At 67.1% G+C, this 55,686-nt stretch carries 51 protein-coding genes and 1 pseudogene (2 of these 52 running past the window's edge); 27 read left to right on the forward strand and 25 right to left on the reverse strand.

All coding sequences use genetic code 11. The annotated features are described in order from the left end of the window. From D3880_RS01300 to D3880_RS01320, 5 genes are all read left to right on the forward strand, one after another. Positions 1-608, forward strand: the 3' portion of a protein-coding gene (locus tag D3880_RS01300; RefSeq protein ID WP_119891738.1) for a TetR/AcrR family transcriptional regulator. Its footprint begins 58 nt before the window's first position; 608 of the gene's 666 nt are visible here — the last part of the coding sequence; the start codon falls outside the window, past its left edge; it ends in the stop codon at positions 606-608. A gap of 86 nt (positions 609-694) precedes the next feature. Then, a complete protein-coding gene (locus tag D3880_RS01305; RefSeq protein WP_119891739.1) occupies positions 695-2,089 on the forward strand; it encodes a TackOD1 domain-containing metal-binding protein in 1,395 nt (464 codons plus the stop codon). A gap of 4 nt (positions 2,090-2,093) precedes the next feature. Beyond that, the gene (locus D3880_RS01310) at positions 2,094-3,422 is read left to right on the forward strand and encodes a glycosyltransferase family 2 protein (protein WP_119895644.1); all 1,329 of its coding nucleotides are present in this window, start codon (positions 2,094-2,096) and stop codon (positions 3,420-3,422) included. A gap of 4 nt (positions 3,423-3,426) precedes the next feature. Continuing rightward, complete coding sequence (locus tag D3880_RS01315; protein ID WP_119891740.1) at positions 3,427-5,541, forward strand: TolC family protein; 2,115 nt, start codon at positions 3,427-3,429, stop codon at positions 5,539-5,541. A gap of 8 nt (positions 5,542-5,549) precedes the next feature. Beyond that, positions 5,550-6,599 (forward strand): HlyD family secretion protein, encoded by a 1,050-nt coding sequence (locus D3880_RS01320; RefSeq protein WP_119891741.1) that lies wholly within the window; start codon positions 5,550-5,552, stop codon positions 6,597-6,599. Here D3880_RS01320 and D3880_RS01325 read toward each other — a convergent pair whose 3' ends face one another. The 4 genes from D3880_RS01325 to D3880_RS01340 form a co-directional block, all read right to left on the reverse strand. After that, positions 6,600-7,583, reverse strand: coding sequence for a hydrolase (locus D3880_RS01325; protein ID WP_119891742.1), 984 nt, complete (start codon positions 7,581-7,583; stop codon positions 6,600-6,602). Between the two features lie 152 nt (positions 7,584-7,735). Beyond that, positions 7,736-8,335: a 16S rRNA (guanine(966)-N(2))-methyltransferase RsmD gene (rsmD, locus tag D3880_RS01330; protein ID WP_119891743.1), complete on the reverse strand. Its 600-nt coding sequence runs from the start codon at positions 8,333-8,335 to the stop codon at positions 7,736-7,738. Continuing rightward, the gene (locus D3880_RS01335) at positions 8,335-9,834 is read right to left on the reverse strand and encodes a M16 family metallopeptidase (protein WP_119891744.1); all 1,500 of its coding nucleotides are present in this window, start codon (positions 9,832-9,834) and stop codon (positions 8,335-8,337) included. The genes rsmD and D3880_RS01335 overlap by 1 nt, the downstream gene beginning before the upstream one ends. Continuing rightward, positions 9,827-11,182: a M16 family metallopeptidase gene (locus tag D3880_RS01340; RefSeq protein WP_119891745.1), complete on the reverse strand. Its 1,356-nt coding sequence runs from the start codon at positions 11,180-11,182 to the stop codon at positions 9,827-9,829. Before D3880_RS01340 ends, D3880_RS01335 begins: the two co-directional genes overlap by 8 nt. A 128-nt stretch (positions 11,183-11,310) precedes the next feature. On the opposite strand from D3880_RS01340, the gene ftsY reads away from it, so the two are divergent. The 5 genes from ftsY (at position 11,311) to D3880_RS01365 (ending at position 16,012) form a co-directional block, all read left to right on the forward strand. Next, complete coding sequence (gene ftsY / locus D3880_RS01345; protein ID WP_119891746.1) at positions 11,311-12,696, forward strand: signal recognition particle-docking protein FtsY; 1,386 nt, start codon at positions 11,311-11,313, stop codon at positions 12,694-12,696. Beyond that, on the forward strand, positions 12,693-13,361 hold the full coding sequence (gene ftsE, locus D3880_RS01350; protein ID WP_119891747.1) for a cell division ATP-binding protein FtsE: 669 nt from the start codon (positions 12,693-12,695) through the stop codon (positions 13,359-13,361). The genes ftsY and ftsE overlap by 4 nt, the downstream gene beginning before the upstream one ends. Then, positions 13,361-14,371 (forward strand): permease-like cell division protein FtsX, encoded by a 1,011-nt coding sequence (ftsX, locus tag D3880_RS01355; protein ID WP_119891748.1) that lies wholly within the window; start codon positions 13,361-13,363, stop codon positions 14,369-14,371. Before ftsE ends, ftsX begins: the two co-directional genes overlap by 1 nt. Positions 14,372-14,476: 105 nt before the next feature. Then, the gene (gene rpoH, locus D3880_RS01360) at positions 14,477-15,331 is read left to right on the forward strand and encodes an RNA polymerase sigma factor RpoH (protein ID WP_119891749.1); all 855 of its coding nucleotides are present in this window, start codon (positions 14,477-14,479) and stop codon (positions 15,329-15,331) included. A 69-nt stretch (positions 15,332-15,400) separates the two neighbouring features. Beyond that, complete coding sequence (locus tag D3880_RS01365; RefSeq protein ID WP_119891750.1) at positions 15,401-16,012, forward strand: hypothetical protein; 612 nt, start codon at positions 15,401-15,403, stop codon at positions 16,010-16,012. A gap of 143 nt (positions 16,013-16,155) precedes the next feature. Here the strand turns inward: D3880_RS01365 and mtgA are convergent, their stop codons facing one another. After that, positions 16,156-16,905, reverse strand: a complete 750-nt coding sequence (gene mtgA / locus D3880_RS01370) for a monofunctional biosynthetic peptidoglycan transglycosylase (protein WP_119891751.1) — start codon at positions 16,903-16,905, stop codon at positions 16,156-16,158. Positions 16,906-16,956: 51 nt separating this feature from the next. On the opposite strand from mtgA, the gene D3880_RS01375 reads away from it, so the two are divergent. The 5 genes from D3880_RS01375 to D3880_RS01395 all read left to right on the forward strand — a co-directional run bounded on the left by D3880_RS01375 (position 16,957) and on the right by D3880_RS01395 (position 21,119). Then, on the forward strand, positions 16,957-17,331 hold the full coding sequence (locus D3880_RS01375; RefSeq protein ID WP_119891752.1) for a DUF423 domain-containing protein: 375 nt from the start codon (positions 16,957-16,959) through the stop codon (positions 17,329-17,331). A gap of 95 nt (positions 17,332-17,426) precedes the next feature. Beyond that, positions 17,427-17,627, forward strand: coding sequence for a sulfur carrier protein ThiS (thiS, locus tag D3880_RS01380; protein WP_119891753.1), 201 nt, complete (start codon positions 17,427-17,429; stop codon positions 17,625-17,627). Positions 17,628-17,691: 64 nt separating this feature from the next. Continuing rightward, complete coding sequence (locus D3880_RS01385) at positions 17,692-18,486, forward strand: thiazole synthase (protein ID WP_119891754.1); 795 nt, start codon at positions 17,692-17,694, stop codon at positions 18,484-18,486. Positions 18,487-18,594: 108 nt separating this feature from the next. Next, positions 18,595-19,305, forward strand: a complete 711-nt coding sequence (gene trmB / locus D3880_RS01390; RefSeq protein WP_119891755.1) for a tRNA (guanosine(46)-N7)-methyltransferase TrmB — start codon at positions 18,595-18,597, stop codon at positions 19,303-19,305. Between the two features lie 470 nt (positions 19,306-19,775). Next, positions 19,776-21,119 carry a DUF1329 domain-containing protein gene (locus D3880_RS01395; RefSeq protein ID WP_119891756.1) on the forward strand — a complete coding sequence of 448 codons (1,344 nt, stop codon included), beginning with the start codon at positions 19,776-19,778 and terminating at the stop codon, positions 21,117-21,119. A 73-nt stretch (positions 21,120-21,192) separates the two neighbouring features. On the opposite strand, the pseudogene D3880_RS22990 reads toward D3880_RS01395, so the two are convergent. The 12 genes and pseudogenes from D3880_RS22990 to D3880_RS01455 all read right to left on the reverse strand — a co-directional run bounded on the left by D3880_RS22990 (position 21,193) and on the right by D3880_RS01455 (position 30,550). Then, positions 21,193-21,408 (reverse strand): annotated as a pseudogene (locus D3880_RS22990) (hypothetical protein). Between the two features lie 40 nt (positions 21,409-21,448). Next, positions 21,449-21,772, reverse strand: coding sequence for a DUF3392 domain-containing protein (locus D3880_RS01405; RefSeq protein ID WP_119891757.1), 324 nt, complete (start codon positions 21,770-21,772; stop codon positions 21,449-21,451). Positions 21,773-21,787: 15 nt separating this feature from the next. After that, positions 21,788-22,978: a radical SAM family heme chaperone HemW gene (gene hemW / locus D3880_RS01410; protein ID WP_119891758.1), complete on the reverse strand. Its 1,191-nt coding sequence runs from the start codon at positions 22,976-22,978 to the stop codon at positions 21,788-21,790. Beyond that, complete coding sequence (rdgB, locus tag D3880_RS01415; RefSeq protein WP_119891759.1) at positions 22,975-23,568, reverse strand: RdgB/HAM1 family non-canonical purine NTP pyrophosphatase; 594 nt, start codon at positions 23,566-23,568, stop codon at positions 22,975-22,977. The genes hemW and rdgB overlap by 4 nt, the downstream gene beginning before the upstream one ends. Next, on the reverse strand, positions 23,565-23,984 hold the full coding sequence (locus D3880_RS01420) for a DUF4426 domain-containing protein (protein ID WP_119891760.1): 420 nt from the start codon (positions 23,982-23,984) through the stop codon (positions 23,565-23,567). The genes rdgB and D3880_RS01420 overlap by 4 nt, the downstream gene beginning before the upstream one ends. 20 nt (positions 23,985-24,004) lie before the next feature. After that, complete coding sequence (gene metW / locus D3880_RS01425; protein WP_119891761.1) at positions 24,005-24,625, reverse strand: methionine biosynthesis protein MetW; 621 nt, start codon at positions 24,623-24,625, stop codon at positions 24,005-24,007. 3 nt (positions 24,626-24,628) lie between these two features. After that, positions 24,629-25,768 carry a homoserine O-succinyltransferase MetX gene (gene metX, locus D3880_RS01430; protein ID WP_119891762.1) on the reverse strand — a complete coding sequence of 380 codons (1,140 nt, stop codon included), beginning with the start codon at positions 25,766-25,768 and terminating at the stop codon, positions 24,629-24,631. 117 nt (positions 25,769-25,885) lie between these two features. Further along, the gene (locus D3880_RS01435) at positions 25,886-27,868 is read right to left on the reverse strand and encodes a dynamin-like GTPase family protein (protein WP_119891763.1); all 1,983 of its coding nucleotides are present in this window, start codon (positions 27,866-27,868) and stop codon (positions 25,886-25,888) included. 179 nt (positions 27,869-28,047) lie between these two features. Continuing rightward, positions 28,048-28,344 (reverse strand): DUF167 domain-containing protein, encoded by a 297-nt coding sequence (locus tag D3880_RS01440; RefSeq protein ID WP_119891764.1) that lies wholly within the window; start codon positions 28,342-28,344, stop codon positions 28,048-28,050. Positions 28,345-28,402: 58 nt separating this feature from the next. Next, entirely contained in the window at positions 28,403-28,996 is a 594-nt protein-coding gene (locus D3880_RS01445; protein WP_119891765.1) for a YggT family protein, read from the reverse strand. 10 nt (positions 28,997-29,006) lie between these two features. Continuing rightward, positions 29,007-29,828, reverse strand: a complete 822-nt coding sequence (gene proC, locus D3880_RS01450; RefSeq protein ID WP_119891766.1) for a pyrroline-5-carboxylate reductase — start codon at positions 29,826-29,828, stop codon at positions 29,007-29,009. Positions 29,829-29,839: 11 nt separating this feature from the next. Next, positions 29,840-30,550 carry a YggS family pyridoxal phosphate-dependent enzyme gene (locus D3880_RS01455; RefSeq protein ID WP_119891767.1) on the reverse strand — a complete coding sequence of 237 codons (711 nt, stop codon included), beginning with the start codon at positions 30,548-30,550 and terminating at the stop codon, positions 29,840-29,842. A 63-nt stretch (positions 30,551-30,613) separates the two neighbouring features. Between D3880_RS01455 and pilT the strand changes: the two genes are divergently transcribed. Together pilT and D3880_RS01465 are read left to right on the forward strand one after the other, a co-directional pair. Continuing rightward, a complete protein-coding gene (gene pilT, locus D3880_RS01460; protein WP_119891768.1) occupies positions 30,614-31,648 on the forward strand; it encodes a type IV pilus twitching motility protein PilT in 1,035 nt (344 codons plus the stop codon). A gap of 64 nt (positions 31,649-31,712) precedes the next feature. Then, entirely contained in the window at positions 31,713-32,858 is a 1,146-nt protein-coding gene (locus tag D3880_RS01465; RefSeq protein WP_119891769.1) for a PilT/PilU family type 4a pilus ATPase, read from the forward strand. Between the two features lie 46 nt (positions 32,859-32,904). Here D3880_RS01465 and D3880_RS01470 read toward each other — a convergent pair whose 3' ends face one another. Next, positions 32,905-33,504, reverse strand: coding sequence for a C40 family peptidase (locus tag D3880_RS01470; protein ID WP_119891770.1), 600 nt, complete (start codon positions 33,502-33,504; stop codon positions 32,905-32,907). Positions 33,505-33,784: 280 nt separating this feature from the next. On the opposite strand from D3880_RS01470, the gene D3880_RS01475 reads away from it, so the two are divergent. The 3 genes from D3880_RS01475 (at position 33,785) to D3880_RS01485 (ending at position 36,970) form a co-directional block, all read left to right on the forward strand. Further along, positions 33,785-34,186 carry an NINE protein gene (locus tag D3880_RS01475; protein ID WP_162934917.1) on the forward strand — a complete coding sequence of 134 codons (402 nt, stop codon included), beginning with the start codon at positions 33,785-33,787 and terminating at the stop codon, positions 34,184-34,186. 223 nt (positions 34,187-34,409) lie between these two features. Next, positions 34,410-35,786, forward strand: a complete 1,377-nt coding sequence (locus D3880_RS01480) for a pyridoxal-phosphate dependent enzyme (RefSeq protein WP_119891771.1) — start codon at positions 34,410-34,412, stop codon at positions 35,784-35,786. Next, positions 35,783-36,970: a trans-sulfuration enzyme family protein gene (locus D3880_RS01485; RefSeq protein ID WP_119891772.1), complete on the forward strand. Its 1,188-nt coding sequence runs from the start codon at positions 35,783-35,785 to the stop codon at positions 36,968-36,970. The genes D3880_RS01480 and D3880_RS01485 overlap by 4 nt, the downstream gene beginning before the upstream one ends. A gap of 146 nt (positions 36,971-37,116) precedes the next feature. On the opposite strand, the gene D3880_RS01490 is transcribed toward D3880_RS01485, so the two are convergent. From D3880_RS01490 to gshB, 7 genes are all read right to left on the reverse strand, one after another. After that, positions 37,117-38,388, reverse strand: coding sequence for a dihydroorotase (locus tag D3880_RS01490; RefSeq protein ID WP_119891773.1), 1,272 nt, complete (start codon positions 38,386-38,388; stop codon positions 37,117-37,119). Continuing rightward, complete coding sequence (locus tag D3880_RS01495; protein WP_119891774.1) at positions 38,388-39,401, reverse strand: aspartate carbamoyltransferase catalytic subunit; 1,014 nt, start codon at positions 39,399-39,401, stop codon at positions 38,388-38,390. Before D3880_RS01495 ends, D3880_RS01490 begins: the two co-directional genes overlap by 1 nt. Positions 39,402-39,412: 11 nt before the next feature. Beyond that, a complete protein-coding gene (pyrR, locus tag D3880_RS01500) occupies positions 39,413-39,928 on the reverse strand; it encodes a bifunctional pyr operon transcriptional regulator/uracil phosphoribosyltransferase PyrR (protein WP_119891775.1) in 516 nt (171 codons plus the stop codon). Between the two features lie 80 nt (positions 39,929-40,008). Next, positions 40,009-40,446: a Holliday junction resolvase RuvX gene (gene ruvX / locus D3880_RS01505; protein ID WP_119891776.1), complete on the reverse strand. Its 438-nt coding sequence runs from the start codon at positions 40,444-40,446 to the stop codon at positions 40,009-40,011. Beyond that, the gene (locus tag D3880_RS01510; RefSeq protein ID WP_119891777.1) at positions 40,446-41,015 is read right to left on the reverse strand and encodes a YqgE/AlgH family protein; all 570 of its coding nucleotides are present in this window, start codon (positions 41,013-41,015) and stop codon (positions 40,446-40,448) included. The genes ruvX and D3880_RS01510 overlap by 1 nt, the downstream gene beginning before the upstream one ends. A gap of 43 nt (positions 41,016-41,058) precedes the next feature. Next, the gene (locus D3880_RS01515; protein ID WP_119891778.1) at positions 41,059-41,952 is read right to left on the reverse strand and encodes an energy transducer TonB; all 894 of its coding nucleotides are present in this window, start codon (positions 41,950-41,952) and stop codon (positions 41,059-41,061) included. A gap of 109 nt (positions 41,953-42,061) precedes the next feature. Further along, entirely contained in the window at positions 42,062-43,015 is a 954-nt protein-coding gene (gene gshB / locus D3880_RS01520; RefSeq protein ID WP_119891779.1) for a glutathione synthase, read from the reverse strand. Between the two features lie 248 nt (positions 43,016-43,263). Between gshB and pilG the strand changes: the two genes are divergently transcribed. From pilG to D3880_RS01555, 7 genes are all read left to right on the forward strand, one after another. After that, the gene (gene pilG / locus D3880_RS01525) at positions 43,264-43,671 is read left to right on the forward strand and encodes a twitching motility response regulator PilG (protein ID WP_119891780.1); all 408 of its coding nucleotides are present in this window, start codon (positions 43,264-43,266) and stop codon (positions 43,669-43,671) included. A 44-nt stretch (positions 43,672-43,715) separates the two neighbouring features. After that, complete coding sequence (gene pilH / locus D3880_RS01530) at positions 43,716-44,081, forward strand: twitching motility response regulator PilH (RefSeq protein ID WP_119895646.1); 366 nt, start codon at positions 43,716-43,718, stop codon at positions 44,079-44,081. Positions 44,082-44,130: 49 nt separating this feature from the next. Continuing rightward, on the forward strand, positions 44,131-44,667 hold the full coding sequence (locus D3880_RS01535) for a chemotaxis protein CheW (protein ID WP_119891781.1): 537 nt from the start codon (positions 44,131-44,133) through the stop codon (positions 44,665-44,667). Between the two features lie 84 nt (positions 44,668-44,751). Then, positions 44,752-46,800 carry a methyl-accepting chemotaxis protein gene (locus D3880_RS01540; RefSeq protein WP_119891782.1) on the forward strand — a complete coding sequence of 683 codons (2,049 nt, stop codon included), beginning with the start codon at positions 44,752-44,754 and terminating at the stop codon, positions 46,798-46,800. 66 nt (positions 46,801-46,866) lie between these two features. Continuing rightward, positions 46,867-47,718 (forward strand): CheR family methyltransferase, encoded by an 852-nt coding sequence (locus D3880_RS01545; protein ID WP_119895647.1) that lies wholly within the window; start codon positions 46,867-46,869, stop codon positions 47,716-47,718. A 24-nt stretch (positions 47,719-47,742) separates the two neighbouring features. Further along, positions 47,743-55,308 (forward strand): Hpt domain-containing protein, encoded by a 7,566-nt coding sequence (locus D3880_RS01550; protein ID WP_119891783.1) that lies wholly within the window; start codon positions 47,743-47,745, stop codon positions 55,306-55,308. Then, positions 55,305-55,686, forward strand: partial view of a chemotaxis protein CheB gene (locus D3880_RS01555; RefSeq protein ID WP_119891784.1) — the 5' portion only. Its footprint extends 638 nt past the window's final position; 382 of the gene's 1,020 nt are visible here — the first part of the coding sequence; it begins with the start codon at positions 55,305-55,307; its stop codon lies off the right edge, out of view. The genes D3880_RS01550 and D3880_RS01555 overlap by 4 nt, the downstream gene beginning before the upstream one ends.

Here is a 55,686-nt window from a genome sequence, read left to right on the forward strand (position 1 = left end):
ACGCCCAGGGCGAGCGCAACGTCACCACCAACCACATCGCCGCGCACCTGAGCATGTCGCCGGGAAACCTGTACTACCACTTCCGCAACAAGCAGGCGATCATTGCCGAGCTGTTCACCCAGTACGAAACGCGGGTCGACGCCGTGCTGCGCGTGCCCGAGGGGCGGGCGATGACGGTGGAGGACAAGACCTTCTACCTCGAGGCGCTGCTCGCCGCGATGTGGCAGTTCCGCTTCATGCACCGCGACCTCGAGCACCTGCTGGAGGCCGATCCCGAGCTGGCGGCGCACTACCGGCACTTCTCGCAGCGCTGCCTGAGCCACGCCACGGCGATCTACCAGGGCTTCGTCGATGCCGGCATCCTGCGCATGACTGCGGCGCAGATCGAGGCGCTGACCCTCAACAGCTGGATCATCATGACCTCCTGGGTGCGCTTCCTGTGCACCACCCGCGGCGATCCCGGCGACCTCAGCGAAGAGCAGCTGCGTCGCGGCATCTACCAGATTCTGGCGCTGGAGGGTGGCTATCTCGCCCTCGAGGCGCAGGCGGCGGTCGAGGCGCTGTACCGCAAACTGTATGTGCCGCTGGAGCAGCTGCTGCAAGGCTGAGTGGAGCGTTTTGTTGCAGGGCAAGGGGCGGTTTCTGGCGCCAATCTGTTTATAGTTGGGGCATCTAGCCGGCCAAGAGATTGCTCATGACCACTTCGTCGCCCCGCATTGCCCTCCTGGCCCGCAGTCCGTCCACCTTGCCGGGCCTCGAAGCCGAGTGCTTCACCGGGCTGGCCGCGCTGCAGGCGGCGTCAGTCTACGACGTGCTGCTGCTCGACCTGCCCGGTGCGGTGGCGGGCACGGCGCTACGCGGCCTGCGCCTGGATCCGCGCTACCGCTTTAGCCTGATCTACTGCACTCAGGACCAGGACGCCTGGTGCACGGCCCTCGGCGACGGCCAGCCGCCAGCCGACCTGGCGGGCATCACGCCGCTCTGGCGGCTGTGGCGCGAACGCCTCGCCCTGTTCAACCGCGGTGTGGCCCCGGAGCGCTTCGAAACGCGGGTGCTGGCCTGGCTGTGGTTGCGCTCCTCACGCGGCGTGCTGCATGCCCTGCGCGATACCGGTGCGGCCCAGCATTACCGCTATCCGCTGCTGGAGGCGCTGAGCAACGGCGAGACGCTCAACGAATTCGCCTGGTTGCAATTGATGACCGGGCGGGGCTGGCTGGAGCCGGGCGTCCTGCTCGACCGCATCCGTCTGTGCGGCAGCTGCGGCTCCGGTCGCCTCAACTACGTGGACGTCTGTCCCGAGTGCCGGGCGCTGGACATCGCCCGCCAGCCGTCGCTGCACTGTTTCACCTGCGGCCATGTCGCGCCGCAGGCGCAGTTCCTCAAGGACGGCCTGCTGCTCTGCCCGAACTGCCTGACCCGTCTGCGTCATATCGGCAGCGACTACGACCGGCCGCTGGAGAACTACAGCTGCCGCAGCTGCCAGGCCTTCTTCGTCGACGCCGCGGTGGAGGCGCGCTGCCTGGACTGCGGCGAGTCCCACGCGCCGGACAAGCTGCAGGTGCGCGAGGTGCGTGACTACCGCCTGGCCGAGGCCGGGCTGCTGCGCTGCCGCGAGGGTTTCGACGCCAGTCCGATGGACGACGAGGCGTTCGGGCGGCTCAACCTGTTGTCGCAGCGGCGCTTTTTCGAGGCGCTCGACTGGCAGCTGCAACTGGTGCGCCGCTACCGGACGCCCCCCTTCGCCCTGCTCGGCTTGGGGTTCGTCAACCGGCGGGAAACCCTGGCCCGGCTCGGCGAGATGCGCGGCCAGGCGCTGATCGACGGCCTGGTGGAGCGGGTGCAGGAGGCCGTGCGGGATGCCGACCGCTGCTGCCGGCTGAGCGAGGAGGTGCTCTGGCTGCTGCTGCCGCACACCGACGCCGCCGGCCTGGCCGCGCTGCGCCAGCGCCTGACCCAGGGCGCCGAGCGCATCGCCGGCGAGGGGCTGGACATCGAGGTGCGGCAGATCGGCTTCGTCGCCCCGGACGAGTTGGTTGACCAGGAAGATGCCCAGCTGCTTCTGGCCCGCTTGGGCGGCCTGCTGGGCTAGCGCCATGGAAGCGGTCATCCAGCACTGGCTACTGTGGGCCTCGGAAGCCGCCAAGAGCGACGGCGGCATCCTCCTGTTCGTCACCATGCTGCCGGCCTTCACCCTGCTGGAGCTGCCATTCAACCTGCTGGTGCTGCTCGGTGTGCTGCGCTGGTTCGTGCGCAAGCCGTTCGAGCTGCCGCAGGGCAACATCCACCACCCGCGGGTCTCCTGCATCATCACCTGCTACAGCGAGGGGCGCGACGTGCAGAGCACTCTGCTCACCCTGTGCGAGCAGACCTACCAGGGCGAGATCGAGATGATCCCGGTGCTCGACGGCGCCGCGCTGAACCAGCCGACCCTGCAGGCGGTGCGCGATTTCCGCGTCGATCCCCGGTTGTATCCGCGGCGCCTGCTGCGGCCGATCGCCAAGTGGCAGCGCGGCGGCCGGGTGTCCTCGCTGAACGCCGGCCTGGCCCACTGCACCGGCGAGATCGTCATGGCCCTGGACGGCGACACCTCGTTCGACAACGACATGGTCGCCAACATCGTCCGCCATTTCGCCGATCCGGACGTGCCGGCCGTGGCCGGCAGCCTGCGCGTGCGCAACCGGCGGGCCTCGCTGGTCGCGGCGCTGCAGGCCATGGAGTACCTGCTGTCGATCCACATGGCCAAGATCGGCCTCAGCGAATGGAACCTGGTCAACAATATCTCCGGCGCGTTCGGCGCCTTCCGCCGCAGTTTCCTGGACAAGCTCGGCGGCTGGGACACCCACAGCGCCGAGGACCTGGACATCACCCTGCGCATCAAGAACTACTTCGGCCGGCGCGCGCTGCGCATCCCCTTCGAACCGTACGCCATCGGTCATACCGACGCTCCGGTGACCCTCTGGCAGTTCCTCAAGCAGCGCCTGCGCTGGGACGGCGACCTGTTCTTCCTGTACATCCGCAAGCACCGCCACAGCTTCAACCCGCGCCTGCTGGGCTGGCCGAACTTTCTGATGACCCTGTTCAACGGCTTCTTCTTCCAGCTGGTGCTGCCCTTCATCATCGTCGGCTACCTGCTGGTCGGCTTGTTCGTCCTGCAGTGGCCGGTGTTCCTGGCCCTGGCCGGGCTGATCTACCTGGTCTACCTGGCGGTCACGCTGCTGCTCTACCTGGCCATGCTGACCATGGTGTCCGAGCGGCCGCGCCAGGACCTGCGTCTGTTGCCGCTGGTGTTCGTGTTTCCGTTGTTTATGCTGATGATGCGTTGCTGGAGCGCGGTGTCCATGCTCAACGAGGCGTTGCGGCGCGGTCATGAGGAAACCAGCATGGCACCCTGGTGGGTGTTGAAGAGGGGAAGGAGATTCTAGGACGATGAAGCGCGCGTTATTGGCCTGTGCCCTGTTGCTGGCCAGCGCACCGGGCTTGGCCGAGGTGCTGCCGCTGGATGAGCTGCTCGCGCGCGCTGCCGAGGGGCTGGCGCTGGGCGCCAGCGCCGCCGAGCAGGATGCCCTCGCTGCGCTCAGGCAGCAGCGCGAGGCCGAAGCCGGCTGGCAGTGGTTCGCCGCCGCCAGCACGGGCCGTTACCGTGAGCTGGTCACCGAGGATGTGCGCGACGACTACTACGGCCGCAACCTGGCCCTGGGCCTGCGCCATCCGCTGCTCGGCAGCCTGTACCGGCAGCGCGACGCGGTGCAGGCGATCGTCCACGACCAGCAGCGGCAGACCATCCGCCAACTGCTGCAGCGCGCCGAGCGGCGCCTGGCCCTGCGCAGCGCCTACGCCGACTGGTGGCGCGCCGACCAGGAGCAGCGCTGGTGCGCCGAGCTGCTGCCGGCGGCGCAGCAGGCGCGCGAGCGGCTGGCCCTGCGCCAGCGCGAGGGCTGGCTGCGCCAGTCCCAGGCGCGCCAGCTCGATGGCCAGTGGCAGGCCCTGCAGCGCCGCTGCGCGCAGCGCGAAGCCCTGCTCGAGGAAACCCGCGACGGCCTGGCCGAACTGGCCGGCCTCGAGCTGAGCGCCGCCCAGCAGCCCCGGGCCGAATCCCTGGCCGGCCAGGTGCAGCCGCTGTCCGCCTGGCGCCAGGCCATCGAGCGCCATCCGCGCCTGCAGGCGCGCCAGGACGAGGTGCGTCAGGCCGACCAGCGGCGCGAGTCGCCCTGGTATGCCGGGGTCGATTCCCACTTCAGCCTGGCGCAGAGCTACGAAGACCGCAGCGGCGCGCCGAAGCCGGGCGATGGCCTGGTGGCCAGCCTGACGTTTTCCGCGCCCTTCGACCCGCTGGGCTACGGGCGCGCCCGGACCCGCGAGACCGAGGCTCGCCATCAGACGGCGCTGGCCCAGGTGCAGAGCGAGCGCGGGCAACTGCTGCAGGCGCTCGGCCAGGCCTTGCGCCTGCAGCGGCAGAGCATCGAGGAGCTGCGCGCCGAGCGCGAGCAGCTCGAGGTCTCGCACCAGGCTCTGGACGAGCTGCGCCTGCGCGAGCAGCGCGCGGTGGAGACCACGGCGGACGAGCTGCTGGCCGCCGATGTGGAATACCAGCGCAGCGGCTTGCGCCTGATCGGCGCCCGGCACGCCGCCTGGCTGCGCGAGGCCGAGCTGCGCCTGTTCGCCGAGGACGATTCCGAGCTGGCCCGCCTGCTCGGTGATCAGTCGCTCACCTGGCAGGCCCTGTCGGGCACGGCCGGGGCCGCCGCGGTGACGCTCGCCGCGAACCGCCGGGCCGCCGCCGGGCCGTCGCGCGACTGGCAGCAAGGCGTCTATGTCTGGGACAGCGTCCGCCTGCTGGATGCCCGCAGCCGGACGGCCGAACTGCGCGAGCTGCGGCGGGCCGGGATGCAGCGCCTCTACCTCGGCCTCAGCGCCGCCCAACTGGCCGATCTGCCGAGCCTGCGCCAGCGCCTCCAGGCCACCCTCGCCGCCGCGCGCAACGAGGGCCTGCAGGTGGCCCTCCTGCTCGGCGACCCGGCCTGGCTGCAGCCGGAGCACCGCCAGGGGCTGCTGACGCTGCTCGGCCAGCTGCGCGGGTTGCCCTTCGCTGCCCTGCACCTGGATCTGGAAGTCGAACAACTCGGCTGGCCGGTACCCGACAGTCGCCTGCAGGATTGGCTGGACACCCTGGCGGCAGTGACCAGCATCAACCCCTGGCCGCTGGAGCTGTCCAGCCACCACCGCTGGTTCGTCGAACCTGTCGCTGGCCAGACCTGCGTGCCCTGCGCCCTGCCGCAGCGCGGTGTGCGCCAGGTCAGCCTGATGATCTACACGCGCAATGCCGAGAGCAGCGCCGCGCTGGCCGAGCAGATCGCCCGGCGCTGGCCGGCCCTGCAGTTCCGCCTGGCGCAGAGCGTCGAGCCGCAGCTGACGGCCGAGGAGAGCTGGAGCGGCGTGCCGCGCCACCAGTTGCAACGGCAGGTCGGACGCTGGCGGACGCGCCTGCAGCCGGTCGGTATCCGTGGCATCGACTGGCAGGATTGGCCTAACTACCCCCGTTGAGCACGTCTATGAAAATTCGCTTCTCCAGTGACAAGGAACAGCAACCGACCCAGGACCAGGGCCTCAAGGTGCTCTATGCGCCGGGCAAGCGCCTGGCCTTCAAGCTGCGCTGGTACCTCATCCTGCTGGCGGTACTCGGTCCGCTGCTGTGGCTGGCCGGCCAGTGGCTGCTGTCGCTCTGGCTGATCCAGGCGCCGGCCCAGCTGGAGCTGCCGCTGCTTGAGCTGCGGGCCCGCGAGCCCGGCCAGGTGCAGCAACTGCTGGTGCGGCCGGGCGACCCGGTGGAAGCTGGCCAGGTGCTGGTGCGCCTGGACAACCCCGAGTGGCGCGCGCGCCTGGCCCTGCTGGAGGAGCCGGACCAGCATCCGGCTACCGACTCGCCGGCCCGCCGGAGCCTGCGCGAGCGCGAACGGGAGGCGCTGGAGCGCCTGCTGGCCAGCGCCGAACAGCGGCTGGGCCAGCTGCGCGGCCTGCAGGCCGCCGGAGCGGCGACGCGCGGCGAGGTGCAGGCCGCTAGCGATCTGCGCGATCAGCGCCAGCGCGATCTGCTGCAATTCGATCAGCAACAGGCCGTGGTGCTGCCCCAGGTCGCCTTCGACCAGCAACAGCGCGGGCTGGAGCGGCGCTGGCTGGAGGAGCGCCTGGAGGGGCTGGCCCTGCAGGCCCCCCATGCGGGCGAAGTCAGCGAAATCCTGGTCAACGAGGGCGAGAACATCGGCCCCGGCAATCTGCTGCTGCGCATGCGCACCGACGGCGAGGTGCGGGTGTGGGTCTACCTGGAGCCCCGCGATGTCGCGTACGCGGTGCCCGGGCAGCCTTTCCGCCTGCGGCTGCCCGATGGTCGCTGGCTGCCGGCGCAGGTGGTTCGGGCGGTGGACGATGCCGTGTCGGTGCCGGGCGAGCTGCGCGCGGCGTTCAGCGCACCGACCCGCAACCTGCGGGTGCTGGCCCGCATCACCGGCGAGCTGCCGAAGCGCTGGCGAGCCGACCGCCTGGGTCTGCAGGCGCGCTTCCCGCACCAGTGGCCGTGGGTCGACGCCTGGGCCGGAGATGAGTGATCAGCGCCGGCCGTTCAACCAGGCGGGAATCCGCCGTTCCAGGTAATAACCCGGTTGGCGCGGCGAGCCGTCGATGAAGCCGGCATGGCCGCCGTGGGCATGCAGCTCGAATTCCACTCCGGGGGCCAGTTCGGCGCTTTCCGGCAGGCTGTGGCGGAACACGAAGGGGTCGTCGGCGGCCTGGATGATCAGCGTCGGCGTGCGGATCGCGCCCAGGTAATAGCGGCTGGAAGCGCGCCGATAATAGTCGTCCGCATCGGCAAAGCCATGCAGCGGCGCGGTGATGCGCCCGTCGAAGTCCCAGAAGGTGCGCATGCCGTCCAGCGGTCCGAGGCGCTGCAAGGCGGCCAGGTGGCGGTCCTCGCGTAGTTGCTGGAAGCGCTGCTGCTTGCGCTGCACGTAGGCGACCATCTCGCTCATGAAATGGCGCTGATAGACCCGCGAGAAGCCGATGCCGATGCGGTCGGCGCACTGGTCCAGACGGAACGGCACCGACACCGCCACTGCCGCCTGCAACGGGCAGTCCGCACCGCTTTCGCCGAGGTGCTTGAGCAGCACGTTGCCGCCCAGCGAATAGCCCACCGCATACAGCGGCGCCAGCGGCCGCTGGGCGCGCAGGTGGGCGATGACCGCAGCGAGGTCCTCGCTGACCCCCGAGTGATAGCCGCGCGGCAGCAGGTTCGGCTCGCCCGAGCAGCCGCGCCAGTTCAGCGCCACGCTGGCCCAGCCCTGAGCGGCCAGGCGCTGTTGCAGGCCGAGCACGTAGAGCGAGCTGGACGAGCCGGTCAGCCCGTGCAGGACCAGCACCAGCGGCGTCTCGGCGGCATGCGGGCCGTGCCAGTCGAGATCGAGGAAATCGCCATCTTCCAGCCACAGGCGTTCGCGCTGGCGTTGCAACTGCGGCGGCCGGCGGCCCAGCGAGTTCCACAGGGTCTGCAGATGCGGGCCGGGCAGCCACCAGGCGGGTTGGAAGGATGCGGTCATGCGCCTTTGTGCTCATCAGCTTGGATCAAGTGACGAGGCTAGAGCCTTTGCGGGAAAAGCAGAAGCACCATTGCTTGGGCGAATGCCCGCAGCGGAGTCCTAGCCCGGATGCAGAGCCGGGCTAGGGCGTTCAGGCGTTTTCTCGGGGCGGGTTAAACCGAGCGCTGCCACAGTGCGTAATACACCTGGCCGGCTTTCTGTTCGCGGTGCAGGCGCCAGTTGCTGGGCAGCGCCAAGCTCGAGGGCGCGGCTTCGCTTTCGGTGTAGATCCAGGCGTCGGCGGCCAGCCAGCCTTTGGCTTCCAGCAATGTGCAGGCCGACTCCAGCAAGTCGTGGCCGAAGGGCGGGTCGAGGAACACCAGGTCGAAGGGCGTGGCGGGCTGGCTTTCCAGATGGCGCAAGCCATCGCCGTGCAGCAACTGGCCGTTGTCGCACTTCAGCGTGGCCAGGGTCTGGCGCAGGCTGGCAATGGCGGCCATGTGGGTGTCCACCGCCAAGGCGCTGCCGGCACCGCGCGACAGGGCTTCCAGGTACAGGGCGCCGCTGCCGGCGAACAGGTCGAGGACCTTGGCGCCGGCCACATAGGGCGCTAGCCAGTTGAACAGGGTCTCGCGCACCCGGTTGGGCGTCGGGCGCAGGCCGTGGGCCATCGGGAAGCTGAATTTGCGGCTGCGCCATGCGCCGCCGATGATCCGCAGCTCGCCTTGGCCGCCGTGGGCGGGAACGTTGCTGGGTTTGCTTGGACGGCTCATCAGTGCTCCGGTACGCCGAGCGCGGGCTCGGCGGGTTTGTCGGTGGGGGGCGGCAGCGGTTGCTGGGCGACGGTCGGGCCGGCAGTGACGATCACCAGGGCGTCCGGGTCGAGGTGCTTGGCCATCGCCGTTTTCACCTGCGCGGCGCTGAGGTTCTGCACCTGCTGCATGAAATCTTCCAGGTAGCTCAGCGGCAGGTCGTAGAAGCCGATCGCACCGAGCTGGCCGACGATGTCGGCATTGCTCGCGGTGGAGAGCGGGAAGCTGCCGGCCAGCTCGCGCTTGGCGTCGTCCAGCTCCTGCTGGGTCGGGCCGGTGGCCAGGTAGTCGCGCAGGATGTCCTGGACCAGCTTGAGGGTGCCGGCGCTCTGCTCGGCGCGGGTCTGCAGGCTGATCATGAACGGCCCGCGCGTCTGCATGGCGGTGAAGCCGGAGTACACGCCATAGGTCAGCCCGCGTTTCTCCCGCACTTCGGCCATCAGGCGGGTGCCGAAGCCACCGCCGCCGAGGATCTGGTTGCCGAGGGTCAGCGCGGCGTAGTCCGGCTCGCGGCGGTCGATGCCCAGCTCGGCGAGCAGCAGGCTGGTCTGTTTGGAGGGGAACTCGATATGGCTGAGGCCGGGCTTGGGCACCTGCGGGGCGGGCGGCGGCGGCAGCGCCGGGCCCCGCGGCAGGGCGGCGGAAACCTGCGCGGCGAGCGCCTCGGCCTCGCCGCGGGAGAGGTCGCCGACCAGGGCGATGACCACGTTGCCGGCGGCGTAGGCCTGGGCGTGGAAGGCGCGCAACTGCGCCGCGCTGAGCGGCGGGATCGACTGTTCGGTGCCCTCGCTGGGGTGGCCGTAGGGGTGCTCGCCATACAGGCGCTGGAACAGTTGCAGGCCGGCGAGCTTGCCGGGGTTCTGCTTCTGGTACTGGAAGCCGGCCAGCACCTGGTTCTTGATCCGCACCAGCGCCTCGGCCGGGAAGCTCGGCTGGCCGAGCACCTCGGTGAACAGCTGCAGCGCCGGTTCGCGCTGCTGCTTGGCGCTCAGGCTGCGCAGGCTGGCGATGGCCATGTCGCGGTAGGCACCGTTGCCGAATTCGGCGCCGAGGCCCTCGAAGCCGGTGGCGATGGCGGTGGCGTCCTTGCCGGGCACGCCTTCGTTGAGCATGGCGTTGGTCAGCATGGCCAGGCCGGGGGTGGCGCCGTCGTGGCTGCTGCCGGCGGCGAAGGTCAGGCGCAGATCGAACATCGGCAGCTGATGGGCCTCGACGAACAGCACCTTGGCGCCCTCGGCGGTGCGCCAGCTGTGGATCTCCAGGGCGCGGCGGCTGGGCGTCTGACCCTTGAGGGCGGTCAGGGACTCCAGCTTGGCGGGGCCGGCGGCCGCCTCAGGCGTGGCGCTTGGCGGAGTTGGCGGGGTCGACGCCGGGCGGCTGGCCAGCAGCGCCAAGGCGCCAAGCAGGATCAGCGCAGCCAGGCCGAGCAGGCCGTAGCGCAGGCCATTGCGCTCACTCATGGCGAGTCTCCTTGGGCAGGATATGGGCGACGCTCAGGCGCTCGCGGGTGAAATAGGTGCGGGCGGCGTTCTGGATGTCGGCGGGGCTGATGGTTTCCAGGCTGGTCAGGTCCTGATCCAGCAACCGCCAGGACAGACCGACGGTTTCCAGCTCGCCGATGGCGCTGGCCTGACTGCTGATCGAATCGCGCTCGAACACCAGCCCGGCGATCACTTGGGCGCGCACCCGTTGCAGCTCCTCGGCGCTCGGCGGCGCGCGCTTCAGCTCCTCCAGCTGGCGCCAGAGGCCGGCTTCGGCCTGCGCCAGGGTCTTGCCGGTCTGCACGTTGGGGGTGGCGGAGAGGACGAACAGGCTGTCGCCGCGGGTGAAGGCGTCGTAGTTCGCCGAGGCGCCGGACACCAGTTCCTCGCCGCGCTCCAGGCGCGCCGGCAGACGCGCGCTGTAGCCGCCGTCGAGCAGCGCCGAGATCAGGCGCAGAGCATGCACCGTGCGCGGGTCCTTGGCGCTCGCCAGGCCCGGCACGTTGAAACCCATCAGCAGGCTCGGCAACTGGGTCTGCAGGTGCAGGGTGAGGCGCCGCTCGCCAGGCGCGGCCAGCTCGAGCGGCGGTTTGGCGTCCGCCAGCGCCCGGCGTGGGATGGCGCCGAAATAGCGCTCGGCGAGGGCTTTGACCTCATCGCGGCTGACATCGCCGACCACCACCAGGGTGGCGTTGTTCGGCACGTACCAGGTTTGATACCAGCGGCGCAGCTCGTCGACATTCATGCGCTTGAGGTCGGCCATCCAGCCGATGGTCGGGGTGTGGTAGCCGCTGGCGGGATAGGCCAGGGCCTTGAAGCGCTCGAAGGCGAGGGCGCCGGGCTTGTCGTCGGTGCGCAGGCGCCGCTCTTCCTTGATCACCTCGATCTCGCGGCTGAACTCCTCCGCCGGCAGGCGCAGGCTGACCAGGCGATCGGCTTCCAGCTCGAAGGCCACGGCCAGGCGGTCGCGCGCCAGCACCTGGTAATAGGCGGTGTAGTCGTCGCTGGTGAAGGCGTTCTCTTCCGCGCCGAGGTCGCGGAGGATGCGCGAGGCCTCGCCGGGGCCGAGCTTGCGGCTGCCCTTGAACATCATGTGCTCGAGGGCGTGGGACAGGCCGGTCTGGCCGGGCGTCTCGTAGCTGGAGCCGACCTTGTACCAGATCTGCGAAACCACCACCGGGGCGCGATGGTCTTCGCGGACTATGACCTTGAGGCCGTTGTCCAGGCTGAATTCGTGGGTCGGCTGCGGCTCGGCGGCCAGCGCGACGAGCGGCAGGCAGAAGGCGGTGAGCAGCAGCCCGGCGGCGCGGCGGGCGATCATTTTCATCGATGGGGCGACCTGTCGGGCGGCCCGCTTGGACTTAGCGTCGGCGGGCGAGGAGGTGCTAGGATACTCATCCGTTTTCCTGGCGGCCATGCCTGCCGGCGCGTCGCTCCCTTGAGATAGCCGTCCACATGTTTGGTTCCAACGACGACAAGAAAGCTCCGGACCCGTCCGCAGAGAAGAAAGGCCTGTTTGGCTGGATGCGCAAGAAGCCGCAGGACGCCCCGGCACAGCCGGCATCCCCGGCGCCTGTGGCCGGCGCGGAAGTGGCACCGGCCGCGGTGGAAACTGCACCGGCAGCTGAAGCCGTAGCAGCCGTTGCGACCGAGGTGGCTGCCGCGTCCGTTCCTTCTCCGGCGCCCAGTGTCGAGGTCGCTGCCGCAGCTGGCGGCGTGGTCGAGGCTCCCGTGGCTACGCCCGTGTCCGGGCAAGCGTCCGCCGGGTCGCGCTTCCGCCTGAATATCGGCAGCGAAGTGGTGCACGCGCCGGCGCCGGTCGAGCCGGTCGTCGTTGCCGCCCCCGCTCCCGCCTCGGCTCCTGCTCCCACGCCGGCCGCGCCGAGCCCCGAGCCCCAGGGCGAAACCAAGGCCGGCTTCTTCGCCCGCCTCAAACAGGGCCTGTCGAAGACCAGCGCCAACCTCGGCGAGGGCATGGCCAGCCTGTTCCTCGGCAAGAAGGCGATCGACGACGACTTGCTCGACGAGATCGAAACCCACCTGCTGACCGCCGACGTCGGCGTCGAGGCGACCACCACCATCGTCGGTAACCTCACCAAGCGCGTGGCACGCAAGGAGCTGGCCGACAGCGGCGCGCTGTACAAGGCCCTGCAGGACGAGCTGGTGGCGCTGCTCAAGCCGGTCGAGCAGCCGCTGCGGGTCGCCGCCGACAAGCAGCCCTATGTGATCCTGGTGGTCGGCGTGAACGGCGCCGGCAAGACCACCACCATCGGCAAGCTGGCCAAGAAGCTGCAGCTGGAGGGCAAGAAGGTCATGCTCGCCGCCGGCGACACCTTCCGCGCCGCCGCGGTCGAGCAGTTGCAGGTGTGGGGCGAGCGCAACCAGATCGCGGTGATCGCCCAGCACACCGGCGCCGACTCCGCCTCGGTGATCTTCGACGCGGTGCAGGCGGCCAAGGCGCGTGGCATGGACGTGCTGATCGCCGACACCGCCGGGCGCCTGCACACCAAAGACAACCTGATGGAAGAGCTGAAGAAGGTGCGCCGGGTGATCGGCAAGCTCGACGACACGGCGCCCCACGAGGTGCTGCTGGTGCTCGATGCAGGCACCGGGCAGAACGCCATCAATCAGGCCAAGCAGTTCAACCAGACCGTCAACCTCACCGGCCTGGCGCTGACCAAGCTGGACGGCACCGCCAAGGGCGGGGTGATCTTCGCCCTGGCCAAGCAGTTCGGCCTGCCGATCCGCTACATCGGCGTCGGCGAGGGCATCGACGATCTGCGCACCTTCGAGGCCGATGCCTTCGTCCAAGCCCTTTTCGCGGAACGGGAGCGTGCATGATTCGCTTTGAGCAGGTCGGTAAGCGCTATGCCAATGGCCACGTGGGCCTGCATGAGCTGAGTTTTCGCGTGCGCCGCGGCGAGTTCCTGTTCGTCACCGGGCATTCCGGCGCCGGCAAGAGCACCCTGCTGCGCCTGATCCTGGCGATGGAGCGGCCGAGCACCGGCAAGCTGCTGCTGGCCGGCCAGGACCTGGCGCAGATCACCAACCCGCAGATTCCCTTCCTGCGCCGGCAGATCGGCGTGGTGTTCCAGAATCACCAGCTGCTGTTCGACCGCACGGTGTTCAACAACATCGCCCTGCCGCTGCAGATCCTCGGCCTGTCCAAGCCGGAGATCGCCAAGCGCGTCGGCGCGGCGCTGGAGCGCGTGGCCCTGGCCGACAAGGCCGAGCTGTTCCCCGGCGACCTGTCCACCGGCCAGCAGCAGCGCGTCGGCATTGCCCGCGCGGTGGTGCACCGTCCGGCCCTGCTGCTCGCCGACGAACCGACCGGTAACCTCGACCCGCGCCTGGCCGCGGAAATCATGGGGGTGTTCGAGGACATCAATCGCCTCGGCACCACGGTGCTGATCGCCAGCCACGACCTGGCCCTGATCGCGCGCATGCGCCACCGCATGCTGACCCTGCAGCGCGGCCGTCTGATCGGTGACGGGGAGGCCGCCTGATGAGCGAACAACGCAATCCCAAGGCCGCCGAGCGCGTCGGTGGTGGCGTGGCCAAGCCGGCGGCCAGTCGTCACGATGAGGGCCCGGACTTCCGCAGCCAGCTGCACGCCTGGCTGGAAAGCCACCGCGCCAGCCTGCTCGACAGCCTGCGCCGCCTCGCCCAGCAGCCGATCGGCAGCTTCTTCACCGCGCTGGTGATGGCCATCGCCCTGAGCCTGCCGATGGGCCTGTCGCTGCTGCTGAACAACATCGAGCGGCTCGGCGGCTCCTGGCAGCATGCCGCGCAGATTTCCCTGTACCTGCAGATGGATGCCGGTGACGCCGCCGGCGAGCAGTTGCGCGAACAGATCCAGGCGATGCCCGGCGTGGCCGAGGCGCAGTGGATCAGCCGTGAGCAGGCGCTGGCCGAGTTCCAGCAGCAGTCCGGGCTCGGCGAGGCGCTCAAGGAACTGCCGCAGAACCCGCTGCCGGGCGTGGTGCTGGTCACCCCCCTGGAAATCGACAAGGCCGGCCTCGAGGCCCTGCGCCTGCGCCTGGCCGAGCTGCCGAAGGTGCAGCAAGCGCAACTCGATCTGCTCTGGGTCGAGCGCCTGGGCGCGATCCTCAAGCTCGGCGAGCGCTTCGTGTTCGGCCTCACCTTGCTGCTGGTGATGGCCCTGCTGCTGGTGATCGGCAACACCATCCGCCTGCACATCGAGAACCGCCGCAACGAGATCGAGGTGATCAAGCTGGTCGGCGGCACCGATGGCTACGTGCGCCGCCCCTTCCTCTATATGGGCGCGCTGTACGGCTGCGGCGCCGGGCTGTTGGCCTGGGCGGTGCTGGCCTACGGCCTGGGCTGGCTGAACGGCGCGGTGGTGCGCCTGGCCGGCCTGTACGGCAGCGACTTCGCCCTCGCCGGAGTGCCCATGGCCGATGGCCTGTCGCTGCTGCTGGGCGCGGTATTGCTCGGTTACATAGGCGCCTGGCTGGCGGTCGCCCGGCACTTGAACGAGCTGGCGCCTAAGTAGTACCTTCTTGCTCCGCTTGAGTAACAGCTGTTTCTGAACTTTGAGTCAGGTTTTGTGTCACACTGACAATACTGAACTCCAGAGTTCATGAATCGGAGGATTCGCATGACCACATCGTTGCAGCCTGTCTATGCCCTAGCCCCGGGTGCCAACCTGGAGGCCTACGTGCACACGGTGAACAGCATTCCGCTGTTGAGCCAGGAGCAGGAACGCGAACTGGCCGAAAGCCTCTTCTACCGCCAGGATCTTGAGGCGGCCCGGCAAATGGTGCTCGCGCACCTGCGCTTCGTCGTGCACATCGCCCGCAGTTATGCCGGCTACGGCCTGGCCCAGGCCGACCTGATCCAGGAAGGCAACGTCGGCCTGATGAAGGCGGTCAAGCGCTTCAACCCGGAAATGGGCGTGCGCCTGGTGTCCTTCGCCGTGCACTGGATTCGCGCCGAGATCCACGAGTTCATCCTGCGCAACTGGCGCATCGTCAAAGTTGCCACCACCAAGGCGCAGCGCAAGCTGTTCTTCAACCTGCGCAGCCAGAAGAAACGCCTGACCTGGCTGAACAACACCGAAGTGCACGCCGTGGCCGAGAGCCTGGGCGTCGAGCCGCATGAAGTGCGCGAGATGGAAAGCCGCCTGACCGGTCAGGACATGGCGTTCGACCCGGCCGCCGATGCCGACGACGACAGCGCCTACCAGTCGCCGGCCCACTACCTGGAAGACCATCGCTACGATCCGGCTCGCCAGCTGGAGGATTCCGACTGGAGCGACAGCTCCACCGCCAATCTCCACGAAGCGCTGGAAGGCCTCGACGAGCGCAGCCGCGACATCCTCTACCAGCGCTGGCTGGCCGAGGAGAAGGCCACCCTGCATGAGCTGGCCGCCAAGTACAACGTCTCCGCCGAGCGTATCCGCCAGCTGGAGAAGAACGCGATGAACAAGCTCAAGGGCTCGATTGCCGCGTAAGCCAACTTCACCGTCATCGTTCTGAAAAGCCGCACCCGGGTGCGGCTTTTTTCTGTCCGGAGTGTCTCTATGTCGCCGCAGTTGCGTTCGTTCCGCTGGCTGATCTATGCCGGCGTCCTGCTGGTCAGCGCCTGGAGCCTGTGGACCCTGCGCGGCCAGCAGCCGGGCGAGCCCTTGCCCTGGTTGGTCGACTGGCAGCAGCAGGTATTCGTCCCGCTGGCCGAGGAGCGCCTGACCTTGGCGGAACTGCGGGCGCTGACCGGGGGCGAGCTGTGGGTGCAGCCGCAGGGCGAGGGCGGGCCGCGCTTGCTGTACCGCGCCGATTGGCGGGCCGCCGAGCAGTCCTGGCAACTGGAGGCCGAGCTGGCGTTGAGCCAGAACGAGCGCGACAGCCTGCTGGCGGCGACCGGTCTGGCCGCCGGCAGCGCTGAACAGGCGCTGAGCGGCGAATTGCTCGACCAGCTCGGTCAGCACCGCCTCGCCAGCCTGCTGCTCAAGCCGGCGGACACGGTGGCGGGCGCGCGGCTGATCGCCAGCCTCGGCCAGCCGCGCGTGCGTCTGGGCTTGCAGGAGGGTGGCGAGGCTTGGGTCTATCCGCAGCTGGGGCTGACCCTGTTCCTGCGCGATGAGCAACTGCAACTGCTGCAGAACCTGCCGCGGCGCAAGCCACAAAACCGCTAGGACTTCGGTGGAAAATGCTTCGCAGTTTTCCACCCTACGCGGGCTGGCAGGTCTGGCAGGGTGGATAACGCTTTGCTTATCCACCATCACGCTGGCAGCAAATGCTCACGGGCGAGACCTTGAACAGTCTTTTAGACGCGGGCTCAGCGCAGCCAGGCCGGGCGGCTGGGCTGCAGCTCGCCGAGGTAGTGGCTGCCGCCGAGCTGGCGCATCTGCTGGCGGATCCAACTGGCGCGGCGGCTGACATAGGCGTTCGGCCGCCCGGCGCGCCAGCGATGCGGGTTGGGCAGCACGGCGGCCAGTTGGCTGGCCTGCTGGGTCGACAGGTAGGGCGCGCCGATGCCGAAGTGATGGCGCGCCGCGGCCTCGGCGCCGAACACGCCATCGCCCCATTCGACGCTGTTGAGGTACACCTCGAGAATCCGCTGTTTCGGCCAGAACAGCTCGATCAGCGCGGTGAACCAGGCTTCCAGGCCCTTGCGCAGCCAACTGCGGCCGGACCACAGGAACAGGTTCTTGGCCACCTGTTGGCTCAGCGTGCTGGCGCCGCGCAGCGAGCCGCCGCGCTCGTTGTGGGCGATGGCCTTCTGGATCGCGATGAAGTCGAAGCCCCAGTGTTCGGCGAACTTCTGGTCCTCGCCGGCGATCACTGCGACCTTGAGGCTGTCCGGCAATTCGCGCCAGGGCCGCCAGCGGCGCTCGAGGTCGATTGGCTGGCCGTCGATCCAGGATTCCAGCTTGCGTTCGACCATCAGCGCCGTGCCCGGTGGCGGCAGCCAGCGCAGCAGCAGCACCAGCACGGCACTGCCGGCGGCGAACCACAGCAGGGCTTTGACGAGGCGGCGGAACAGGTTGCGCATGGATGGCTTGGCCGGGGCGGAAGAGGCGGCCATTATAGCGGGGCTTCGCCATCTGTCCGGTGCCGTCTGTGGGGAGAGTTGCTCATGCGTGTGTTCCTGTTGCTCGCCGCGTTTTTCGGCTTCACCGCCGTGGCCCTCGGCGCCTTCGCCGCTCATGGGCTGAAGAGCCAGTTGAGCGCCGATTACCTGGCGGTGTTCCAGACCGGGGTGCATTACCAGATGGTCCATGCCCTGGCGCTGCTGGCCTTGGCGCTGCTCAGCGTGCATCTTCCGGGGCGCGCGCTGACCCTGGCCGGCGGCCTGTTCGTGCTCGGCATCCTGTTGTTCTCCGGCAGCCTCTACCTGCTCAGCCTGAGCGGCGTGCGCGGCCTGGGCATCATCACCCCCTTCGGTGGCCTGGCCTTCCTCGGCGGCTGGCTGAGTCTGGGCGTGGCGGCCTGGGGTCTGACCGCGCGCTGACCTGACCCGGGCGTCAGTTTCGAGACGAATGCACCTTGGTCCGGCAGTGGGGAAGGGGCTAGAATGCCCGCCCCCTCATAGTGTGATCGCCTGTCATGCGCATTCAATTGAACGGTGAAGCTTTCGAGTTGCCCGCTGGCGAAACCCTGGTCGACCTGCTGGTGCGCCTGGAGTTGACCGGCAAGCGCGTCGCCGTCGAGCTTAATCTGGACATAGTGCCGCGCAGCCAGCACGCCAGTACCGTCCTCGGCGAGGGTGACCGGGTCGAGGTGGTGCACGCCATCGGTGGCGGCTAGCGTCGCCACCCCATCCCGTCCCCGCAAGCCCGCCACGCCCACGCCCTGCCCAAGAGGAGTTCCGATGAGCCAAGTTCGCAGCGATAAGCCCTTCACCCTGGCCGGCCGCACCTACCAGTCGCGTCTGCTGGTCGGCACCGGCAAGTACAAGGATCTCGAGGAAACCCGCGAGGCCATCGAGGCTTCCGGCGCCGAGATCGTCACCGTCGCGGTGCGCCGCACCAATATCGGCCAGAACCCCGGCGAGCCGAATCTGCTCGAGGTGATCGAGCCTTCGCGCTACACCATCCTGCCGAACACCGCCGGCTGCTATAACGCCGAGGAAGCGGTGCGCACCTGTCGTCTGGCGCGCGAGCTGCTGGACGGCCACAAGCTGGTCAAGCTGGAAGTGCTGGCCGACCAGAAGACCCTGTTCCCCAACGTCATCGAAACCCTCAAGGCCGCCGAAGTGCTGGTCAAGGACGGCTTCGACGTGATGGTCTACACCAGCGACGACCCGATCATCGCCCGCCAACTCGCCGAGATGGGCTGCATCGCGGTGATGCCGCTGGCCGGCCTGATCGGCACCGGCCTGGGCATCTGCAACCCCTACAACCTGCGCATCATCCTCGAGGAGGCGACCGTGCCGGTGCTGGTGGATGCCGGCGTCGGCACCGCCTCCGACGCCACCATCGCCATGGAGCTGGGCTGCGAGGCGGTGCTGATGAACAGCGCCATCGCCCACGCGCAGAACCCGGTGCTGATGGCCCGCGCCATGAAGCATGCGATCGAGGCGGGGCGTTTGGCCTACCTGGCCGGGCGCATGCCGAAGAAGCTCTACGCCAGCGCCTCGTCGCCGCTGGATGGCCTGATCCAGTAATGTCCGTTCGTTTCATGTAGGAGCGGATTTATCCGCGAAGCGCCAGCAGCTCCTGACGCTTCACATCGCGAATGAATTCGCTCCTACCCATTCACACCGAGTTTTCTCATGACCGATAGCCAGCCCCTCGCCGAACAGCAACCACACCGCCGCACCATCAAGAGTTTCGTGATGCGCGCCGGGCGCATCACCGAAGGCCAGCAGCGCGCCATCGAGCAGGGCTGGCCGCGCTTCGGCCTGGAGCTGCAGGCCGGCATGCAGGACTTCGACCAGGTGTTCGGCCGCCAGGCGCCGCGCACCTTCGAGATCGGCTTCGGCATGGGCCATTCCACCCTGGAAATGGCCGCCGCCGCGCCGGAGCAGGACTTCATCGGCGTCGAGGTGCACAAGCCGGGCGTCGGCGCGCTGCTCAACGGCCTGCTCAGCCAAGATCTCAGCAACCTGCGGATCTACAGCTGCGACGCCCTGGACGTGCTGCGCCAGTGCGTGGCCGATGCCAGCCTCGACCGGGTGCTGCTGTTCTTCCCCGATCCCTGGCACAAGGCCCGTCACCACAAGCGCCGCATCGTCCAGGCCGGGTTCGCCGAGCTGGTGCGGCAGAAGCTCAAGATCGGCGGCGTGCTGCACATGGCCACCGACTGGGAGCCCTATGCCGAGCACATGCTCGAAGTCATGCAGGCGGCGCCCGGCTACCGCAACCTGGCCGCCGATGGGCGCTGGGTCGAGCGCCCCTCCGAACGGCCGATCACCAAGTTCGAGCGCCGCGGCGAGCGCCTCGGTCACGGTGTCTGGGACCTCAAGTTCGCGCGCATCGACTGAGAACCTGTTTACGATCTGCTGCGCGTCGGCCATACGGCGTTGAAGTCAGGCTCAGAAAGCCGCTTGCGGCTAACGCACTTCAGTGCGGCCCCGGAGGGGTGAGCGAAGCGAGTCATGCTCATTTACAACTCGTAAACTCCGCTTCTTCGCCCGATTTATGCGCTGACGCTCGCCCTGCGGGCCAGCCTGCGGCTGTTACTCCCGTTGGTCGTTGCGCCTTTGTCTGGCTCTAGCTCGCGAGATCGTAAACAGGTTCTGAGCCAGAAGCGGCTCTAGCACGCGCTTTTGCGCCGCGGCGCAAGGCGGCGCGGCCGCGCAGGCTGTAAGATGCGCCCCCGCACGGAAGCACCATCAGACCGGCCCCAGCCGGCGCCAGGAAGGCTCCTCACCTCAAAGCAAAAATAAGCCGGCCCGCCAGGGCTTTCCGGCCATTTCGCGATGCGTGCGTGTCGCAACGAGAGGAGTTCGTTGTGTTGAGAAGTTTCGCAGTTCTGCTGCTGGCGCTGAGCGCGGCGCAGGTTCAGGCCAAGGTCGATAACCAGCAGGCCAGCCGCCTCGATCAGGACCTCACCCCGCTGGGCGGCGAGCGCGCCGGCAATGCCGCCGGCAGCATTCCCGCCTGGGACGGCGGTCTGGCCGCGCCGATCGCGGGTTACCAGGCGGGCAAGCACCACCCCGATCCCTACGCCGGCGATGCCGTGCTGTACCGGGTCAGCGCCGCCAATCTGGAGCAGTACCGGGCGCTGCTGCCGCCGGGCCTGCAGACCCTGCTGAAGAGCCATCCCGACTACTCCCTGCGGGTCATGCCCAGCCATCGCAGCGCCGCGGCGCCGCCGCGCATCTATGCCGCCACCCGCTTCAATGCCGTCAACGCCGAGCTGATCTCCGGCGGCAACGGCGTGCAGGGCGCCGCCGCCGGGATTCCCTTCCCGCTGCCGCAGAGCGGCCAGGAGGCGATCTGGAACCACGTCATGCGCTACCGCGGCGAGCAGATTCACCTGGTCACCAACCAGGCGGCGGTGCTCGCCAGCGGCGACTACAACCTGCTCAAGCTCGAGCGCGACATCTATTTCCTCTACGGCCGCGACGGCATAGCGCCGAAGGACCTGGACAACACCCTGTTCTATTACAAGTACAAGGTGGCGGCGCCGGCAAAGCTCGCCGGCTCGGCGCTGGTGGTGCAGGAGACCCTCGACCAGGTGCTGTCGATCCGCAAGGCCTGGCGCTTCAACCGTGGCGAGCGGCGCGTGCGTCGTCTGCCGATGCTGGCCTTCGACACCCTGCAGCCGGACACCAACGGCATGGCCACCGCCGACATGGTCGATTCCTACAACGGCGCGCCGGATCGTTACGACTGGACGCTGGTCGGCAAGCAGGAAATGCTGGTGCCCTACAACAGCTATGCGGTGCACCAACAGGGCATCGCCTACAATAAGATCCTTCAGCGCCACAGCATCAACCCCGAGCTGCTGCGCTACGAGTTGCACCGCGTCTGGGTGGTCGAGGCGCAGCTGCGCACCGGCTTCAGCCATCCCTATGCCAAGCGGCGTTTCTATCTGGACGAGGACAGTTGGCAGATTCTCGCCGTCGATCTCTACGACAAGCACGGCGAGCTGATCGGCCTGCAGGAAAGCCATCCGATCAGCTACTACGACATGCCGATGTTCGGCAGCACCCTGGAGACCATCTACGACTTCGCGGGTGGCCGCTACTTCGCCGATGGCCTCGACAACAACGAGCCGATGTACGACTTCCAGGCCCCGCTCGGCCCGCGCGACTTCACCCCGCAGGCGCTGCGCCGGGAAGGCAACTGAGTCTGCCGCCCAAGAAAAAACCGCCTTCTGGCGGTTTTTTTAGGCCTGCCTACCAGCCGCCTCGTGGGCAGACTCAATCGACCAGTTCGGCAGCGACTATGGTCGGCTCCGGCAGGGCGGCGGGAGCCGGGCTGATCTGCAGGCAGGTCGCCATCCACCTCGATGCTGAGAAACGGCGATTCCAGTTGCTTACGCAGGCCACGGGCGATGCTTACCGGATCGTTGCTCTGCTCCGGGAAGCGCAGGGTCAGGTGCAGAAGTACAGGTACAGGTGTTTGAGTGGCTGCATGCGGGCTCCTTGGCTGGGCGACAGCCAGGGAGCCGTCTGCCTAATTACGGTCGGCGATCACGCCGATCATGAAGAAGACCAGTAGCAGCACCGGCGCCAGGGTGTAGTTATTAAAATAGCCCAGGCCCTTGGCCAGCCAGGGGGTGAGGAAGATCATCGCCAGGCCGTAGCCGACCGCGCAGAGCAGCACGAACAGCAGGGTGCGGAAGATGAAGTTGAGGCCGCCGATGCGTTGCTGCAGCCAGGCGTTGATGCCGGGGCCGAACAGCACCAGCAGGGTGGCCATGATCGCCAGGGCGATGTCGGACAGATGGCCGCGGCTCCAGCGCGACAGGGTGGCGATCAGGTCGAGTAGCAGGTCCATGCGAGTCCTTAGCTCTTAGCTCAAAAAGAGTTGCAACAGATCGTTGAGAAACAGCTGACCCTTGGCGGTGGCGACCAGGCGCTGCGGGTCGGCCTGCAGCAGGCCGCGCTGTTCGGCCTCGCGGCGCGCGCCGGCCAGTGACGCCAGCGGCAGGCCGGTGCGCTCAGTGAACAGCGGCGCCGGTGCGCCGTCGCTGAGGCGCAGCACATTCATGAGAAATTCGAACGGCAGCTCTTCCGTGCCGAGCAGGCGTTCGCCGGCCTGGAAGCGCTTGCCCGGGTCGAGGTAGTCCTTCGGCAGGCGGGTCTTCCAACTGCGGCGGATCTGTCCGTCCGGGCTACTCAGCTTGGCGTGGGCGCCGGCGCCGATGCCGAGGAAGTCGCCGAAGCTCCAGTAGTTGAGGTTGTGTCGTGCCTGGCGGCCGGCCTGGGCGTAGGCCGAGACCTCGTACTGGGCGTAGCCGTGTTCGGCGAGCAGGGCCTGGCCGGCCTCCTGGATGTCCCAGAGGATGTCGTCCTCCGGCAACGCCGGCGGCTGGTTCCAGAACACCGTGTTCGGCTCCAGGGTCAGCTGGTACCAGGACAGGTGGGTCGGCACTTGGGCGATGGCGGTGCACAGGTCGGCCAGGGCGTCTTCGACCGTCTGTCCGGGCAGGCCGTGCATCAGGTCGAGGTTGAAGTTGTCGAAGCCGGCGGCGCGCGCCATGTCGGCGGCGCGGATCGCCTCGGCGCCGTCGTGGATGCGCCCGAGCGCCTTGAGTTGGGCTTCCTGGAAACTCTGGATGCCGATCGACAGGCGATTGATGCCGAGCCGGCGATAGGCGCTGAACTTGGCCTGCTCGAAGGTGCCGGGGTTGGCCTCCAGGGTGATCTCGATGTCGGCGGCGAAGCGTATCCGCTGCTCGACGCCCTCCAGCAGACGGCCGAGGGCTTCGGCGCTGAACAGGCTGGGGGTGCCGCCGCCGAAGAAGATCGAGGTCAATTCACGGCCGTGGACCTGGGCCAGATCCTGGTCGAGATCGGCGAGCAGGGCGTCGACGTAGGCGGCCTCCGGCAGCTCGGGGCCGGCGGCGTGGGAGTTGAAGTCGCAGTACGGGCATTTGCGCACGCACCAGGGGATGTGGATGTACAGCGCCAGCGGCGGCAGCCGAAAACCCTGGGCGTCCTGCTGAAGCGTCGCGTCCGGCGAGCTGGTGAGCGTGTTCATAACCCCAGCCGCTGCTTGAGCTGCGCCATGGCGCGGGCGCGGTGGCTCAGCTGGTTCTTCTCGGCGGGGCTCAGCTCGGCGCTCGAACAGTCGCGTTCGGGCACCCAGAACAGCGGGTCGTAGCCGAAGCCGTGCTCGCCGCGCGCGGCAGGCAGGATGCGCCCGTGCCAGAGGCCTTCGCAGAGGATCGGCAGGGGGTCGTCGGCATGTCGCAGCAGGGCCAGGGCGCAGACGAACTGGGCGCCGCGCTCGGCATCCGGCACGTCCCGCAAGGCTTCGAGCAGCTTGGCGTTGTTGGCCGCATCGCCCTGGCCATCGGCGTAACGCGCCGAGTAGATGCCGGGGGCGCCGCCGAGATGGTCCACCGCCAGCCCGGAGTCGTCGGCCAGCGCCGGCAGGCCGGACACCCGCGCGGCATGGCGGGCCTTGAGGATGGCGTTTTCGACGAAGGAGAGACCGGTTTCTTCCGGCTCGTGGTCGCTGAACTCGGCGACCGAGCGCACGCGGATGGCATCGCCGAGCATGGCTTGCAGTTCTTTCAGTTTGCCGGCGTTGTGGCTGGCCAGCACCAGTTGGGTGAACGGGATCATGGGTCGGGGAAAAATTCCTGGCTGAAGTCGAGGCTGTTGGTCGCGCCGTCGCCGACCTGCACCTTGACGTTGAAACGCAGCACTTCCTGCTGGTCGAAGGGGAACTGCGCCAGGTAGTAGATGGCGCCGCCTTCGGTGACCTGCTTGAAGCTCAGCGGCCGCGCCTTGCCGAGCAGGTCGGTGACCGCGCCGCTGACCGTCGCGGTACTGGCCCTGCCGGCCTTGAGCACGGCGATGTTGAGCACGCCCTGATTCTTGCCGCGGGTCAGGCCGGTGGCGCTGGCGATCTCCGGCTGCAGGAAGCTGGAGTTGAAGGCGCTGTAATGCACATCCAGATCGCCGAAGCTTTGCTTGCGCTCGGCCAGGGCCGGCAGGGCCAGGCACAGGGCGCAGAGGAACAGGGCGAAGCGACGCATGGTGGATCTCCTCATGAGGGTCAGACGGCGATGCGGTGATCCAGCACGCCGGGACCGCTGACGCGATAGATGCCGATCTCACCTAACAGATTAGGCCAAAGCCGGCTGGCCAAGCCGTCGCGGTGCTGCTGGTCGACCGCCAGGCGCTCGAGCACCCGCACCTGGCGTTCGCGGCACAGCGCCTCGAAGTCCTTGAAGGTGCAGAAGTGGATGTTCGGCGTGTTGTACCAGGTGTAGGGCAGGAACTCCGACACCGGCATCCGCCCGTTGCGCGCCAGGTACCAGCGGCAGCGCCAGTGGCCGAAGTTGGGGAAGGTGATGATGCAGGTCTTGCCGACCCGCAGCATCTCTTCGAGGATCCGGTCCGGGTAGTGCACGGCCTGCAGGGCCTGGGTCATCACCACCACGTCGAAGCTGTTGCTGGCGAAGTTGCCGAGGCCCTCGTCGAGGTTCTGCTCGATGACGTTGACGCCCTTGTCGATGCACTGGGCGATGTTGGCCGGGTCGATTTCCAGGCCGTAGCCCGTGACCTGCTTGTGCTCGCGCAGCCAGGCCAGCAGTTCGCCGTTGCCGCAGCCGAGGTCGAGCACGCGGCTGCCGGCGGGGATCCAGTCTTGGATGATTTCCAGATCGGCACGCATGGGTTACACCAGAATCCTGTTCATGTAGCTGCTGAAGGCCTGCAGATAGCGCGGGATCGGTATCAGGAAGGCGTCGTGGCCCTGCGGCGCGTCGATTTCCAGGTACGACACGTTCTTGCGCGCCGCCAGCAGGGCGTCGACGATTTCCCGCGAACGCGCCGGCGAGAAGCGCCAGTCGGTGGTGAAGGACATCACGCAGAAGTCCGCCTGCGCCGCCGCCAGGGTCTTGGCCAGGTCGCCGGCGTGGGCGGCAGCCGGGTCGAAGTAGTCCAGCGCCTTGGTCATCAGCAGGTAGGTGTTGGCGTCGAAACGCCCGGAGAACTCCTCGCCCTGATAGCGCAGGTAGCTCTCGACCTGGAATTCGACGCTGTGGAAGTCGTAGTTGAGCTTCTCGCTCTTCAACCCGCGGCCGAATTTCTCGCCCATCGCGTCATCCGACAGGTAGGTGATGTGCCCGACCATGCGCGCCAGCATCAGGCCGCGCTTGGGGATCACGTTCTGTTCCTGGAAGTGGCCACCGTGGAATTCCGGGTCGGTGAGGATCGCCTGGCGCGCCACTTCGTTGAAGGCGATGTTCTGCGCCGACAGCTTGGGCGCCGAGGCGATCGCCAGGCAATGGCGGATCCGCTCGGGATGGCTGATGCTCCATTGCAGCGCCTGCATGCCGCCGAGGCTGCCGCCGACCACTGCCGCCCACTGGCCGATGCCGAGCAGGTCGGCCAGGCGCGCCTGGCTGTTGACCCAGTCCTCCACGGTCATCACCGGGAAGTCGGCGCCGAACGGCTTGCCGGTCGCCGGGTTGACGCTCGACGGGCCGGTGGAACCGTTGCAGCCGCCGAGGTTGTTGAGGCTGACGACGAAGAACTTGCGCGTGTCGATCGGTTTACCGGGGCCGATGCAGCTGTCCCACCAGCCGGGCTTGCGCTCGTCGGCGCTGTGGTAGCCGGCGGCATGGTGGTGGCCGGACAGGGCATGGCAGATCAGCACGGCGTTGCTGCGCGCGGCGTTCAGCTCGCCGTAGGTCTCGTAGACCAGGCGGTAGTCGGCCAGGCTGCGACCGCAGGCCAGGGCCAGGGGTTCGGCGAAATGCGCGACCTGGGGGGTGACCAGGCCGACGGAGTCTTCGGAAAAGACGGTGGGCATCGACCCTGCTCTCAATCGGGGAAGGGCGCCAGTCTAAAGAGCACCGCCCCAGGCGGCAAGCGACCCGGGGCGGTGGGCTAATGGCTGGAAAAACCGGCCAAAGGCCGGCGCGCCGGCTCAGTCGTGCAGACCCTGTTGGCGGTTGGCCACCGGCAGGGTGACCACCTTGCCCTGGCGCTGGATCGGCGCCGGCCGGCGCAGGGTGCGGAGGATCTCCGCCGCCTGCTGCAACTGCTGCTCCAGCTCGCCGGTGTAGCGCTGCAGCTGCTGGCCGCGCAGGCGCGCCTGCTGGGTGTCCTGGGCCAGGGCCTTGAGGCGCAGCATGTGGCTTTCCAGCAGCTGCTTGTGTTCGAGGCTGTGCTGCATCAGCGGCATCAGCGCATCGTGGGCCCACTGCTCGGCGTCCTGACGCAGGCGCATGTGCAGGCCGATGACCTCCTGCACCAGGGTGGCGAAGAAGCGCCGGGTGACCACGCGCTTCTCGGTCAGCAGGGTTTTCATCTGCAGGCGGAACTGGTCGGCCTTGCCGCGCAGCTGTTTCAGCTCGTACTGATAGCGCTGGATGTGGAACAACGGCGCGTCGATGCCGTGCAGCGGGTTTTCCTCGTTGTGCCGGCGGTAGATGGCGCTGACCATCTTGTTGGCCATCTCGGCTTCCTGTTCGAGGTTGTGCAGGTCGTGGTCCATCGAGCGGAAGAAATGCAGGATCGCCTGCTGGATGCCGAGGGTGGTCCAGCTGCCGCTGAGGTTCTGCCGCACCTGGTCCAGGTGCTGGTCCAGGCGCTCGCCGCGCACCGCACTGCAAAGCAGGTCGCCCTGGCGCTTGAGCAGGCGCTGGTTGGTCTTCAGGCTGAGCAGGCGCTTGTGATGCAGGCCGTGGTCCTGCTTGGTTTTGGCGGTCATCTCGAACAGCAGCTGGCCGTTGTCCTGCTGGTGGGTGTCGAGCTGGCCCTGCTGCTCGCGGACCTTCTCCAGTCGCAGGTTGAGCACGTGCTGGCTGTTCTGCACCAGGGCCAGCACCTGGTTGACCACGCGCTGTTCGAGCAGGCGCTCCTTCTGCGCGACGATGCGCGCGCACAGCAGGTTTTCCAGGGTTTCCATCTGGCTGCGCTGCAGCAACTCGGCGTCACCGCGGACCTTGGCCAGCAGCGCCTGCTTAGCCGACAGCGGCAGCACATCCGCCGGGGCGATGCCGAGTTGCTTGGCGGTGGCGCTCTGGATCTGGGCGATGGCGTTGTGCACGAAGGTCTCGCCGGCCAGGTCGTCCCACAGCACGTCGATCTTGTTGAGCACGGCGAACAGGCAGGTCTGGGTGTCTTCGTCGAGCTGGCGGATATGCTGCTGCCAGATATCCATGTCGCTGGCGGTCACCCCGGTGTCGGCGGCGAGCAGGAAGATGATTGCCTGGGCGCTCGGCAGCATCGACAGGGTCAACTCCGGCTCGCTGCCGAGGGCATTCAGGCCGGGGGTGTCGAGGATGCGCAGGCCCTGGCGCAGCAGCGGGTGGTCGAAGTTGACGATGGCGTGGCGCCAGGCCGGTACCAGCACCTGGTCGGGCTTGCCGGCGCTCTCCAGCATGTCCGGGTGGAAGCCGAGCTGGATCGCCTGCTCGACCGGCATCGGCTTGGTCTTCGCCACCTGGGCGAAGGCCTGGACCATGTTGGCCGGGTCGCTGAGGTCCAGCGGGATGTTCACCCAATGCCGCGGGATGCGCTTGAACTGGGCGACGCTGGCATCGGCCAGGCGCGTCTCGATCGGCAGCAGGCGGATGTAGGAGCGTTCCGAGCGCGGGTCGAAGAACAGCTCGGTGGGGCACATGGTGGTGCGCCCGGCCTGCGAGGGCAGCATGCGCTGGCCGTATTCGGAGAAGAACAGGCTGTTGATCAGTTCGGTCTTGCCGCGCGAGAACTCGCCGACGAAGGCCAGGGTGATGTGGTCGGTGCGCAGCAGGCGCAGGGCATTGTCCAGGCGGGTTTCCATCGCCTCCGAGCTCAGCCGGTTATGCGCCAGCCAGCTGCGATAGCGGGTGATCTCGCGCATCAGCTCGCGCTTCCAGGCGACGTAGGCGCTCACTTGTTGACTGAGACGTTCCATGCTCATCCAGACTCTCCTCTCGGCGACGCATCCTGCGGTCATTAAGGGTGGGGCAGTACACAGCGCCATAGCTGGGGCACGCAAAGGGCCTGGATCAGGCGTGATCCTCGCGGTGCTTGGTGCATTATGGGGTAGGCGTGGGTCGCGTCAATTGGCCGCCGTGCCCACATCGGCCCTGTGGTCGGTCAAGCGGGGCGGGCGGTCAGTTTCAGCTCGGCAGGCAGCCGTTTCGGGCTGTGGATGCGCACGCGCTTCTGCCGGTTGAGCTCGCCGCTTTCCAGGCGCACCTGGCTCTTCGCCACGCCGAAGGCGGCGGCGAGGAACTTCAACAGCTGGGCATTGGCCTTGCCCTCCACCGGCGGCGCGGTGAGGCGGATCTTCAGGCGCTCGCCGTGCAGCCCGGCAAACTCGTCGCAGCTGGCCTTGGGCTGCAGGTGGCAATCGAGGATCAGGTCGTCGCCGTCCCAGCGGTGCCAGCTCACGGCTGGCATTCCGCGATCGCTGGCAGCAATCGCCAGCGCTCGCGGTGGGCGGCGTTGGTCACAGGAAGGGGCTGAGCATCTGCGGCATGCCGGTCATCGCCGCCAGGTTGCCGATCACCAGCATATCCACCAAGTTTATCGCGATAAAGGCGAAGATCGGCGAGATATCCAGGCCGCCGAGGCCGGGTAGGATGCGCCGGATCGGCGCCAGCAGCGGCTCGCAGATCTGATTCACCAGCTGCGCGCCGGGGTTGTAGCTGCCGGGGGCGACCCAGGAGAGGATCACGCTGACGATCAGGGCGAAGAAAAACACCTTGAGGAACAGCGAAGTGACGCCGATGACCGCCCAAATCAGCACCTGCAGGATATAGGCGCCGACGCCGTAGCCCATCAGCGTCAGGGTCACCAGCATCAGCAGCAGCTGCACCAGGATGGCCAGCACCAGCGAGGCCAGATCGAGGCCGGCGAAGCCGGGGATGACCCGGCGCAGCGGCTTGAGCAGCGGTTGGGTGGCCTTGACCACGAACTGGCTGAGCGGGTTGTAGAAGTCGGCGCGCACCAGTTGCAGGATGAAGCGCAGCAGCACGATCAGCAGGTACAGGCTGCCGAGGGTCTGCACAATGTAGATCAGGGCAGTATTCAGTCCGGTCATGCTCAACTCCTTATTGGCCCAACTGCTCGGCCAGTTCCGCCGAGCGCTGCGCGGCGGCGTCCAGTGCGTGTTTGACCAGCGTCTCGAAGCCGCCGGCCTGGAAGGTCTTGATCGCCGCCTCGGTGGTGCCGGCCGGCGAGGTCACCCGGCGGCGCAGCTCGGCGGCGTCGACGTCACTGGCGACCGCCATGCGCGCGGCGCCGAGGGCGGTCTGCAGGGTCAGCTGGGCGGCGGTGGCGCGCGGCAGGCCGAGCTGTTCGCCGGCGGCGGTCATCGCCTCGATCAGCAGGAAGAAGTACGCCGGGCCGCTGCCGGAGACGGCGGTGACCGCGTCGATCAGCTGTTCCTCATCCAGCCACAGGGCCAGGCCGACGGCGGACAGCAGCTGTTCGGCCTGCTGGCGCTGGGCGGCGGAGACATTGGCGTTGGCGTACAGGCCGCTGACGCCTTCGCGCAGCAGCGCCGGGGTGTTGGGCATGCAGCGCACGATCGCGCGCGATGCGCCCAGCCAGTTTTCCAGGCTGGCGCAGCTGATGCCGGCGGCGATCGAGACGATCAGCGGGTTGCCGGACAGGCTCGGCGCCAGGGCCTGGCACACCGTTTTCATGACCTGCGGCTTGACCGCCAGGACGATGATCTCGGCGCCCTGGATGGCTTCGGCATTGTCGGCGGACACCTGGATACCGTGCTCGGCGGCGATGCGTGCGCGTTGCTCGGCATTTGGCTCGCTGGCGCGAATGGCGTCGGCCGCGAGGCCCTGGGCACGCAGGCCGCCGATCAGGCTGGCGGCCATGTTGCCGGCGCCGATGAAGGCGATGCGGGGTTGGCTCATAACTAGCTTCCTTATATAGAGGAGGGCGGCGCTGGATAGTCGCGGGCGCCGAACAGGGCGGTGCCGATCCGCACCCAAGTGGCGCCTTCGGCGATGGCGGCCTCCAGGTCGTGGCTCATGCCCATGGATAAAGTGTCGAGTTCCAGTTGTTGCGCGGCGCGCAATTGTTCGGCCAGCGCGCGCACGCGGGCGAAGGCCGCGTGTTGCGCGGCTTGGTCGTCGGTCGGTTCGGGAATCGCCATCAGTCCGCGCAACTTCAAATGCGGCAGGCGACTGACCGCGGCGGCCAGTGCCGGCAGTTCCTCCGGCGTGCAGCCGGACTTGCTCGCCTCGCCGCTGACGTTGACTTGCAGGCAGATGTTCAGGGCCGGTAACTCCGCGGGGCGCAGGCTGGACAGGCGTTCGGCGATCTTCAGGCGGTCGACCGAGTGCACCCAGGCGAAATGCTCGGCCAGCGCCTTGCACTTGTTCGACTGAATAGGGCCGATGAAGTGCCAAATCAAGGGCAGATCGGCCAGTTCGACCTGCTTCGCCAGGGCTTCCTGCAGGTAGTTTTCGCCAAAGTCTTTCAACCCGGCGGCATGGGCCGCGCGGATGTCGGTCGGCGGCTTGGTCTTGCTCACCGCCAGCAGGCCGATGCCCGCCGCATCGCGCCCGCAGGCTTGCGCCGCCTCACGGATACGCTCACCGACCTTTGCAATATTCTTTGCTATCGTGGACATTACTTGCGCCCGCCGCTTAGGGTCTGCGGCATTCTACCTGCTTGCTTGTATTTGGGGAGTTCCATGGATATCACCGAGCTGCTGGCCTTCAGTGCCAAGCAGGGCGCTTCAGACCTGCACCTCTCTTCCGGCCTGCCGCCGATGATCCGCGTCGATGGTGACGTGCGCCGCATCAACCTGCCGGCGCTGGATCACAAGCAGGTGCATGCGCTGATCTACGACATCATGAACGACAAGCAGCGCAAGGATTACGAGGAATTCCTCGAGACCGACTTCTCCTTCGAGGTGCCCGGCGTCGCCCGTTTCCGGGTCAACGCCTTCAACCAGAACCGCGGCGCCGGTGCGGTGTTCCGCACCATTCCGTCCAAGGTGCTGAGCATGGAAGACCTCGGCATGGGCGAGGTGTTCAAGAAGATCACCGACGTGCCGCGCGGCCTGGTGCTGGTCACCGGGCCGACCGGCTCGGGCAAGTCGACTACCCTGGCGGCGATGCTCGACCACCTCAACAGCACCAAGTACCACCATATCCTCACCATCGAGGACCCGATCGAGTTCGTCCACGAGTCGAAGAAGTGCCTGGTCAACCAGCGCGAGGTGCACCGCGATACGCTCGGCTTCTCCGAGGCGCTGCGCTCGGCGCTGCGGGAAGACCCGGACATCATCCTGGTCGGCGAGATGCGTGACCTGGAAACCATCCGCCTGGCGCTGACCGCGGCGGAAACCGGCCACCTGGTGTTCGGCACCCTGCACACCACCTCGGCGGCCAAGACCATCGACCGGGTGGTCGACGTGTTCCCGGCGGAAGAGAAGTCCATGGTCCGCTCGATGCTTTCCGAATCCCTGCAGTCGGTGATCTCGCAGACCCTGCTGAAGAGGGTCGGCGGCGGCCGGGTGGCGGCCCACGAGATCATGATCGGCACCCCGGCGATCCGTAACCTGATCCGCGAGGACAAGGTGGCGCAGATGTATTCGGCGATCCAGACCGGCGGCTCGCTGGGCATGCAGACCCTCGACATGTGCCTCAAGGGCCTGGTCGCCAAGGGCCTGGTCAGCCGCGAAAACGCCCGCGAGAAATCCAAGAATCCGGATACCTTCTGATCCGCCGCGACCGGTGCGTGCGCGCCGGTTTCGCCCGCAAGTCCCACGATAGGCGAGAGAATCCATGGAATTTGAAAAGCTGCTGCGGCTGATGGTGGAAAAGGGTGGTTCCGACCTGTTCATCACCGCCGGGGTGCCGCCGTCGATGAAGGTCAACGGCAAGATCATGCCGGTGACCAAGAACGCCATGTCGCCCGAGCAGACCCGCGAGACCGTGATGGGGGTGATGAACGAACAGCAGCGCCGCGACTTCGCCGAAAATCACGAATGCAACTTCGCCATCAGCGCGCGCGGCATCGGCCGTTTCCGCGTCAGCGCCTTCTATCAGCGCAACCTGGCGGGCATGGTGCTGCGGCGCATCGAGACCAACATCCCGACCCTCGATGAACTCAAGCTGCCGGAAATCCTCAAGAAGCTGGCGCTGACCAAGCGCGGCCTGGTGCTGTTCGTCGGCGCCACTGGCACCGGCAAGTCCACCTCGCTGGCGGCGATGATCGGCCACCGCAACAAGAACAGCAGTGGCCACATCATCTCCATCGAAGACCCGATCGAGTACATCCACCAGCACCAGAGCTGCATCGTCACCCAGCGCGAGGTGGGCATCGACACCGAGTCCTTCGAGGTGGCGCTGAAGAACACCCTGCGTCAGGCGCCGGACGTGATCCTCATCGGCGAGGTGCGCACCCGCGAGACCATGGACCACGCCGTGGCCTTCGCCGAGACCGGCCACCTGTGCCTGGCCACCCTGCACGCCAACAACGCCAACCAGGCGCTCGACCGGATCATCAACTTCTTCCCCGCCGACCGGCAGCAGCAGGTGTGGATGGACCTGTCGTTGAACCTCAAGGCCATCGTCGCCCAGCAACTGGTGCCGACCCCGGACGGCAAGGGCCGCCGCGCGGTGATCGAGGTGTTGATCAATACCCCGCTGGCCGCCGACCTGATCCGCAAGGGCGAAGTGCACGAGCTCAAGGGCCTGATGAAGCGCTCCACCGAACTGGGCATGCAGACCTTCGACCAGGCGTTGTACAACCTCTACAGCCAGGGCGAGATCACCTATGAAGATGCGCTGCTGTACGCCGACTCGGCCAACGACCTGCGCCTGATGATCAAGCTCGGCTCGGAAACCGACGGCGACCACCTGACCAGCATCAGCCAGGGCCTGAGTCTGGAAGTCAGCAACGATGACCCCGGGCGGCGCTTCCGCTGAATGCAAAACGGCGCCCGCGGGCGCCGTTTTTCATGGTCTGCTCGATTCAGCGTTGGCTGAGGCGCAGCGGCTCCTTGGCGGGAGCGGTCTCCGGCAGCACGCGCTTGGCCAGCGCGTAGTGGCGCTTCCAGTAGGGCTTGTTGAGATCGCCGATGCTGACCTTCTTGCCGCGCCGCGGGGCGTGGATGAAGCGGTCATTGCCGAGGTAGATGGCCACGTGGTTGATCCGTCGGCTCTTGATGTTGAAGAACAGCAGGTCGCCCGGCTCCAGCTCGTCGCGCGCTACTTTCTGCCCCTCGGCGCGGGACATGGCGCTGGACGTGCGTGGCAGATCGACTTCGTCGATGGCGCTGAAGGCGTACTTGACCAGGCCGCTGCAGTCGAAGCCCCGTTTCGGGCTGCTGCCGCCCCAGCGGTAGGGCGTGCCGAGCATGTTCACCGCGCGGCTGAGCACTTTGCTGCTATGGGCGGCGGCGAGCGAATCGGGTTGCGCGAAGGCGCTGTACACCCGCGGCGTGCTGACAGCGCCGGACTTGGCGGTGTGGCCGGTGGCGCCGGCGGGCAGGGGTTGGTAGCGGTTGCTCGCTTGCGCGGCGAGCGGCAAGGAAAGGCAAATGGCTAGCCATGTCAGGTAAATCAGACGCATCTTGGCAGGGCTCGTCGTTGGAAGCGTCGGACTTTATAACAGCTTTTTTGCACATTTTTTGACCACTGGTCGATTCTAATCTCTGCGCAATAGCCAGATGCCAGCAATAAAACCCTGCATTTTTTGCATTTTTAAGGGAGAAAACCTGCGAGAAAAATAGGCAACCTGATTTCGTCAAGCACCGTTCGGCGGAGCGGATGTGACTCCTGTGCTTCAGCCGTCGTATGCGCCTGCATTAGAGTCAAAGCCAGCTACAGCAACTACCCGCCAGGAGGCGAGCATGGATATGCGTCAGGACACCCACAGCAAGGTCATCGGTTATCTGCTGTGGATCTTCGGTTTTCTCGGGGCCCACCGCTTCTATTACGGCAAGCCGGTGACCGGGACGATCTGGTTCTTCACCCTCGGCCTACTGTTCGTCGGCTGGATCATCGACCTGTTCCTGATCCCGGCGATGGACCGCGAGGCCGACCTGCGTTTCACCCCTGGGCCGACCGACTACAACGTCGCCTGGATTCTGCTGACCTTCCTCGGCATCTTCGGCGTGCACCGCCTGTACCAGGGCAAGTGGATCAGCGGGATCATCTACCTGTTCACCGGTGGGCTGTTCTTCATCGGCGTGCTCTACGACTTCTGGACCCTGAACGATCAGGTGTCGGTGCTGAACGCCAAACGGAGCTGATCGCGGCCACTGCGCGGGCCCGCCAAGCGGCGGGCTTCGTCGTTCTGGGCGGCCGCACGGCGGTGCTACCGGTCGGCTGCGGGCGGTTGCGGGCGGCGCTGCCCCGGCCTATGTTCCAAACGAGGCATTGTCTGCGACCGGTGCATCCGCCTGCCTCGGCCGCGCAGTGGGGTGCCGGGGCTTCTTGTCCATCCAGTGCGGACTCCCGCAGCGAGGTGACGACATGCCGAACGACACCCGCCCCGCCGTGCTCGAGCTGATCGGCAATACGCCGTTGGTGCGCGTCAGCCGCTTCGATACCGGCCTGTGCACGCTGTTTCTCAAGCTCGAATCGCAGAACCCCGGCGGCTCGATCAAGGACCGCATCGGCCTGGCGATGATCGATACCGCCGAGCGCGACGGTCGTCTGCGTCCCGGCGGCACCATAGTTGAAGCCACTGCCGGCAACACCGGCCTAGGCCTGGCCCTGGTCGGTCGGGCCAAGGGCTACCGGGTGGTGCTGGTGGTGCCGGACAAGATGTCCACCGAGAAGGTCCTGCACCTCAAGGCGATGGGCGCCGAGGTGCATATCACCCGCTCAGATGTCGGCAAGGGCCATCCCGACTACTATCAGGACGTCGCGGCGCGGCTGGCCGCGGAGATTCCCGAGGCGTTCTTCGCCGACCAGTTCAACAACCCGGCCAACCCGCTGGCCCACGAGTGCAGCACCGCCCCGGAAATCTGGGCGCAGACCCAGCATGATCTGGATGCCATAGTCGTCGGCGTCGGTTCGGCCGGCACCCTGACCGGCTTGACCCGCTTCTTTCGCCGCGTACAGCCGGACCTGGCGATGGTACTGGCCGATCCGGTCGGCTCGGTGGTCGCCGAATACAGCCGCAGCGGCAGCCTCGGCACGCCCGGCTCCTGGGCGGTGGAGGGCATAGGAGAGGACTTCATCCCGTCGATCGCCGACCTCTCCAGCGTGCGTCAGGCCTATTCGATCAGCGACGAGGAAAGCTTCGAGCATGCCCGCCAGCTGCTGCGCGCCGAGGGCATCCTCGGCGGCTCCTCGACCGGCACCTTGCTGGCGGCGGCACTGCGCTACTGCCGCGAGCAGACCGAGCCGAAACGGGTGGTCAGCTTCGTCTGCGACACCGGCACCCGCTACCTGTCCAAGGTCTACAACGACCAGTGGATGACCGACCAGGGCCTGCTCGCGCGCAGGCGCTACGGCGACCTGCGCGACCTGATCGCGCGGCGCTTCGAGGATGGCCGGGTGATCAGCGTGGGCCCGGACGACACCCTGCTCACCGCCTTCCAGCGCATGCGCCTGGCTGACGTGTCGCAACTGCCGGTACTGGTGGACGGACAGCGGTTGGTCGGTGTGATCGACGAGTCCGATATCCTGCTCGGCGTGCACGCAGACGCTTCACACTTCCGCATGACCGTGGCCAGCGCGATGACCGACAAGCTGGAAACCCTGCCGCCCGGCGCCAGCCTGGCCGAACTGGAAGCGGAGCTCGACCGCGGGCTGGTGGCGATCATCGCCGACGCCTCGGGCTTCCACGGGCTGATTACCCGCGTCGACATGCTCAATCATTTGCGGAGATCCCTCGCATGAGCCAGCACGATGACAGCGCCGCGCCGCGCGCCTTCGCCACCCGGGTGATCCACGCCGGCCAGGCGCCGGACCCTTCGACCGGCGCGCTGATGCCGCCGATCTACGCCAATTCCACCTATGCCCAGCAGAGCCCCGGGGTGCACAAGGGCCTCGACTATGGGCGCTCGCACAACCCCACGCGCTGGGCGCTGGAGCGTTGCGTGGCGGACCTGGAGGGCGGGGCGCAGGCCTTCGCCTTCGCCTCAGGGCTGGCGGCGATCGCTACGGTGCTGGAGCTGCTGGATGCCGGCGCGCATATCGTTTCCGGCAACGACCTGTACGGCGGCACCTACCGCCTGTTCGAGCGCGTGCGCCGGCGCAGCGCCGGGCAGCGCTTCAGCTTCGTCGATCTGAGCGACCCGGCCGCGCTGGAAGCGGCGTTGCAGCCGGACACGCGGATGGTCTGGGTCGAGACGCCGAGCAATCCCTTGCTGCGTCTGACCGATCTGGCTGCGATCGCACGCCTCTGCCGTGCGCGCGGAGTCCTCGCGGTGGCCGACAACACCTTCGCCAGCCCCTGGGTGCAGCGGCCGCTGGAGCTGGGTTTCGACCTGGTGGTGCACTCGACCACCAAATACCTCAACGGTCACTCCGACGTGATCGGCGGCATCGCCATAGTCGGCGGCGAGGCGCGCAATGCCGAGTTGCGCGAGCGTCTGGGCTTCCTGCAGAACGCCGTCGGCGCCATCGCCGGGCCGTTCGACAGCTTCCTCACCCTGCGCGGAGTGAAGACCCTGGCGCTGCGCATGGAGCGCCACTGCCGCAATGCGCTGGAGCTGGCGCAGTGGCTGGAGCGCCAGCCACAGGTGGCGCGGGTGTACTACCCGGGGCTGCCCTCGCATCCGCAGCACGCGCTGGCGCTACGGCAGATGCACGGCTTCGGCGGCATGATCTCCCTCGACCTGCGCTGCGACCTGGCCGGCGCCAAGCGCTTCCTCGAAAGCGTACGGATCTTCGCTCTGGCCGAGAGCTTGGGCGGGGTGGAAAGCCTGATCGAGCATCCGGCAATCATGACCCATGCCAGCATCCCGGCGGAAACCCGCGCGCAGCTCGGCATCGGCGATGCGCTGGTGCGCCTGTCGGTGGGCGTAGAGGATGTCGAGGACCTGCGCGCCGACCTGGTCCAGGCGCTGGCGCAGATTTGAATAGCTATTTGTAGGAGCGAATTCATTCGCGAAAAGGGCAACTCGTGTCGCCTTTATCGCGAATGAATTCACTCCTGCATACCCAAGCCGCTGGATGGGCAAAGCCCGCTCGAGTGAGCGGGCTTTTTAGTGCGCCACGAGGCGCCTCAGGCCTGGTAACTGAGGTGCCCGTCGACCAGGGTGTAGCGCACGGCGCCAGGCAGGCAATGGCCGATGAACGGGCAGTTGCCGCCCTTGGAGTACCAGTGCTCGCCGGCCAGGGTCGAGGCCGCGGGATCGAACAGCACCAGGTCGGCCGGCTGGCCGAGCGCGAGCCGACCGGCCGGCAGGCGCAGGACTGCGGCCGGGCCGCTGCTGAGGCGCGCGAGCAGGGTCGGCAGGTCGAGCAGGCCGTCTTGCACCAGGCTCATGGCCAGCGGCAGGAACAACTCGACGCTGCTGATGCCGGGCTCGGTGGCGGCGAACGGCGCCAGTTTGGCGTCTGGCTCGTGCGGCTGGTGGTGGCTGGCGATGGCCTGGATCACCCCGGCCTTGACCGCCTGGCGTAGGCCGTCGCGGTCGCTGAGGCTGCGCAGCGGTGGCTGCACGTGGTAGAGGCTGGAGAAGTCGACCAGCGCCTCGTCGGTGAGGATCAGCTGGTACAGCGCCACGTCGGCGCTCACCGGCAGGCCGCGGGCCTGGGCCTGGGCGATCAGTTCGGCACCGCGCGCGCTGGTGAGCTGGCTGAAATGCGCGCGCACGCCGCTCTGCTCGACCAGCAGCAGGTCACGGGCCAGGGCCACGGTTTCCGCGCTCTCGGGAATCCCGGCGAGGCCGAGGAAGCTGGCGGTCGGGCCTTCGTGGGCGAGGCCGCCTTCGGCCAGGTCGCGGTCCTGCGAGTGGAACACCACGCAGAGGTCGAAGGTCGCCGCGTATTCCAGGGCACGGCGCAGGGTGCGGTGGTTGCCGAACTGCTGCAGGCCGTTGCCAAAGGCCACGCAGCCGGCGTCGCGCAGGGCCACCAGTTCGGCCAGCTGCTCGCCGCCCAGGCCCTTGCTCAGCGCGCCGATGGGGTAGACCTTGGCGTGTCCGGCTTCGCGGGCGCGGTCGAGGATCAGCTCGGCGACCGCCGGGGTGTCGAGGATCGGCTTGGTCAGCGGCGGGCAGCACAGGCTGGTGATGCCGCCGGCGGCGGCGGCCAGGGTTTCGCTGGCGATCGTGCCCTTGCGGCTGTAGCCCGGCTCGCGCAGGGCAACGCTCAGGTCGACCAGGCCGGGAGCGGCGATCAGGCCCTGGGCGTCGAGGCGCTGTTCGGCGACGAAGCCGGTCGGGGCCTGGCCGATGCCGGCGATCTTGGCGTCCTGCAGGTACAGATCGGCGACTTGGTCGAGGCCGCTGCTCGGGTCGATGACGCGGGCGCCGAGGATCTGGGTGCGCATCAGTTGTGCTCCTCGGAGTCTTGCTTCAGTTGCCGTTGGGCGCTCTGCCCGCTCATGGTCATCGACAGCACCGCCATGCGCACGGCGATGCCGTAGGTGACCTGGTTGAGGATCACCGACTGCGGGCCGTCGGCCACCGCCGATTCGATTTCCACACCGCGGTTGATCGGCCCCGGGTGCATCACCAGGGCGTCCGGCTTGGCCAGCGCCAGGCGCTGGGTGGTCAGGCCGTAGAGGCGGAAGAACTCGCCCTCGCTGGGCAGCAGGCCGCCCTGCATGCGTTCGCGCTGCAGGCGCAGCATGATCACCACGTCGACGTCCTTGAGGCCTTCATTGGCATCGGTGAAGACGCGCACGCCGTACTGCTGCTCGAGGCCGATCGGCAGCAGGGTCTTCGGCGCGATCACGCGGATGTCCGGGCAGCCGAGGGTCTTCAGCGCCAGCATGTTCGAACGCGCCACCCGCGAGTGCAGGATGTCGCCGACGATGGCCACCGAGAGCTTCTCGAAGTCGCCCTTGTGGCGGCGGATGGTGAGCATGTCGAGCATGCCCTGGGTCGGGTGCGCATGGCGGCCGTCGCCGCCGTTGATGATCGCCACGTCCGGGCAGACGTGCTCGGCGATGAAGTGTGCCGCGCCGGAGTCGGCGTGGCGCACGACGAACATGTCGGCGGCCATGGCTTCGAGGTTGCGCAGGGTGTCGAACAGCGTCTCGCCCTTGCTGGTCGAGGAGGTGGAGACGTTGAGGGTGATCACGTCGGCGGACAGCCGCTGGGCGGCCAGCTCGAAGGTGGTGCGGGTGCGCGTGGAGTTCTCGAAGAACACGTTGCACACGGTCTTGCCGCGCAGCAGCGGGACCTTCTTCACCGCGCGGGCGCCGACTTCGAGGAAGGAGTCGGCGGTGTCGAGGAGTTCGGTCAGCAGCTCGCGGGACAGGCCGTCGAGGGTGAGGAAGTGGCGCAGCTGGCCTTGGTCGTTGAGCTGCAGCGGGCGCTTGGCGTCAATCGGCGTCATCGCGGAGATTCTCAGTTGGCGGCGGGTGCGAGGGTTTTCTGCTCGAGGCGCAGCGGCGCGGGGCCGAGCAATTTTATCCGCTCGTGGGGGGCGAGCGACAGGGTGGCGCCGACCACATCCGGGCGGATCGGCAGCTCGCGGGCATTCAGGTCGAGCAGGCAGACCAGGGTCACGCTGGCGGGGCGGCCATAGTCGAACAGTTCGTTGAGGGCGGCGCGGATGGTGCGCCCGCTCATCAGTACGTCGTCGATCAGCACCAGGTGCTGGCCTTCGACCTCGAAGGGCAGAGCCGAGGGGCGCACCTGCGGGTGCAGGCCGCTCTGGGTGAAGTCGTCGCGGTAGAAGGACACGTCCAGCACGCCCAGCTCGTCATCGCGGCCGAGGGCCTGGAGCAGGGCCTCGGCGACCCATACGCCGCCGGTGTGGATGCCGATGAAGCGCGGCGCGGCGATCTGCCGGTCGAGCAGGTGCTGGTTCAGCACCGCGGCCATTTGCGGCAGCAGTGCGGCGGGCGTGGGTAGGTTCATGGGCGCTCCTTGGGTGGGTGGCGAGCATGCGCGGCAAGCTTAGGCGCTTTGCCGCACGCGGCCACTGTTCGCGGTCCAGGTTACAGGTGTTGTTCCAGCCAGCCCTGCAGCAGCAGGGCGGCGGCCAGGGCATCGACCGGGTTGTCGCGGTAGCCGCCGCGCTGGCCCTGGGCCAGGCGCTGGCCCTTGGCTTCGAAGGTGGTCAGGCGTTCGTCGTGGGTGTGCACCGGCAGGTTGAAGCGGCCATGCAGGCGGCGGGCGAATTTTTCCGCTCGCTCGCTCATCTCGCTCGGGCTGCCATCCATGTTCAGCGGCAGACCGACCACCAGGGCGTCGGGCTGCCATTCGCGAATCAACGCCTCGACCTTCTGCCAGTCGGGCACACCGTTTTGCGCCTTCAGCACGCACAGCTCACGGGCCTGGCCGGTGACGACCTGACCGACCGCGACGCCGATCTGTTTGCTGCCGTAATCGAAACCCAGCAGCAGACGCAGGGGCTTGGCCGTGCTCGTGCTCATCAGGCGTGGCCGGCCTGCGAGGTCAGCAGGCTGAGGTTGACCCCCAGGCGCTCGGCGGCGGCATTCAGACGCTGCTCATGGGGCAGGTCGAAGAGGATGTGGCTGTCCGCCGGGCAGGTCAGCCAGACGTTGTCCACCAGTTCAGCCTCCAGTTGTCCGGCTTCCCAGCCGGCATAGCCGAGGGCGATCAGGCTTTTCGTCGGGCCGCTGCCGTCGGCGATGGCGAACAGCACGTCCTGCGAGGTCGACAGCGCTAGCTCGCCGAGCTCCAGGGTCGCTTGGAACTGTACGCCGGCCGGGTGCAGGACGAAGCCGCGGTCACTCTGCACCGGGCCGCCGGCGTAGATCGGCTGGCTCTGGCTGCGGGCCGAGGGGGTGTCGTCGGGGCGCAGTTGTTCGAGCACGTCGGCAAGGTTGAGGCCGTTGGGGCGGTTGATCACCAGGCCCATGGCGCCTTCGGCGTTGTGTTCAATCAGGTAGGTGACGGTCTGCGCGAAGTTCGGATCGGCCATGTGCGGCATGGCGATCAGGAAGTGATGCTTGAGATAGCTGGGGGCGGCGTCTTTCATGAGTGTAGTGTGGGCGCAGGGCGCCCCCCCTGACAAGCCGGGCTCAGTTGCTCGACAGGCGGTCGCCGCGCTCGAAGCGCCAGGTGCGGATGATTTCCAGGCGATCGATGTCGGCCAGATCGCCGGTGAACGGCGCGAACGGCGCGGCCAGGCGCACGATACGCATGGCGCCCTGGTCGAGCACCTGCTGACCGGAGGACTCGAGCAGCTGCACCTCGTAGAGGCTGCCGTCGCGGTTGATCGACACCAGCAGGCGCAGGTTGCCGTGGATCTGCTGGCGGCGTGCCTCTTCCGGGTAGTTGAGGTTGCCGATGCGTTCGATCTTCTTGCGCCATTCCTCCTTGTACCAGGCGCCCTTGTCGCGCATGGTCGAGGCGGCGCTCAGGCGGTGGATCTTCGGGCGCTTGGCATAGAGCTGCTGCTCATTCGCCAGTTCGGCCTCGAGGCTGGAAATTTCCGCGGACAATTGCGCGCTGTCGAAGGTCGGCGCCGTGCTCGGCTGCGGTGCCGGCTTGGTCTGCTCGCGTTTGACTGGAGTCTTCTGCGGTTGCGGTTTGCGCGTGGCGACCGCCGCTTTCGGCGCCACCTGCTGGGCGCTGGGCGGCGGTGCGGCGGGTGGTGTCACGCGTTTGACCTCGGTGTCCTGGAACGGCGCCTGCACGGTGGTCTTCGGCTTGGCCTTGTGCTCCAGGGTGCCGCTGCCCTGCTGGTTGTCCTGGGCGAGGAAGTCCGCCTGCTTGGGCTTCTTCTCGCTCTTGAAGGTGGACAGGGTGATTTCCAGGGTCTTGCTGAGCTGGCTGGGCTCGACCAGGGTGAAGCCGACGCCGAGCAACAGCGCAAGGTGCAGCGCGGCGGCGATGAACAGGGTAAAGCCCAGGCGATCCGCCGGGCGCACGCCGGTGGCAGGGAATTCGGGCGGAGTAGCGGCTGCGTTCATCGCGGATCGGGTCGGTTCAGGTTGCCGCGCAGTCTGCCGAGCGCTCGGCGAAAAGTCTATGAAGCACTGCGCGGCTTGAGCAGACGCCCGTCATCCGCAATCGCCTGGCTCAACGCTGCGCCAGTTTGGCGGCGATGGCGTCCATCAGGTGCTCGCCGATGCGCGTGTCGAAGGCATTGTCGATCTCGCGGATGCAGGTCGGGCTGGTGACATTGATCTCAGTCAGATGGTCGCCGATCACGTCCAGGCCGACGAACAGCAGGCCCTTCTCGCGCAGGGTCGGCCCGACCTGGGCGGCGATCCAGCGGTCGCGCTCGGTCAGCGGCCGCGCCTCGCCGCGCCCGCCGGCGGCCAGGTTGCCACGGGTTTCGCCGGCGGCGGGAATGCGCGCCAGGCAGTAGGGTACCGGTTCGCCGTCGATCATCAGGATGCGCTTGTCGCCGTCCTTGATCGCCGGCAGGTAGGCCTGGGCCATGATCTGCTGGGTGCCGTGGGCGGTCAGGGTTTCGAGAATCACCGAGAGATTGGGATCCTCTTCGCGATGACGGAAGATCGAAGATCCGCCCATGCCATCCAGGGGTTTGAGAATGATGTCACGATGCTGATCGGCAAACTCGCGCAGAATGTCTGGCCTGCGGCTGACCACTGTCGGCGGCGTGCAGTGGGGGAACAGGGTGGCGAACAACTTTTCGTTGCAGTCGCGCAGACTCTGCGGACGGTTGACCACCAGTACGCCGGCGCGCTCGGCCTGTTCCAGCAGGTAGGTGGAATAGACGAACTCCATGTCGAACGGCGGATCCTTGCGCATCAGGATCACGTCCAGTTCGCTGAGGGCGATGTCGCTTTCCTCGCCGAGTTCGAACCAGTGCTGCGGATCGGCGAACACCTTGAGTGGGCGAATGCGCGCACGGGCCTCGCCAGCCACTTGATAAAGGTCCTGTTGTTCCATGTAGAACAGCGACCAGTCGCGGGCCTGGGCGGCGAGCAACATGGCCAGCGAGCTGTCCTTCTTGAAGGCGATGCGCGCAATGGGGTCCATGACTATGCCAAGGCGAACGCTCATGGGGTGAATCCTCCGCAACGGAAAAGGCGGCAGCACGGGCTGCCGAGACAGTGAAGATTGAGGCGTCAGGGTGGCGCCGCGCAGGTTCGCGGTCAAGGGGCGGCTAGGCGCTCCGAGGCTTATAGCTTGCGTTCGGAGACTGTGTTAAAAAGGCCCGACGATTGGGTTGTAGCCCATCGGTGACAGGGCCTCAGGCGCACTGATATAACGCAAAAATAACGACTCACCGAGGCGATGGTAGGGCAAACATGGAACAGCATTCCGAAGGTTTGAGGGTCATGGTGATCGACGACTCCAAGACGATTCGTCGCACCGCCGAAACTCTGCTCAAGAAAGTGGGGTGTGATGTCATCACTGCAGTCGATGGCTTCGATGCGCTGGCCAAGATCGCCGATACCCACCCCAGCATTATCTTTGTCGACATCATGATGCCGCGCCTCGACGGTTATCAGACCTGCGCGTTGATCAAGAACAACAGTGCGTTCAAATCCACGCCGGTGATCATGCTGTCCTCCAAGGACGGGTTGTTCGACAAGGCCAAGGGCCGCATTGTCGGCTCCGACCAATACCTCACCAAGCCTTTTAGCAAGGAAGAGCTGCTGGGCGCGATCAAGGCTCATGTACCCGATTTCATTCCGGTAGAACAAGCCTCCTGATATCCGGCCGCTTGGCCGTTGATGCCTTTTGTATGGGGAAGACCATGGCTCGAATTCTGATTGTTGATGACTCGCCGACCGAGATGTACAAGCTCACCGCCATGCTCGAGAAACATGGCCATCAGGTACTCAAGGCGGAGAATGGCGCCGACGGCGTGGCCCTGGCCCGCCAGGAAAAGCCCGATGCGGTGCTGATGGATATCGTCATGCCGGGGCTGAATGGCTTCCAGGCAACCCGGCAGCTGACCAAGGATGCCGACACCAGCCACATTCCGGTGATCATCGTCACCACCAAGGATCAGGAAACCGACAAGGTCTGGGGCAAGCGCCAGGGGGCGCGCGACTACCTGACCAAGCCGGTGGATGAGGACACGTTGCTGAGCACCCTGAATGCGGTGCTGGTCGGCTAAAGCCCGATCGGTCCGTTGCTAAAACTATAAGAAGAAGGCCCTGGCCGGCATGGCGGACACGCAAACTCCCTTTCAGCTTCTCTTCGAGATCGACCAGCGTTGTCGGCTGTTGGCGGCAGGCTTGCCGTCGCAGCAGGCGCTGGTGCAGACCTGGAGCGGTATCGGTTTTCGCATGGGCGAGCAGCTGTTCGTCGCGCCGATGGGGGAAGTCGGTGAAGTTCTGCATGAGCCGCGCTTCACGCTGTTGCCCGGGGTGAAAAGCTGGGTCAAGGGCGTGGCCAATGTGCGCGGCCGACTGTTGCCGGTGATGGACCTATGCGGCTTCTTCGGTCACGAGCTGTCGCCACTGCGCAAGCAACGGCGGGTCCTGGTGGTCGACCATCAGGAGGTTTTCGCCGGGCTGACCGTCGACGAAGTATTCGGCATGCAGCACTTTCCGGTGAACAGCTTTTCCGAGCAGTTGCCGCCGCTCGAAGCGGCCATTGCACCCTTCATTTATGGTGTGTTCCAGCGCGAGCAGCCCTGGCTGGTATTCAGCCCACATGCGCTGGCGCAGCATCAGGGCTTCCTTGACGTGGCGGTCTGACAGATTTTCGGTGGGGTCGGCGTTGCCGGCCTTTTGACGTTACATGGGAATCGTAGTGCGGTTGGTCCAGGCGGGGGCCCGATAATGAAAAAACTCAATGCAGGCAGTCTATTGGCAGGTATGCGCAGCAGCACGCTGATCGCGGGGCTCTTCATCGTCCTGATCGTGTCCATCGTGCTGTTGTTCGCCAACTTCGCCTACCTCAACACGCAGTCGAACTACGACAAGGAGTACATCAGCCACTCCGGTGAGCTGCGCGTACTCTCCCAGCGGATCGCGAAGAACGCCACCGAAGCGGCGGCCGGTAAGGCCGAGGCCTTCGCCTTGCTCAAAGACGCGCGTAACGACTTCGAGAAGCGCTGGAACATCCTGGTCAGCGGCGATGAGTCCACTGGGTTGCCGTCGGCACCGGCGGCGGTGCAGGCCGAAATGGCCGCCGTGCAGCAGGACTGGGATAGCCTGCGGAAAAACTCCGACGCCATTCTGGCCAGCGAACAGACCGTGCTGTCCCTGCACCAGGTAGCGGCAACCCTGGCGGAAACCATTCCGCAGCTGCAGGTCGAGTACGAAGAGGTGGTCGATATCCTCCTCGAAAGCGGCGCGCCGGCCGACCAGGTTTCCGTCGCCCAGCGTCAGTCGCTGCTGGCCGAACGGATTCTCGGTTCGGTGAACAAGGTGCTGGCCGGTGACGCCGATTCGGTGCAGGCCGCCGACATGTTCGGCCGTGACGCCAGCCTGTTCGGCCGGGTGCTCAAGGCCATGGTCGAAGGCAACGCGGCGATGAAGATCACCAAGGTCAGCGACAGCGAAGCGCTGGAGCGGCTGGGCGAGATCTCCGAGCTGTTCGAATTCGTTTCCGGTTCGGTGGACGAGATTCTCGAGACATCGCCGGAACTGTTCCAGGTGCGGGAATCCGCCAACAACATTTTTACCGGCTCGCAGACCCTGCTGGACAAGGCCTCCAGCCTCGCCGCCGGCTTCGAGAACCTGGCCGGTGGGCGTCACCTGAACACCCTGGCCGGTTATGTGCTGGGCGCCCTGGCCCTGGCCTCGATCATCCTTATCGGTCTGGTGATGGTGCAGAGCACCCGTTCGCGCCTGGCGGAAACCGCCGAGAAGAACGAGCGTAACCAGGCGGCGATCCTACGTCTGCTCGACGAAATCGCCGACCTCGCCGACGGTGACTTGACGGTAGCGGCAACGGTAACCGAAGACTTCACCGGCGCCATCGCCGACTCGATCAACTACTCGATCGACCAGCTGCGCGACCTGGTGCTGACCATCAACCAGACCGCCGTGCAGGTGGCTGCCGCAGCCCAGGAAACCCAGGCCACGGCGATGCACCTGGCCGAAGCCTCCGAGCACCAGGCCCAGGAAATTGCCGGCGCCTCCGCGGCGATCAACGAGATGGCGGTGTCGATTGACCAGGTATCGGCTAACGCCTCCGAGTCTTCGGCGGTAGCGGAACGCTCCGTAGCCATCGCCAACAAGGGCAACGAGGTGGTGCACAACACCATCACCGGCATGGATAACATCCGTGAGCAGATCCAGGACACTTCGAAGCGGATCAAGCGCCTCGGTGAATCGTCCCAGGAGATCGGTGACATCGTTAGCCTGATCAACGACATTGCCGACCAAACCAACATTCTCGCCCTCAACGCCGCGATCCAGGCGTCCATGGCCGGCGACGCCGGCCGCGGCTTCGCCGTGGTAGCGGACGAGGTCCAGCGCCTGGCAGAACGTTCCTCGGCGGCGACCAAGCAGATCGAGGCGCTGGTCAAGACCATTCAGACCGACACCAACGAAGCGGTGATCTCGATGGAGCAGACCACCTCGGAAGTGGTCCGCGGTGCCCGTCTGGCGCAGGACGCCGGGGTGGCCCTGGAGGAGATCGAAAAGGTATCCAAGACCCTCGCGGCCTTGATTCAGAACATCTCCAACGCCGCCCGTCAGCAGGCCTCCTCGGCCGGCCACATTTCCAACACCATGAACGTGATTCAGGAAATCACCTCGCAGACTTCCTCGGGTACCACCGCCACCGCCAAGAGCATCGGTAATCTGGCCAAGATGGCCAGCGAAATGCGCCGCTCGGTGTCCGGTTTCACCCTGCCAGAAGCCACGGAACCGGCCTGAGCATAGGGACGCGGTGGCCGCCAAGGCCGCCGCATAATGGTCATGAGCGAGGGCGAGGGGCACGGCATGCAGCCAAGCGTAGTCTGGGCCTTGAAGCCGCTGGCCGACATGTCGGCGGCGGAGTTCCATGATTGGCAGACGTTGCTCGAAGAACGCACCGGTGTGGTGATCAGCGAACAGCGCCGAGCCTTCCTGCAGACCAACCTGAGTGCGCGCATGCGCGAGCTGGGGGTCGACGACTACGCCGATTACTACCGTCGGGTTACCGACGGGCCGCGTGGCGCGCTGGAGTGGTCGACCCTGCTGGATCGCCTGACCGTGCAGGAAACCCGCTTCTTTCGCCATCGGGCATCTTTCGAACTGCTCGCGGAATATTTGCCCGCACGTTTGGGCGAGCGCCCGCTGGCGTTGTGGAGCGTCGGCTGTTCCAGTGGCGAAGAGGCTTATTCCCTGGCGATCAGTGCCGCCGAAGTGCTGCGCGCCGCCGACAGCTCGGCGCAGTTCGGGGTCACCGCCACCGACATCAGTCTCAATGCGCTGAGCAAGGCGCAAGCCGGGCTGTATAGCGCCCGTCGTCTGGAAGCGCTGGACCTGGAGCTGTGTCAGCGTTATTTCCTGCCTCAAGCCGATGGACGCTTCAAGGTAGTACCGAGTCTGGCGGCGCGGGTGTGCTGCGCCCGGCTCAATGTGCTGGAGCTGGCCAAGGCGCCGCTATCCGGTATGGATGTCATCTTCTGTCAGAACTTGCTGATCTATTTCCGCCGCTGGCGCCGCCGCGAGATCCTCAACCGCCTGGCCGAGCGCCTGGCGCCGGGTGGTCTACTGGTGATCGGGGTCGGGGAAGTGGTCGGTTGGCAACATCCGGACCTAGTGCCGGTGGCCGATGAACGAGTGCTGGCTTTTACCCGGAAGGGGTAACACAAGGTTATGAGCGGAGTGGCTATGGGTGATCGGCACGATTATGTCGCCCTGGAGTGGGTCAAGGGCGAGATCGCGGAAACGCTGAAGCAGGCACGGCAAGCGCTCGAGGCGTTCGTCGAGAGCCCGCAGGACTCGACGCGCATGCGCTTCTGCCTGACCTATGTGCATCAGGTCCATGGCACGCTGCAGATGGTCGAGTTCTATGGTGCGGCTTTGCTGGCCGAGGAAATGGAGCAACTGGCCAAGGCGCTGATGGACGGTCGCGTCGGCAACCAGGGCGAGGCCCTGGAAGTGCTGATGCAGGCGATTCTGCAATTGCCGGCCTACCTCGAACGGATCCAGACCGCTCGCCGCGACTTGCCGCTGGTGGTGCTGCCGCTGCTGAATGACCTGCGCGCCGCCCGTGGCGAGAACCTGCTCTCGGAAACCAGTCTGTTTTCGCCGGAGATCGCCAGCCCCCTGCCGCAGCTGTCGCATGAGTCGCTGGCGCAATTGCGCACCGCCGAACTGCCGGTGCTGCTGCGCAAGCTGCGGCAAATGTTGCAGATGGCGCTGGTCGGGGTGATCCGCAATCACGACCTGGCGACCAACCTGGGCTATATGGCGCGGGTGTTCGCCCGCCTCGAGCTGCTGTGCAAAGAGGCGCCGCTCGGCCCGCTGTGGCTGATCGCCTCGGGCCTGGTCGAAGGCCTGGCCAACGGCAGCGTGGTCAATGGCACTTCGGTGCGCACCTTGCTGCGCCAGGTCGATAAAGAGCTCAAGCGCCTGCTCGAACAGGGCGCCGATGGCATCAACCAGGCCGCCCCGGACGAGCTGATCAAGAACCTGCTGTTCTACGTGGCCAAGGCGCCGGCGCAATCGCCGCGCATCCGTGCCCTCAAGGCACAGTACCGCCTCGACGAGGCCTTGCTGGATAGCGCCGAGGTCGACGAAGAGCGCGCCCGCCTCGCCGGCCCCGACCGCGATGCCATGCGTTCGGTGGTGACCGCATTGTGCGAAGAGCTGGTGCGGGTCAAGGACAGCCTCGACCTGTTTGTGCGCAGCGATCGCCAGCGCGTCGCCGAGCTGGATGGCCTGTTGGCGCCGCTCAAGCAGATCGCCGATACCCTGGCGGTGCTCGGTTTCGGCCAGCCGCGTAAGGTCATTCTCGATCAGATCGACGTGGTCCATGGTCTGTCCCTCGGCCAGCGCGAGCCGAGCGATGCGCTGCTGATGGATGTCGCCGGCGCGCTGTTGTATGTCGAGGCGACCCTGGCTGGGATGGTCGGCCCGAGCGACGATGGCGGCCGCGAGGAAAGTCACCTGCCAACCACCGATGTGGCGCAGATTCACCAGCTGGTGATCAAGGAAGCGCGCACCGGTCTGGAGCAGGCCAAGGACGCGATCATCGAGTTCATCGCCTCGCAATGGAACCACGAGCACCTGGCCCGGGTACCGGAGCTGCTGACCCAGGTGCGCGGCGGGCTGGCAATGATTCCGCTGAGCCGTGCGGCCGAACTGCTGAATGCCTGCACCCGCTATATCCAGGAGCAGCTGCTGGCGCGCAAGGCGGTGCCGAACTGGCACCACCTCGACACCCTCGCCGATGCCATTACCAGCGTCGAGTATTACCTCGAACGCCTGAGCGAGGACCACGCCAGCCAGGGCGATCTGATCCTCGACGTGGCCGAGGAAAGCCTGGAAAGCCTCGGTTATCCGCTGAAGCAAAAACCGTCGATTCTCGACCGGGTCGAGCCTGTCGCCCAGCCGGCGCCATTGGCCGATCCGCTGCAGGACATCGAGGTGCTGCAGGACGAGCCGCTGGACACCTTCGCCCCCAGCGAGTCGGCGCCAAGCGAAGAGCTGGCGCTCCCGGACCTCGGCGGCGATCTCGACTTTGACCTTGGCGAGCTGCCAGGCGCAATGGCCCAGGCCAGCGCCGACGAGGCCTTGCCGTTGGCCGAGTTGCAGCCACTCGAGGATGGCTGGCAACTGGTCGACAACGACAGCCTGATCGACTTCAACCTCGACGCTCGCTCGCAGGCGGAATATGAGGCGCTGACTCTGGCCGCGTTGGACGAGGCGCTGGCCGAGCCTGTCAGCGAGGCAGAAGAGCCGACCGAGCTGGACTGGGAGTCGGCCGAACCCGAGGCGTTCGATGTTGTTGAACTGGACCTCGTGGACGACACGCTGGCCGGGCTTGAGCCCCTGCCTGAGCTGGAACCGTTCGAGGTGGGAGCGCCCGCAGCGGACCTCAGCCTGGAGCTGGAAGAGCTGAGCCTGGCCGCGCTCGAGGAGACCCCGCCGGACTGGAGCACGGTCGACCTGAGCGAGCTGGATCTGCCGGAAGTCGAGCTGCCCAGCGCCCTGCCGACCGTCACGCAGCTGATCGAGCCTGAGAGCAAACCGCTGTCGGTCGCCGAAGTGATGGCCGCACCGGTGCAGGCCATCAACCCGCCGGCTCAGGACGTACCGCTCAGCCTGCTGCCACCGCCGGCCGACGAAGAAGCGATCGATGACGAGCTGCGGGAAGTCTTTGTCGAGGAAGTCGACGAGGTGCTGGAAACCCTCGGCGAATACTTGCCACGCTGGCAGGCCGAGCGCGACGACAAGGGTGCGCTGAGCGAAGTCCGCCGGGCGTTCCACACCCTCAAGGGCAGCGGTCGCATGGTGCGCGCGCTGATCATCGGCGAATTGGCCTGGTCGATCGAGAACCTGCTCAATCGCGTGCTGGATCGCAGCATTGTGCCGAGTGACGAGGTGCTGCAACTGGTCGGCGCCGTCGCCGAGCTGATGCCGGCGTTGCTTGCCGAGTTTGCCGCCAAGGCCCAGCGCCAGCGCGACGATGTCGACCAACTGGCCGCCAGCGCCTACGCCCTGGCCAAGGGGCTGAGCCTGGCCAAGGCTGAAGCCGCGGCTGTCCAACCGGCCCCCGTCGCCGAGGCTGAGGTGGCGGCTGCCGTGGGCGAGGAAAGCGCGGGCGAAGTGCTCGATCCCCAACTGATCGAGATTTTCCGCAACGAGGCGGAAACCCATCTCGACACCCTGGTGGCGTTCCTTGCCGACTGCGCCCAGGAACTGCCGCAGCCGGTGACCGACGACCTGCAGCGCGCCTTGCACACCCTCAAGGGCAGCGCCTCCATGGCTGGGATTCTGCCGGTGGCGGAAATCGCCACGCCGTTGGAAAAGCTGGTCAAGGAGTTCAAGGCCAACCTGCTGCCCATGGACCTGGCCGAAGCCGAACTGCTGCACAGTGCCGAACAATTGTTCCGCCTGGGTCTGGAGCAGCTGGCCAGTCAGCCGCTGGCGCCGATCCTCGGGGCTGCCGAGCTGCTCGAGCGCGTCCAGCAGCTGCATCACGAGCGGCTGGAGGCCGCCCAGGCGACGCGTCAGGGCGAGTCGAACGAGAGTCGCGATCCGCAGCTGATCAGCATCTTCCTCGCCGAAGGCATGGACATCCTGCTGGATGCCGAGGATCTGCTGCGCCGTTGGCGCGAGCACCCCGCCGAGCGCCAGGAGCTGAGCGCCCTGCTGGAGGAGCTGACCACCCTGGGGCGCGGTGCCGAGATGGCCGAGCTGCCGCAGATCGACGAACTCTGTGAAGCCTTGCTGGACCTCTATGGCACCGTCGAAGAGGGTCGCCTGGCGGTCAGCGAGCGCTTCTTCAGCGAGGCCGAGAGTGCCCACGAAGCGCTGATCGGCATGATGGATCAGGTCGCCGCCGGCTTGCAGGTCAGCGCCCAGCCGGAGCGTGTCGCCGCCTTGCGCGCGCTGCTCGATGAGGCGCTGGATCCGCGCACCCTGGCCCTGCTGTCGATGGATAACGACGGTGGCCTGCAGATTACCGAACTGGATAGCGCCACCGCCGAGCTGGAGCTGGCGCAGTGGGCGCTGGACGGGCCGGCGGCCCGCTCGGCCGGCGAAGCGGGTGGATTGACCTGGGACGAAGCGGCATTCGCGCTCGACGAGCCGGCGCCCACCCGCATCCAGGACCCGCTGGACGAGGAAATGGTGGCGATCTTCCTCGAAGAGGCGGTGGACATCCTCGACAGCGCCGGCCAGGCCCTGGAGCGCTGGCTCGCCGAACCGGCCAACCATCTGGCCCTGTCCTCGCTGCAGCGCGACCTGCATACCCTCAAAGGCGGCGCGCGGATGGCCGAGATCCGCCCGATCGGCGACCTGGCCCATGAGCTGGAGTCCCTCTACGAAGGTCTGGTGGATCGCCGCTACAACTATTCACCGGCGCTGGCCGCCCTGCTGCAGCAGAGTCACGACCGTCTCGCCGTGCTGCTCGAGCAGTTGCAAGGCCAGCGGCCATTGGCCGAGCCGATGGACCTGGTGCAGGCCATTCGCAGCTTCCGCCAGGGTGGTGCAGCCAGCTTGGCGGCTGCTGCGACGATGCCGCAACCTGATTGCGAAGCCGAAGCCGAAGCCGAAGCCGAAGCCGAAGCCGAAGCCGAAGCCGAAGCCGAAGCCGAGCCAGCGCTTGAGGCGGAAAGCGAGTCGCCGCTGCCGTCGTTGCCGGTGGTCGAGGAGACGCCAGCGCTGGCGGTCTTGCTGGCCCAGGATCTGCCCGAAGCCGGTGAGGCGGTGGACTTCGCCGCGGCGCCTGATGACTCGCTGCCACTCGAGCAGGAGGGCTGGCCGGAAGCCGAATCTGTAGCCGAGGCCGCTTCTGACGAGCTGGTCGCGCCAAGCTGGACGGAGGGCGAGGCCGTCGCTGCCGCGCCTGAGCCCGCTGCTGCCGATGAACCGCCATTCGCTACGCCGGCCGGCGTCGCGAGCCCGGCGCCGCTGCAGGACGAGCGCGATCCCGAGCTGGTGGAGATCTTCCTCGAAGAAGGCTTCGACATCATCGACAGTTCCGGCGCCGCCTTGCAGCGCTGGATGGCCGACAGCGACAACACCCTCGAGGTGGAATCGCTGCAACGCGACCTGCACACCCTCAAGGGCGGCGCGCGGATGGCCGAGATCCGCGAGATCGGCGATCTCGCCCACGAGCTGGAATTCCTCTACGAAGACCTCGGCAACGGTCGCCTGCGCGCCAGTGCCAGCCTGTTCGCCCTGCTGCAGCGCTGCCATGACAGCCTGGCCGCCATGCTCGACGCGGTGCGCGGCCAGCGCCCACTGGCCGACGGCAACGCGCTGATCGAGGCCATCCGGCATTTCCGCAGCAACCCGGCGGAACAGTTGGGGGTACCGCGCAGTGTCCAGCTGAAGGCGGTCGAAACGCCGGACGAGGAGGCCGAAGCCGACATCCTCGATATCTTCCTCGAGGAAGGCGACGACCTGCTGGAAGAGATGGAAGCCAGCATCGGCCGCTGGGAAGAGGCCCGCGAGGATGGCGGCGCCATCGATTACCTGCTGCGCATCCTGCACACCCTCAAGGGCGGGGCGCGGCTGGCTGGGCAGAAACGCCTGGGCGACCTGACCCATGATCTCGAGCAGCACCTGACCGAGGCCCAGCAGCAGGGCGCGCCCTGGCCGGAAAGCCTGTTCCTCGATGTGCAGTCCGGCTTCGAGGGCCTGCAGCGCGAACTGGACGAACTGCGTCAACGCCTGGACGCCAGCTTGCCGGCCGCGGGCGTGAATGCGCCCGCCACCGAGCCGCGGCCTACCGAGGTGGGTGGGCCGCTGCCGACGACATTGGCGACGCCGATCATCGCCGCCAGCCAAGCGCCGGCCCAGGTCAGCGAGACCAAGGTGTTGCCGTTCGTCCGCCGCGCCCAGGAGGCGGCCCAGGAAGCCGCCGCCCGCCGTGCCCCGCAGGAGCTGGTCAAAGTGCCGGCGGAGCTGCTCGAGGGCCTGGTCAATCTGGCCGGTGAGACGTCGATCTTCCGCGGCCGGGTCGAGCAGCAGGTCAGCGACTTCGGCTTCACCCTCAGCGAGATGGAAGCCACCATCGACCGGGTGCGCGATCAGCTGCGCCGCCTGGACACCGAGACCCAGGCGCAGATCCTCAGCCGCTACCAGGCCGAGGCCGAGCGCGCCGGTTACGAGGACTTCGACCCGCTGGAGATGGACCGTTACTCGCAGCTGCAGCAGCTGTCGCGGGCGCTGTTCGAGTCGTCCTCCGACTTGCTCGACCTGAAGGAAACCCTGGCGGCGCGCAACCGCGACGCCGAAACCCTGCTGCTGCAGCAGGCGCGGGTCAATACCGAGCTGCAGGAAGGCCTGATGCGTACCCGCATGGTGCCGTTCGACCGCCTGGTGCCGCGTCTGCGCCGCATCGTCCGCCAGGTCGCCAGCGAGTTGGGCAAGCAGGTGGAGTTCATCGTCGGCAACGCCGACGGCGAGATGGATCGCACCGTGCTGGAACGCATCGTTGCGCCGCTCGAACACATGCTGCGCAATGCCGTCGACCACGGTATCGAGCCGGCCGAGGTGCGCCGCGCCGCCGGCAAGTCGGAGCAGGGCAGCATTCGCCTGAGCCTGGGCCGCGAGGGCGGCGATATCGTGCTGACCCTCAGCGACGACGGCGGCGGCATCAAGCTCGAGGCGGTGCGGCGCAAGGCCATCGAGCGCGGCCTGATGGATGCCGACTCCGATCTCACCGACTACGAGGTGCTGCAGTTCATCCTCGAGTCCGGCTTCTCCACCGCCGAGAAGGTCACGCAGATTTCCGGCCGCGGCGTCGGCATGGACGTGGTGCATTCCGAGGTCAAGCAGCTCGGCGGCTCGATGAGCATCGACTCGACGCTGGGCGAAGGCACCCGCTTCCTGATCCGCCTGCCGTTCACCGTGTCGGTCAACCGTGCGCTGATGGTACTGTCCGGCGAAGACCTGTACGCCATCCCGCTGAACACCATCGAAGGCATCGTGCGGGTCTCGCCTTACGAGCTGGAGGCTTATTACCAGCCCGATGCCCCGCGCTTCGAGTACGCCGGGCAGAGCTACGAGCTGCGCTACCTCGGCGACCTGCTGAACAACGGCCAGCACCCCAAGCTGGTCGGCCAGAGTTTGCCGCTGCCGGTGATCCTGGTGCGCTCCAGCGAACATGCGGTGGCGGTGCAGGTCGACTCCCTCGCCGGTTCGCGGGAGATCGTGGTGAAGAGTCTCGGCGCGCAGTTCGCCAGCGTGCATGGCATCTCCGGCGCCACCATCCTCGGCGACGGCCGGGTGGTGGTGATTCTCGATCTGCTGGCGACCATCCGCGTGCTCCACGCACATCTGCTCACCCAGCTGCAACCGCGCACCACCCACCTGCTCGCGCCGAGCGTCGAGGTGGAGGTCGAGCGGCCGCCGCTGGTGATGGTGGTGGACGACTCGGTCACCGTGCGTAAGGTCACCAGCCGCCTGCTCGAGCGCAACGGCATGAACGTGCTGACCGCCAAGGACGGGGTCGACGCCATTACCCAGCTGCAAGAGCACAAGCCCGACATCATGCTGCTGGACATCGAGATGCCGCGCATGGACGGCTTCGAGGTGGCGGCACTGGTGCGTCACGACGAGCGCCTCAAGGATCTGCCGATCATCATGATCACCTCGCGTACCGGCGAGAAGCACCGCGAGCGGGCGATGAACATTGGCGTCAACGAGTACCTGGGCAAGCCGTATCAGGAATCCCTGCTGCTTGAAACCATCGCGCAACTGGTCAAACGCACATGACGGATAAAACCGCAGGACGCATTGCCGTGCTCGCCGACACCTCGCTGCAGCGCCACGTGCTGCAGCAGGCGCTGGCGGCCAATGGCTACGAAGTGGTGCTCAACAGCGACCCGGCGCGCCTCGACGAGGACTCCTTGGCGGCCTGCGCCGCCGACCTCTGGCTGGTCGACCTGGCGCAGTCCGAGGACTCGCCGCTGGTCGACAGCCTGCTCGAGCGCTCCGCCGCGCCGGTGCTGTTCGGCGAGGGCCATGCGCCGGAGCGCCATTCGGAGAATTATCCGCGCTGGGAGCGGCGCCTGGTCGGCAAGCTCAAGCGCCTGGTCGGCGACCCCTCGCAGGCGGTCGGGCCGAGCCTCGAGGCGCTGCTCGCCGAGGCGC

Origin of the sequence: Pseudomonas cavernae (assembly GCF_003595175.1) — a bacterium.
GTDB classification, from domain to species: domain Bacteria; phylum Pseudomonadota; class Gammaproteobacteria; order Pseudomonadales; family Pseudomonadaceae; genus Aquipseudomonas; species Aquipseudomonas cavernae.

Excerpts from the sequence above, each read along its gene's own strand:
- D3880_RS01305 (WP_119891739.1), top strand. The coding sequence starts at position 695 with ATGACCACTTCGTCGCCCCGCATTGCCCTCCTGGCCCGCAGTCCGTCC.
- D3880_RS01310 (WP_119895644.1), top strand. The coding sequence starts at position 2,094 with ATGGAAGCGGTCATCCAGCACTGGCTACTGTGGGCCTCGGAAGCCGCC.
- D3880_RS01315 (WP_119891740.1), top strand. The coding sequence starts at position 3,427 with ATGAAGCGCGCGTTATTGGCCTGTGCCCTGTTGCTGGCCAGCGCACCG.
- D3880_RS01320 (WP_119891741.1), top strand. The coding sequence starts at position 5,550 with ATGAAAATTCGCTTCTCCAGTGACAAGGAACAGCAACCGACCCAGGAC.
- D3880_RS01325 (WP_119891742.1), bottom strand. The coding sequence starts at position 7,583 with ATGACCGCATCCTTCCAACCCGCCTGGTGGCTGCCCGGCCCGCATCTG.
- rsmD (WP_119891743.1), bottom strand. The coding sequence starts at position 8,335 with ATGAGCCGTCCAAGCAAACCCAGCAACGTTCCCGCCCACGGCGGCCAA.
- D3880_RS01335 (WP_119891744.1), bottom strand. The coding sequence starts at position 9,834 with ATGAGTGAGCGCAATGGCCTGCGCTACGGCCTGCTCGGCCTGGCTGCG.
- D3880_RS01340 (WP_119891745.1), bottom strand. The coding sequence starts at position 11,182 with ATGAAAATGATCGCCCGCCGCGCCGCCGGGCTGCTGCTCACCGCCTTC.
- ftsY (WP_119891746.1), top strand. The coding sequence starts at position 11,311 with ATGTTTGGTTCCAACGACGACAAGAAAGCTCCGGACCCGTCCGCAGAG.
- ftsE (WP_119891747.1), top strand. The coding sequence starts at position 12,693 with ATGATTCGCTTTGAGCAGGTCGGTAAGCGCTATGCCAATGGCCACGTG.
- ftsX (WP_119891748.1), top strand. The coding sequence starts at position 13,361 with ATGAGCGAACAACGCAATCCCAAGGCCGCCGAGCGCGTCGGTGGTGGC.
- rpoH (WP_119891749.1), top strand. The coding sequence starts at position 14,477 with ATGACCACATCGTTGCAGCCTGTCTATGCCCTAGCCCCGGGTGCCAAC.
- D3880_RS01365 (WP_119891750.1), top strand. The coding sequence starts at position 15,401 with ATGTCGCCGCAGTTGCGTTCGTTCCGCTGGCTGATCTATGCCGGCGTC.
- mtgA (WP_119891751.1), bottom strand. The coding sequence starts at position 16,905 with ATGGCCGCCTCTTCCGCCCCGGCCAAGCCATCCATGCGCAACCTGTTC.
- D3880_RS01375 (WP_119891752.1), top strand. The coding sequence starts at position 16,957 with ATGCGTGTGTTCCTGTTGCTCGCCGCGTTTTTCGGCTTCACCGCCGTG.
- thiS (WP_119891753.1), top strand. The coding sequence starts at position 17,427 with ATGCGCATTCAATTGAACGGTGAAGCTTTCGAGTTGCCCGCTGGCGAA.
- D3880_RS01385 (WP_119891754.1), top strand. The coding sequence starts at position 17,692 with ATGAGCCAAGTTCGCAGCGATAAGCCCTTCACCCTGGCCGGCCGCACC.
- trmB (WP_119891755.1), top strand. The coding sequence starts at position 18,595 with ATGACCGATAGCCAGCCCCTCGCCGAACAGCAACCACACCGCCGCACC.
- D3880_RS01405 (WP_119891757.1), bottom strand. The coding sequence starts at position 21,772 with ATGGACCTGCTACTCGACCTGATCGCCACCCTGTCGCGCTGGAGCCGC.
- hemW (WP_119891758.1), bottom strand. The coding sequence starts at position 22,978 with ATGAACACGCTCACCAGCTCGCCGGACGCGACGCTTCAGCAGGACGCC.
- rdgB (WP_119891759.1), bottom strand. The coding sequence starts at position 23,568 with ATGATCCCGTTCACCCAACTGGTGCTGGCCAGCCACAACGCCGGCAAA.
- D3880_RS01420 (WP_119891760.1), bottom strand. The coding sequence starts at position 23,984 with ATGCGTCGCTTCGCCCTGTTCCTCTGCGCCCTGTGCCTGGCCCTGCCG.
- metW (WP_119891761.1), bottom strand. The coding sequence starts at position 24,625 with ATGCGTGCCGATCTGGAAATCATCCAAGACTGGATCCCCGCCGGCAGC.
- metX (WP_119891762.1), bottom strand. The coding sequence starts at position 25,768 with ATGCCCACCGTCTTTTCCGAAGACTCCGTCGGCCTGGTCACCCCCCAG.
- D3880_RS01435 (WP_119891763.1), bottom strand. The coding sequence starts at position 27,868 with ATGAGCATGGAACGTCTCAGTCAACAAGTGAGCGCCTACGTCGCCTGG.
- D3880_RS01445 (WP_119891765.1), bottom strand. The coding sequence starts at position 28,996 with ATGACCGGACTGAATACTGCCCTGATCTACATTGTGCAGACCCTCGGC.
- proC (WP_119891766.1), bottom strand. The coding sequence starts at position 29,828 with ATGAGCCAACCCCGCATCGCCTTCATCGGCGCCGGCAACATGGCCGCC.
- D3880_RS01455 (WP_119891767.1), bottom strand. The coding sequence starts at position 30,550 with ATGTCCACGATAGCAAAGAATATTGCAAAGGTCGGTGAGCGTATCCGT.
- pilT (WP_119891768.1), top strand. The coding sequence starts at position 30,614 with ATGGATATCACCGAGCTGCTGGCCTTCAGTGCCAAGCAGGGCGCTTCA.
- D3880_RS01465 (WP_119891769.1), top strand. The coding sequence starts at position 31,713 with ATGGAATTTGAAAAGCTGCTGCGGCTGATGGTGGAAAAGGGTGGTTCC.
- D3880_RS01470 (WP_119891770.1), bottom strand. The coding sequence starts at position 33,504 with ATGCGTCTGATTTACCTGACATGGCTAGCCATTTGCCTTTCCTTGCCG.
- D3880_RS01475 (WP_162934917.1), top strand. The coding sequence starts at position 33,785 with ATGGATATGCGTCAGGACACCCACAGCAAGGTCATCGGTTATCTGCTG.
- D3880_RS01480 (WP_119891771.1), top strand. The coding sequence starts at position 34,410 with ATGCCGAACGACACCCGCCCCGCCGTGCTCGAGCTGATCGGCAATACG.
- D3880_RS01485 (WP_119891772.1), top strand. The coding sequence starts at position 35,783 with ATGAGCCAGCACGATGACAGCGCCGCGCCGCGCGCCTTCGCCACCCGG.
- D3880_RS01490 (WP_119891773.1), bottom strand. The coding sequence starts at position 38,388 with ATGCGCACCCAGATCCTCGGCGCCCGCGTCATCGACCCGAGCAGCGGC.
- D3880_RS01495 (WP_119891774.1), bottom strand. The coding sequence starts at position 39,401 with ATGACGCCGATTGACGCCAAGCGCCCGCTGCAGCTCAACGACCAAGGC.
- pyrR (WP_119891775.1), bottom strand. The coding sequence starts at position 39,928 with ATGAACCTACCCACGCCCGCCGCACTGCTGCCGCAAATGGCCGCGGTG.
- ruvX (WP_119891776.1), bottom strand. The coding sequence starts at position 40,446 with ATGAGCACGAGCACGGCCAAGCCCCTGCGTCTGCTGCTGGGTTTCGAT.
- D3880_RS01510 (WP_119891777.1), bottom strand. The coding sequence starts at position 41,015 with ATGAAAGACGCCGCCCCCAGCTATCTCAAGCATCACTTCCTGATCGCC.
- D3880_RS01515 (WP_119891778.1), bottom strand. The coding sequence starts at position 41,952 with ATGAACGCAGCCGCTACTCCGCCCGAATTCCCTGCCACCGGCGTGCGC.
- gshB (WP_119891779.1), bottom strand. The coding sequence starts at position 43,015 with ATGAGCGTTCGCCTTGGCATAGTCATGGACCCCATTGCGCGCATCGCC.
- pilG (WP_119891780.1), top strand. The coding sequence starts at position 43,264 with ATGGAACAGCATTCCGAAGGTTTGAGGGTCATGGTGATCGACGACTCC.
- pilH (WP_119895646.1), top strand. The coding sequence starts at position 43,716 with ATGGCTCGAATTCTGATTGTTGATGACTCGCCGACCGAGATGTACAAG.
- D3880_RS01535 (WP_119891781.1), top strand. The coding sequence starts at position 44,131 with ATGGCGGACACGCAAACTCCCTTTCAGCTTCTCTTCGAGATCGACCAG.
- D3880_RS01540 (WP_119891782.1), top strand. The coding sequence starts at position 44,752 with ATGAAAAAACTCAATGCAGGCAGTCTATTGGCAGGTATGCGCAGCAGC.
- D3880_RS01545 (WP_119895647.1), top strand. The coding sequence starts at position 46,867 with ATGCAGCCAAGCGTAGTCTGGGCCTTGAAGCCGCTGGCCGACATGTCG.
- D3880_RS01550 (WP_119891783.1), top strand. The coding sequence starts at position 47,743 with ATGGGTGATCGGCACGATTATGTCGCCCTGGAGTGGGTCAAGGGCGAG.